The following is a 57266-nucleotide window of genomic DNA, read 5'->3' as shown; positions in this document are numbered from 1 at the left end:
CACATGATGTTGATTTTACGACGAACACTATTTCAGGCTATGTATATGAACGTGGCGAGTGGATTCAAAAAGACTTGTTATTTCCGGACGTCATCTATAATGCATATGGGATGAAAACTGACGAGGAAATCGACGTCTACAATAGATTAAGTAAGATGATACCTTTCACTTCACACTCGGTTGGAAATAAAATGAGTGTTTATAAAAGGATCAGTAAAATACCAGAATTTGAGGATTATTTGATTCCATCGATACGGGTCGATCAACCTGAAGATGTGTTACAGGCTATGACAAAATATACAAAAGTAATTATTAAACCAGTATCCGGAAGTCAGGGTAAGGGGATTTGGTTCATTGAGCAAGATGGCGAGCAGTTCCATAAGATCGTCGATACAGAGAAGACAACCACAAATCGAAAACAACTTATTTCCGATCTTCAAGATTTAATCAATGGGCAAGACTATTTGGTCCAGCCGTATATATCTTGCCGTACAAAAGACGGAAATCCATATGATTTTAGACTGCATGTGCAGAAAGACGGGGAGGGGAAATGGGTAGTTTCGATTATTTTCCCGCGGATAGGAACGATGGATCGAGTGACTAGTAATCTTTCGCGTGGTGGCAGTATGGGAATGTTTCGATCGTTTTTAGAAAGAGAATTTGGTGATGAACGGAAGAATATGAGACAGACTTTAGAGAAGTTTGCTGAACGTTTCACTAATGAATTCGAAAGTACTTTCGACGTGAAATTTGATGAACTCGGTATTGATATTGGTGTCGATGAAAATAATAAGCTCTGGATATTCGAAGTGAATTGGAGACCAGGAAATGAGGAGTTTGTATTTGATATAGCAAAGAATCATATTCCTTATGCAGTGTATATTGCCAATCAGAATAAAACGAACTAATGTTTTTTCCAATAACTATCAATGAATGCTTGACCGCACCTAACCTATCTCTCAACCCCATCATATATATAGAAGATACGTATATATGAAAGGAAGGTTAAAAAAATGAATAACCCAAGTGTGATGTGTGTGGAGATGATGAAGTTATTGGAAGAACAAGCGTTGATGACTAAATTCGGTCATGGATTTCAATTTGTCTGTTCGTTTCCCCTCTACGATACGATCCCCTTTACGCTTCACGACTGCGAGTTACAAAAACCGTTCAGCGCCCATTATAAATGTATAAAGACGCCGTACTTCAGATTGGAAAAACTCGATATAGATACATGCTGTGCAACATTAACCTTACTAGAGCCAGTTGATATGGATGGGAATTCAGTAGACTCTTGCGAAGAACTATACTCCCTTAAGAAGACAAAAAGCTGTATCATAGTTAATATCAATTGTTTTTGTACAATCACACCATTTTCCCCTAAGCTAGTTGATAGAAAACTACCTATCATTGAACCGAAAAAATAAATGAAAACCTATAGGTGATAAAATATGCACAATACTATTAGAAAACAATTAGTTGAACGAATAGATCCTGGCTATCAGAAGTTCTCATCGGCACTTATTCCGAATGTCGATAATATACTCGGGGTACGTATGCCAGAGCTCCGTCAACTCGCAAAGGAGATCGCAAAAGGTGACTGGCGGGCGTATTTACAAACAGCAAATGATGAGTACTTTGAAGAAGTGATGTTACAGGGCCTGGTTATTGGGTATGTAAAAGCGGACTTGGAAGAGCTGTTGACGTACGTAGCGGAATTTGTGCCGAAAATAGATAACTGGTCAGTTTGCGATAGCTTCTGTTCGGGGTTGAAAATGACCAAGAAAAATAAAGAACGTGTTTGGTCTTTCCTCCAATCCTATCTAGTTTCTGAGAAAGAGTATGAACTGCGCTTCGGAATTGTCATGTTGCTCATTTATTATAGTGAGCCCGACTATGTTGATAGAGTCATCGGTTTGTTAGATCGTGTGCAACATGAAGGGTATTACGTCAAAATGGCGGTTGCCTGGGCTTTGTCCATTTGCTTCGTGAAGTTGCCTGACAAAACGATGAATTATTTGGCAGGAGAGAATTCATTGGATTTGTTTACGTATAATAAAGCGTTACAGAAAATCACAGAGTCGACGCGTGTGGAGCAAGATATGAAGAAATTGATTCGGAGTATGAAAAGGCGTTAACAAAAACCTAGTCTTATGACTAGGTTTTTTTGTTATGTGTATGCATTTTACAATAGAGTGATCTAGCCCACTTTGGCTGTATGTTCAATGTACTATTGTATAAATAGAGATGTATTAAAAATAAGAGAAACCTGACAAATGGTCAGGTTTCTCTTAGCTCGATTACGTTTATTAGTATTTTATTTCACATACATCTGAACGAATCAATTTTCTGCAAGTCTAATCCATAATATTCCCAGCGATAATGACGTGGATCCCATCGATAGCCAGCTATAGAAGTTCTGCCAACGAATGTCGGGTAGTACCAGAACCCTTTGTTTCGCGAAGTCCATACATACGTGTAACGATACAAGCAACCTGCTATACCGCCGGGATCAACAGCGCGTAGATGAGCGTCCGGATAGCTCGGTATTTGGTTTGGAGGAGCGGAAGTTGGCGCACTTTGCTGCGGTTGACTTCCTGGCTGTCCATGGTGTTGGTGTCCTTGGTGATGATCGTGGTTTCCATGCTGTTGATGATGTCCGGGATACCCTTGATGGCCAGGCTGTCCGGGATAACCCGAATGCCCTGGATAATTCGGTTGTTGAGGGTAACCGGGATAACTTGGTTGACTTGGATAACCGGGTTGATGTTGCGGTGGATATCCTTGTTGGTGACCGGGATAACCAGGTGGCCATTGCGGATTTTGTTGATTGGGTGGTGGATATCCAGGGGAGTTTCCACCTGGCCACCCTTGCTGTTGTTGGCCGTGTTGCGGGTGACTCTGTTGATGGTGGGCATCATACTGCTGACCTGGATAACCGTCAGGCAGCTGCGGATACCACATGCCTTCATCCTGCTGATTCAAACTATCACTCCTTCATTTTGACTGATTTCAGACACAGCGAAACTGATCAATACGTTGTAAATCAATGCCTATATACTCCCAGCGGAATCTGCGTGGATTCCACTGAAACCCTGCGACGGATTGACGACCGACAAATGTCGGGTAAAACCAAAATCCATTTCGTCGTGAAGTCCATACATACGTAAAGCGATACAAACAACCTGCGATAGCACCTGGATCTACCGCAAACGTCTGAAATTCTGGATAGCTTGGAATTTGATTTGGTGGCGGGGAAGTAGGTGCAGCCGCCTGACCACCTTGGTTTGGTGACCCTGGATTCCCTGGCCGACCTGGTTGCTGTCCAGGGAAATTAGGTTGCTGTGGAAAGCCGGGTGATGAAGGGAAGCCCGGCAAACTCGGAAACCATTGCATACCTGGGAATCCTTGAGATCCTTGCATACCTGGAAACCAAGGAGAAAACGATTGTGCTGTGGAGAAGCCTTGTGGACCAGCACCTTGCCAATATTGATCTGAGTATTGCGGGTACCCCATAAACTCATCTTGTGGATTCAACTAGTACGCCTCCTTTTGTATTCGTTTTATCATATGCAGTCTGTTGGATTTTTGACCTTACTGTCTCTTCGTGCGACAGCTGTGCTAAACTAGAGAAAAAGGAAGTGGAATATAATGAATGAAAATAAACCTCATATTTTAGTAGTGGACGGAATGGCGTTGTTGTTCCGTTCATTTTTTGCGACTGCACATAGCGGGCAGTTTTTCCGCAACGCATTGGATGTACCGACGAATGGCGTCCAAGGGTTCGCGCGACATACGATGAGTGCTATCTCGATTTTCCAGCCGACACATTTAGCGGTGTGCTGGGATATGGGTTCGAAAACATTCCGTAATGAATTATTCGCAGACTATAAAGCGCATCGCCCAGCACCTGCACCGGAATTAATTCCGCAGTTCGATATGGCACGTGAAGTATCGGAAACACTAGGGTGGAAGAGTTATGGAATTAAGAACATGGAAGCGGATGATCTAATTGGTTCGCTAGTGGAAACGTGGAAAGACAAAGCAAAATTAACAGTGGTGTCGGGGGATAAAGATTTACTTCAGCTATTGAAGCCGGATGTGTCAATTGCGCTAACGAAAAAAGGCTTCACGCAGTATGATGAATACACGGAAGCTCGTTTTATAGAAGAGTATGGAATTACGCCGAAGCAATTCATTGATATGAAAGCATTTACTGGAGATTCAAGCGACGGATATCCGGGAGTGAAGGGGATTGGACCGAAGACCGCATTAAAACTCATACAGGAGTATGGTTCGGTCGATGGCGTGCTTGAAGCGAGAGAAAAACTAACGGCAGGCGTACAGAAGAAGCTAAATGCGGAAGAAGAGATGTTGATGATTTCAAAGGATCTGGCAACCATTCATTGTGAAATCAAACTGGATGATCCTTTAGAAGAATTAATCATTCCTGAATTCACTGCAGAAATGGCCCAAGTAATGGAAGAACTCGGCTATTCCATGATCGCTAAACAAGGACTAGCTGTTTCACCGTTCTAATGGTTCGAACTTAACAAACGTCAAAATCTTTTTATTTGGCTCATAGGGGATGGAGCGTACACGGCTCGCGCTATTTCTGCCACCGTGATCATGAACGAGTACATGCAGATGATTGTCTACATATTCATACCCAACCATCACGACCCAGTGATAATCAAATGAAAAACGACTACGCCATTTGAACTTGAACCATTTATCAAATTTCACAGCAACAGGACGGTCTTCATCGATCTGCTCGATAGCCTGCTGTGCAGTACAAGTTTCCACATTCCATAGTGGGCCGAGCAGTTGGTTCAGCCTACGAACAAAGCGCCAAGTAGGCAAACCGATCTTCGTACTACCCAATGTTTTATACAGCTCATTAATAGAAGGAGTTTGTTCAGCAGGGAAGAAATGACGCAACAACACATACGCTGTAACAGGTCCGCAAGCCGACGGACGGTAGCGTGGTTCAATGTCGAGGTCATATTGCGATTTGCCTTTCACTTCTATGTATTTGGACATATAGAACTCCTCCTATAGGGGAAATGTTGTTGTTTTGTGGATGTGGCGGCGTGTGGCGCTCATATTTGTTGCTCAAACGCTCAATGACCCCGGCTATGCGCTCAATGTATCTTGTTAAGTGCTCTATCCAGCCAATCATACGCTCTATGTAGTGGGGGAACCGCTCATACTTGCTGCTTAAGCGCTCAATGAACCTCTCTATGCGCTCATTGTATCTTGTTAAGTGAGTTATCAAGCCAGTCTACTGCTTATACAAGCTACTTAACCGCTCGATCCACCCCAATAACCGCTCAATAAAACAAATGCTGAGAACCTATAGGCTCTCAGCATTTTTACATATCATCTTTAGATTTTTACTTCATCCAAAAACGCCATGACTTGTTCAGGTGACTTTGCAAACGCACTATGCAAGTGTGCATGCTTCTCACCATTTTTGAAGACTAGCAAGCTTGGAATACCCATGACTTCATACTTCTCAGCAATTTCAGGAATAACGTCGCGATCCGCATCATACCATGTGTATGTATCGTATTTTTCAACGATAGGATCGATGAACATATCCATACGCTTACAGTCTGGGCACCAGCCTGCTTCGAATTTCACAAGGACTGGTTTGTCGCTTGCAATGATTTCTTCAAACTCACTTGCCGTTTTAATTTCTTTCACTTGTATCGCCTCCATTCAGTAAATAGTGTACAATGAATAAAGAATGTTTGGTATTAAATTGCTTATTTTAAAAAGTCTGATTAAATATGAAATAAATATTGCGAAATAGTTTCAAATGATTTATACTAACAATTATAGGCAACGCGTATTTTTTTTACGCTATAAATGAATGAGCGTTCATTCAAAGAACATAAGGGGAGGATTGCACGTGACTTATCAAATTAGAAAAGCGGCAGTTTTAGGATCTGGAGTTATGGGTTCTGGTATCGCAGCACACTTAGCGAATATTGGGATTCCTGTACTTTTACTAGATATCGTACCACCGAAATTAGGTGCAGATGACGAGGCAAAAGGATTAACGTATGACGATCCAAAGTTCCGTAATAAGTTTGCGGCTACAGCATTGGAGAAATTACTAAAACAAAAACCGGCACCTCTGACAACGAAGAAAAGTTTATCATTACTTACACCAGGAAACTTCGAGGACCATTTGGATCAATTGAAAGACGTAGATTGGATCATTGAAGTCGTTGTAGAAAACTTAGATATTAAAAAGAGCTTATATGAAAAGATTGAAAGTGTGCGGAAGCCAGGCACCATCATTTCATCCAATACATCGGGTATCAGTATTGAAGCGATGACAGAAGGACGTTCGGAAGATTTCCAGAAGCACTTCCTTGGAACACACTTCTTTAATCCTCCAAGATACTTGAAATTGCTTGAGATTATTCCTACAGAAACCACATCACCTGAAGTTGTAGAATTCATGACAGTGTTCGGTGAGGATCGTTTAGGTAAGGGAGTCGTAATTGCGAAGGATACGCCAAACTTTATCGGTAACCGAATCGGAACGTATGGTTTACAAGTGACATTGCATGAAATGCTAGAACGCGGTTATACAATCGGAGAAATTGACTCGATTACAGGTACATTAATCGGCCGTCCGACATCCGCAACATTCCGTACATTAGATGTCGTGGGACTAGATACGTATATGCACGTTGCGAAAAACGTCTACGATCAGACAACGGGTGAAGAGCAGAAAACATTTGAACTACCTGATGTCGTCACTAAAATGATCGATAATGGCTGGATCGGCGCGAAAGCAAAACAAGGCTTCTACGTGAAAAAAGGCCGAGACATTATGGAATTGGATATGAAGACATTTGAATATGTTCCTACACAGAAAATGAAAGCGCCTTCAATAGAGATGGCAAAACAGCAAAAAGGACTAGCTAACAAAGTGAAAACGTTACTGTATGCAAAAGATCGTGCAGGTGAGATCTTGTGGAATACATTAACTCCGACGATGCTATATGCTGCACAACTTCACGGTGAAATTGCAGACGATATCGTTTCGATCGACAACGCAATGAAATGGGGCTTCGGCTGGACACAAGGACCGTTTGAAATTTGGGACGCAATCGGCGTGAAGAAGTCTGTTGATCTGCTGAAAGAAGAAGGCAAGGAAATCCCTGAACTCGTTCAGTCATTGCTTGATAAAGGCTATGAAACTTTCTATAAAGAAGAGGATGGCGATACGTACTACTTCGACGGCACGGACTATCAAGCTGTACAAGTAAATGAGAAAGCCATCAACTTGAAACAGTATAAGAAAAAGCACGGTGTCATTAAGAAGAACTCTGGCGCAAGCTTGATTGACCTTGGTGATGGTGTAGCCTTACTTGAATTCCATTCACAATCGAATGCTATCGGTTTAGACATCATTCAGATGATCAACTTCGCAGTAGATGAAGTGGAGCAGAATTTCAAAGGACTTGTGATCGGGAATCAGGGGAAAAACTTCTGTGTTGGTGCAAACCTTGGCATGATTTTAATGGAAGCACAAGATGATAATATTTTCGAACTCGACTTTGTCATTCGTTCATTCCAAAACGCAATGTTGAAGATCAAATATAGTGGCAAGCCAGTTGTTGCGGCGCCATTCCAGATGACACTAGGTGGCGGAGCAGAAGTTTGTCTTCCAGCTGCACATATTCAGGCATCTATGGAAACGTATATGGGACTAGTTGAAGTAGGGGTAGGCTTGATTCCAGGTGGTGGCGGTAACGTCAACTTGTATCAGAAGCACTTAAAAGGTTTACCAAACGGTGTACCTACTGATTATCAACATATTGCAAATAAAGTATTTGAATCGATTGCGATGGCGAAAACGTCGACATCTGCTGAAGAAGCAAGAGAGAACAACTTCCTCGACTTTGCAGACGGCATTAGTGTCAATCCGGATCATCTGATCTATGATGCGAAGCAAGCTGCTTTGTCATTATATGAAGCTGGCTATGTAGCGCCAAAGAGAGCGAAAGTTCCTGTAACAGGCGATTCAGGCTATGCGACATTATTACTTGCAGCAGAAGGAATGTTCAGTTCTGGATTCATTAGTGAACATGATTTGAAGATTGCGAAGAAACTCGCATACGTACTGTCAGGCGGGAAGATCCCGTATGGTACACGTGTTGATGAGCAGTACTTACTGGATTTAGAACGCGAAGCATTTTTGAGTTTAGTGGCAGAACCGAAATCACAGCAGCGTATGCAGCATATGCTGGTCAAGGGTAAGCCGTTACGTAACTGATGAGAGATAGCTAAAGGAGGAAACAGAATGCGCGAAGCAGTAATTGTAGCCGGTGCTCGAACACCGATTGGAAAAGCAGGAAAAGGTTCTTTGGCAACTGTACGTCCGGATGATTTAGGGGCGTTGACTATAAAGGAAACATTGAAGCGTGCAGGAAATTATGATGGACCAATCGATGATTTAATCATCGGTTGTGCCATGCCAGAAGCGGAGCAAGGCATGAACGTAGCGCGTAATATTGGCGCGTTGGCAGGATTGCCAGATACCACACCGGCTGTAACGGTCAACCGTTTTTGTTCATCCGGTTTGCAGTCGATTGCTTATGCGGCAGAACGCATCATGCTAGGTCACTCGGAAGCAGTTCTAGCGGGTGGCGTTGAATCGATGAGTATGGTCCCGATGATGGGAAATACAATTCGTCCGAACTTTAAACTGGCGGAAGAAGCACCTGAATACTACATGGGAATGGGACATACAGCGGAGCAAGTGGCGCAAAAGTATGGCATCTCTCGTGAAGATCAGGACGCGTTCGCGGTTGAATCTCATAAACGTACGCAAGCGGCAATCAAAGAAAACAAATTTGTCGATGAGATTGTACCAGTTGAAGTAACGAAGCGTTTTGTCGATGCAGATGGCAAGTATCAGGAAAAAACGGTTTTATTCGAAATGGATGAAGGCGTACGACCAGGTACGACGACTGAGATTCTGGGGAAATTACGTCCGGCCTTCTCAGCGACAGGTTCTGTCACAGCTGGAAACGCGTCACAAACATCTGACGGTGCAGGAATGGTTTTATTAATGGATCGAGAAGTTGCTGAAGGGCGCGGCTTGAAGCCAATGGCAAAATTCCTTTCATTCGCAGTAGGCGGCGTTCCACCAGAAGTGATGGGGATTGGACCGATTGTAGCTGTTCCAAAAGCTTTGAAACTAGCAGGTCTATCTATTGAAGACATCGATCTGTTCGAGCTCAATGAAGCATTCGCATCTCAGTCACTCGCAGTGATTCGCGAACTTGGACTGGATACGGATAAAGTGAACGTCAATGGTGGAGCGATTTCATCAGGTCATCCACTAGGCGCGACAGGAACTATTTTAACTTTGAAATTAATTAATGAATTGAAACGCCAAGGCAAAAAGTACGGTGTCGTCACGATGTGTATCGGTGGCGGAATGGGAGCAGCTGGAGTGTTCGAAGTTCTATAAAAATAAAACAGACAAACAATAGGGGGAAATTAAATGACTAAAGCTATGGAGGGAACAACTATGACTGAATTCGTAAAAGGTGGGGCATTTTTAACTGAGGATATGGACGCTAATCGCGTTTTCACACCAGAGGATTTCACAGATGAGCAAAAGATGATTGCTAAAACAACGGAAGAGTATGTTAAAAATGACGTAACACCGTTAATTGAAAAGCTAGAGAACCATGAATTTGAGAACTCTGTAACATTGCTGAAGAAAGCTGGAGATCTAGGTCTTCTAGCAGCAGACATTCCAGAAGAGTATGAAGGACTTGCACTAGATAAGATTTCATCTGCATTGATTGCGGAGAAATTATCAGTAGCAGGCGGCTTCTCAATCACTCACGGAGCGCACGTAGGAATCGGTACATTGCCGATTGTATTATTCGGTAACCATGAGCAGAAAATGAAGTACTTGCCAAACTCCGCAAGTGGAGCGAAAATTTCCGCTTATGCATTGACAGAGCCAAGCTCAGGATCAGACGCATTAGGCGCGAAGACAACTGCTAAATTAAACGCTGCAGGTACACACTATGTACTGAACGGTGAAAAACAGTGGATCACGAACTCTGCATTTGCTGATGTCTTCGTAGTCTACGCAAAAGTAGATGGCGACAAATTCACAGCATTTATCGTTGAAAAAGAGTATCCGGGCGTTTCAGTAGGACCGGAAGAGAAGAAAATGGGTATCAAATCATCTTCTACACGTACGTTGATTCTAGAAGACGCAGAAGTACCTGTTGAAAACTTATTAGGTGAAATTGGTCGTGGACACGTGATCGCGTTCAACATTCTAAACATCGGTCGTTACAAGCTTGGAGTAGGTACAATCGGCGGATCGAAGCGTGCACTTGAATTAGCTATCAAATATGCGAATCAGCGTAAGCAGTTCGACACACCGATTTCTTCATTCAACTTAACAAAAGAAAAGTTCGGTACGATGGCTTCTATGTTGTACGCAACAGAAAGCTTGATCTATCGTACAGTAGGATACTTCGAAGAGCGTAACGCGGCGATGAGCCCTGAAGAGCAAAAAGACGGCGCAAAAGTGGCGGCTTCCATTGCTGAATACGCAATTGAATGTTCTATCAATAAAGTAGTAGGTTCAGAAGTGTTGGATTACATCTCTGACGAAGCGGTTCAAATTCATGGTGGTTATGGCTTCATGGCTGAGTACGAAGTAGAGCGTATCTATCGTGACTCACGTATTAACCGTATCTTCGAAGGAACGAATGAAATCAACCGTATGATCGTTCCAGGCACATTCTTGAAGAAAGCAATGAAAGGCGAATTACCATTGCTTCAACAAGCACAAGCATTACAAGAAGAGTTGTTAATGCTTATGCCGGAAGAAGTGGGCGACGAAGCATTGGCTCAAGAGAAGGCGCTTGTGAAGAACGCGAAGAAGATCGGTATCTTGGTTGCAGGACTTGCAGCACAGCGTTATGGCACGAAGTTGGATCAGGAGCAAGAAATTCTTGTGAACATCGCAGATATTGCGAATGATCTATTCGGTATGGAGTCTGCATTGCTTCGTACGGAGAAGGCGATCAACAAGAATGGTGAAGAGAAAGAGAACCAAAAGCTTCTTTATACACAGATCTTCTGTCAAGAAGCGTTCGGACGTATCGAAGCGGCAGCAAAAGAAACATTGCTTGCAGCGGTCGACGGCGACAACCAGCGCATGATGATTTCGGCGTTGCGTAAGTTGACTCGTAACAATCCGTATAACTTGATTGCGAAGAAGCGTGAAGCGTCAGTGAAGCTGATCGAAGCAGAGAAGTATATCGTTTAATCATAGCTTAGACAAAACGCCTCCAATGTGGGGCGTTTTTTGTTGTTTCTGGAATTGTTTAAGTTCAAAAGCGAGTGTTTGGGAGTAGTGAGTGAATTTGTGAGTGGTTCGGGATGGAAGCTCCAGTTGGGGGACGCTTTCCCATGGGCCCGCGGTGAGCCAACCAAGTCGCTGTGCTCCTTTTTGGTTGTCTCACCTGATCGGGCTGATCCTGCGGGAAGAGCCGTTACGAAGAACGGCTTTTGCGAGTAAAAGCGAAGCGTTAGGAGCACATCTTTGCACTTCGCCCCCAACTTCCGCTTCCCTCCTACATTGAGAGTACGAGTACTTGGATCACTTACTGCCGATAGTGTGTTAGGTGTTATTGTGGTTTAACTTATTCAGATTCAAGTTCAAGTACAAGTACAAGTACAAGTACAAGTGCAAGTGCAAGTGCAAGTTCAAGTTCAAGTTCAAGTTCAGGTGTAAGTGTCGAGTGTGAGTGGTTCGGGATGGAAGCTCCAGTTGGGGGACGCTTTCCCATGGGCTCTCGGTGAGCCAACCAGTTCGCTGCGCTCTCTTTTGGTTGTCTCTCCTTTCGAGCTGATCCATCGGGAGTCGCCCCAACTTCCGCTTCCATCCTACGTTGATAGTATGAGTACTTAGTTCACTCACTGTAGATTGTATGTAACGAATTGTTTTATTTTAACTTATTTAAGTTCAAGTGCTAGGGCTCAAGTTCAAGTTCAATTACAATCCTAACTTTAATGCACAACAAAAAGTATCACCCACTCACATTGCAAGGAATTGGAGCGAGAGCCGTAGCGAAGGACGGCTTTTGCGAGTAAAAGCGAAGCGTTAGGAGCACATTTTTGCACTAGGAGGGGCGACTCTGGGAGGATCAGCGGGACAGGTGAAACACCCTGCGAGCGAAGCGAAGGGGTGTGGTTCACCGCCCGCCCTCCAGAACGCGTCCCCTCCGAAGCGCAAATTCCTACCCCAACCCCATGCCACCTTCTTCTTGCGCTTAGCTAGTACCCACACGCCTTTATTTGCTATACTGAAAAAAAAGGAGGATTACGACTATGACTATCACATACTACGGCTATCCGAAATGTACCACATGCCGCAAAGCGAAGAAATGGCTCGAGAACGAGGGGATTTCATTCGAAGAACACAACATTGCCGAACAACCACCGAGCGAAGACGACCTTCGTAGCATGATCGCAAACTCCGGGCTCGAAATGAAGAAGTTCTTCAACACAAGCGGCATGAAATATCGCGAGCTCAATTTGAAAGACAAACTACCTACCCTGACAGACGACGAAAAGATCGCGCTCCTCGCTTCAGATGGGATGCTCATTAAACGCCCAATCGTTTCTGACAACCAAAAAGTAACCGTCGGATTTAATGAAACAACCTTCACAGAAACGTGGAAGAAGTGATCTAGAATCTTGTCTTTATGCGGGAACTATGGCAAACTAAAGGTAGATTAACTATTATATTTTTGGAGGTAACGACATGAGCACACCAAAAGATTTACGTTATTCAGAAGAGCACGAATGGGTTAAAGAAGAAGACGGTAAATACCGTATTGGAATCACACATTTCGCACAGTCTGAACTAGGGGATATCGTATTCGTTGAGCTTCCACAAGTTGGAGATCAATTAAAATCAGACGAGCCTTTCGGAAGTGTTGAATCAGTGAAAACTGTTTCTGAGTTGTATGCTCCACTAACTGGTAAAGTTGTAGAAGTGAACGAAAACCTTGAAGACAGCCCTGAATTGGTTAACGAATCTCCATACGAAGGTGCATGGATGGTAGTAGTTGAAATCGATAACAAAGCTGAATTAGATGAGTTAATGACGGCTGAGCAGTACGAAGAAATGACAGCTGAATAATATTCTAAAAGAAAAGCGCTGGAACGTCCCAGTGCTTTTTTTACACGCTAGGAGGAAACAGGATGGACCCGAAAGTTCTCATTGTAGAAGGCGGTTCGGATCGTAAGCGGCTAGTGCCGATCCTTGCCGAGCCTGTAGAGATTCTTTGTACGAATGGCACCATCAGCGCGTACCATATTGAGGAACTGCTTGAACCGTATGAGCAGCAGGACCTGTTTGTTTTTATGGATGCGGACGCGTCAGGTGAGTCCATTCGTAAGCTGTTCAAACAACTGTATCCAGAAGCGAGACATTTATATACCGATCGTCTCTACCGCGAAGTAGAAACGACACCCATTAAACTATTGGCTAGCATTTTAGCTGCCGCCAATTTTAAAGTACATTCCAAATACTTGGCAGGTGGACCACATGAATAATTGGACAATTGAAGACTGGCAACGCGCACAGGCGGCAGAGCAAGTAGCCGCTTTTTATTTATATACACCGATGTGTGGAACGTGTGCAGTCGCTTCAAAAATGCTTACGGTGATCGAGGCAATGCGCCCGAAACTACCGATTGGAAAGGCGGACTTAAATTACGTCCAAGACATCGCAATAGAATATGAGGTGGAAAGCGTTCCTTGTTTACTCATTCAACGCAAAGGACAACCATTAGAAAAAATTTACGCCTTTCAATCCGTCCCGTATCTGCTAGAGAAGCTCAGTTGACAAAAGAAATCAAAGTATGGTATAAGTAGTTAATCAATTGAATACGTAACTCTTATAAAGAGCGGTGGAGGGAAGTGCCCTATGAAGCCCGGCAACCGTCACATATGTGAAATGGTGCCAATTCACTCAAAGCCTAACGCTTTGATAGATGAGAGAAATGGTAACGTACATAACTATATACGTTCGGCCTTTCTGCTTGTCTGCAGGAAGGCTTTTTTTATTAACAAAAGCGGAAAGCGCCATGTAGGCTCGACAGGCGTTGGAGGACTTTCCACAAAGGCGCACTTTGCCTTTTTGTAAAGTCTGAAACGACCCGAGAGCCTGGCGCTTGCAGCTGGACGAAACAAAAGCGGAAGATGCCGTTTAGCTCCGACAGGCGTTGGAGAGCTTACAAGCAAGGTGCTTTTTGCCTTGAATGTAAGATCGAAACGACCCGAGGAGCTGGCATCTGAAGCTAGATGAAACAAAAGCGGAAAGCGCCATGTAGCTTTCAAAAAACACAACAAAAAGACTTAATCAAGGTGGTGCGGAAAATGATTCAACTAACAAACGTTCATAAAAGATTCCAATTGAACCGTTCAGAAATAGTCGCGGTAGATGACGTGACATTAGCCATCGAAGAGGGAGAAATTTTCGGCGTCATCGGTTACAGTGGGGCAGGGAAAAGTACATTAATTCGATTATTAAATGGTCTTGAAACACCTACGTCCGGCAGTATTATGATTCACGGGCAAGAAATGACGACATTAAAAGGTTCTGGCCTTCGCGATGCACGTCAGAAAATTAGTATGATCTTCCAGCACTTTAATCTACTGTGGTCAAGAACGGTAGAAGAAAATATTATGTTTCCTCTTGAAATTGCTGGCGTGAAGAAATCGGCACGAAAGCAAAAAGTGAAGGAATTGATTGATCTCGTTGGACTGACGGGCCGTGAACAGGCGTATCCATCGCAATTATCAGGTGGTCAGAAGCAACGTGTCGGCATTGCACGCGCGCTTGCGAATGATCCAGAAGTATTGCTTTGTGATGAAGCAACGTCCGCACTAGATCCTGAAACGACGAATGCTATTCTGGACTTATTGACAGATATTAATGAACGACTTGGACTAACAATTGTTTTGATTACGCATGAAATGCACGTCATCCGCAAAATCTGTCATCGCGTAGCGGTCATGGAGGCGGGGAAAGTAGTAGAGGCGGGTAATGTACTGGATGTTTTCCAATCCCCACAAGCGGATATTACGAAGCGTTTCATCTCGCAAGTAACGGATACCGGCGATACGGACGCGGCGATGACGCATTTACAGGAAGAATCACCGCACGGCAAGTTGATCAAGCTAGCTTTCATTGGCGAACGTACAGAGCAGCCGGTACTTGCTGAATTGATTCGTAAATTCCCAATCGACGTCAACATCGTACAAGGGAATATTTCGACGACACGTGACGGCGCATACGGTACACTCGTCTTGCAACTAGTAGGGGACGTGGCAGTTATCGAGGAAGCTATTGCTTTCCTTGATGCCAATGAAGTGAAGACGGAGGTGCTGGTCCATGATTGAGCAATGGTTCCCGAACGTTAACTGGGATAAAATGTGGCAAGCAACGGGCGAGACGCTTTATATGTCTGCCTACTCAACAGTCTTCACGTTTATTTTTGGTATTGGACTCGGACTGTTATTGTTTTTAACAAATCCTGGACAGTTATGGGCGAATAAAATCACGAATGTCTTTACAGGCGCATTTGTAAATATATTCCGATCGATTCCGTTTATCATTTTGATCATTTTATTGTTGCCGCTGACTAATTTATTAATAGGAAGTATGCGTGGACCGAATGCCGCATTGCCTGCGTTAATTATTGGTGCAGCTCCGTTTTACGGACGCATGGTATTAATTGCATTGCAGGAAATCGATAAAGGGGTTATCGAAGCGGCACGTTCGATGGGTGCCAAAACGTCTACGATCATTTTCAAAGTCTTGTTGCCAGAATCCATGCCTGCACTCGTGTCAGGGATTACGGTGACGTCGATTGCGCTTGTTGGCTACACAGCGATGGCAGGAGTAATCGGTGCTGGAGGACTCGGTACGCTAGCGTATCTCGAAGGGTTCCAGCGTAACCGTGGAGATGTCACGATGATGGCGACGATTTTAGTGTTAGTTATCGTGTTTATCATTCAGTTTATTGGTGATTTCATTGTAAAACGTTTGGACAAGCGATAATAGGATTTTCAGGGAAACCTGTTAACCATAAAACATTCCATAATGGAGAGGGAGAAATGTGGACATGAAGAAGTTTTTATTCGGTCTATTCGCAGCTGTATTAGTGCTTGCACTGGCAGCTTGCGGAACAAAAGACGAGGGTAGTAAAGATAATGGAGCACCAGATGTAGATGATGCGGAAAAAGGCGAGAAAACGTCGCTGATAGTCGGTGCGTCTAACACACCGCACGCAGTAATCTTGGAGGAAGCTAAGCCACTATTAGCTGCAAAAGGCTATGACTTAACAATTGAAAGTTACACAGACTATGTATTGCCAAATAAAGATCTAGAAGAAGGTACAATTGACGCGAACTACTTCCAACACATTCCGTATCTAGATAGCCAAATTGCTGATTTTGGCTATGATTTCGTCAATGCAGGCGCCATCCACATCGAACCAATCGGTGTGTATTCTAAGAAATATGATTCACTAGAAGAACTTCCTGACGGTGCGACGATCTTAATCAGTAACTCTGTTGCTGACCACGGCCGTGTACTAGCAATGCTTGAAGAAAAAGGATTGATCAAGCTAGCTGACGACGTAGAAAAAGTGAAAGCTGAAGTAGGCGACATCGTAGAAAATCCAAAGAACTTGGAGTTTGATGCAAACTACGAAGCGGCATTAATGCCTCAGCTATATAATAATGATGAAGGCGATGCACTGTTGATCAACTCCAACTACGCTATCGATGCAGGCTTGAATCCAATGGAAGATTCGATCGCATTGGAAGATAAAGAATCACCATATGTTAACGTAATTGCTGTGAAGAGCGGTAACGAAGACAGCGATGCTATCAAAGCGTTGGTAGAAGTATTAACTTCAGAGCAAATTCAAGATTTCATTTTGAATGAATGGTCTGGATCGGTTGTTCCAGTAAAATAATCATGTGAGGGCCGGTAGCTATTGCAGCTGCCGGCTTTTTTTATTTGTATGAGTGGTGGGTGTTTTGGATTAGTTGCACAAAATTTAGGGCTAACTACTCTATGAAGTGCGTGAAGCGCTCAATGTGTTGGGTTATTCGCTCTATGTAGCACGTAAACGCTCAATGGCGATGTTTGTCCGCTCTATCAGGTGCGTGAAGCGATCAATGTGCCAAGCTATCCGCTCAATCTAGCGCGCCAACCGCTCAATACCGCAAACAATTCGCCCTACCCAACATCAAAACCACTCCACCTCAAACCCATCAAGAAAAATATCAATAAAAACCAAACAAAATCTTCTTTATTCTATCGACTTGTGATAAAGTTAATTTTGTTTGGGTAATACATATGTGTATTTGAGGAGGACGTATTGTGAAGTTTAAATTAGGGCTCATTTGGCGAATTCTGATCGCTATTGGGCTAGCGATCGGGCTTGGTTTGTTATTGCCGATGCTCCATGAAGGGGTTGCGCATTGGTTCGTCCGTTTAGCAGCTACTTTTAATATGTTATTCGGTGGATTCTTGAACTTTGTCGTGCCACTGATTATCATCGCGTTTATCGCACCAAGTATTGCAAAGCTTGGGGCAGGTTCAGGGAAATTACTTGGAATGTCTGCTGCTTTTGCGTATGGTTCCACGGTTATTGCAGGATTGCTCGCGTATTTTGCGGCAACCACTATCTTGCCGAATTTTATTCGTGAATCTACTAATACAGAGATTGCTGAAGGTGCACGTACAGCAGGAGAAGCATTTTTCAAAATGGAAATGGATCCGATGATGGGTATTATGACTGCGCTACTGATGGCATTCTTACTTGGAATTGGTATGGCAGCGATTAAAGGCAAGACGATGCTGTCATTTTTCGAAGAGTTTAACTTAATTATTGATAAAGTTATTTCTGTCGTGATCATTCCACTATTACCATTCCATATATTCGGGATTTTCCTGAATATGACGTATACAGGGGAAGTAGCGAATGTGCTTTCTGTCTTTGTATTTGTTTTCATTATGATTATCGTACTTCATTTAATCATGCTGACATTCCAGTACACGGTAGCAGGCACATTGAACAAGAAGAATCCGTTTGTCTTAATGAAAACGATGCTTCCTGCTTATTTAACAGCAATCGGTACGCAATCTTCAGCTGCTACGATTCCTGTTACGCTTCGGCAAGCGAAAAAGACTGGTGCTTCTGAACGGGTTACAAACTTTGCGATACCATTATTCGCAACGATTCACTTATCAGGTAGTACGATTACGATCGTTTCTTGTTCCGTAGGAGTCATGATGATGAATGGAATCGACATTAGTTTTGGAGCTTATCTGCAATTCATTTTCATGCTCGGTGTTGCAATGATCGCGGCACCTGGCGTACCAGGTGGCGCAGTAGTTGCGGCGACTGGACTTCTTACGAGCATGCTAGGCTTCAATGAGAGCATGGTAGCATTGATGATCGCGCTGTATTTGGCGCAGGATAGTTTCGGAACAGCAACAAACGTAACAGGTGACGGTGCGCTTGCGATGATCGTCGACCGTTTCACAAAAAAAGTATAAAGTAGTAGAGAAGTCGGTTACTTAACCGGCTTTTTTGCCGTCTAATTCTTATGTACTAAGGTTTAATTGATTCTCATTCACTAGTTGTCAAATGAAAAATAATAGTCATGAAAAATATACTCATCTGCGTAGTGGCGACGAAATTAATCAATATGTGTAATGATTCTTAAAGATTTGCAACCAACCCGAATATGGGTTAAGATTAGAATGATACTAAATAGAGAATGGATCATAACCATTCAACGCGATTATACTGGAGGTATTGGAATGGCAATTTTGGAAATTAAAGATCTTCATGTCCAAATTGAGGACAAAGAAATCTTAAAGGGTATTACCTTAACAATAAATACAAATGAGATCCATGCAATCATGGGTCCCAATGGTACGGGGAAATCTACGCTTGCAGCAGCAATCATGGGCCACCCGAAATATGAAGTGACTTCTGGATCGATCACAATCGATGGAGAAGACGTACTAGCAATGGCAGTAGATGAGCGTGCGAAAGCTGGTCTATTCCTAGCAATGCAATATCCAAGCGAAATCACTGGCGTAACGAACGCAGATTTCCTCCGTTCTGGAGTGAACGCACGTCGTGAAGAAGGCGATGAAATTTCTTTGATGAAATTTATTCGTGAAATGGATAGCAAGATGGAAGTTCTTGAAATGGAAGAAGATATGGCAACTCGTTATTTGAACGAAGGTTTCTCAGGTGGAGAGAAAAAGCGTAATGAAATTCTCCAGCTAATGATGTTAAAGCCGAAGTTCGCAGTACTTGACGAGATTGACTCTGGTCTAGATATCGACGCATTGAAAATTGTTTCTAACGGAATCAACCAAATGCGTGGAGAAGGCTTCGGTTGCTTAATTATCACTCACTACCAACGTTTGTTAGATTACATCGAGCCGGATAAAGTGCATATCATCATGCAAGGTAAGATTGTTAAAACGGGTGGTTCTGAATTAGCTAAGAAACTAGAAGTTGAAGGATATGACTGGATTAAAAATGAACTAGGTATTGAAGACGAAACTGTTGGACAAGAAGCATAAGAAAGGGGACGACTCAAAATGACGGTTGAAACAACATTGGCATTGACCGAACAAGACGTCCGCTCTTATTCCGCAAAAGTGGAGGAAGCTGCTTGGATGGCAGATTTTCGTTCGAACGCTCTAGCAAAAGCTGAAGTGCTCGAAATGCCAACACCAGATAAAACTAAGATTACAAAGTGGAATTTCACGGAATTCCCTTCACATACAGTTGAGAGCTCGATTTTCGCAGGGTTGGAAGAAATGCCAACTGAAGCAAAAGCATTGATCGATGACGAACAACAACAAAATATTTACGTGCAACACAATAATACACCTGCATACCTTTCGTTGTCAGAGGACTTGAAGTCACAAGGCGTTATTTTGACGGATATCTTCACGGCATCACGTGAACATAGTGAGTTGCTACAGAAATACTTGATGACTGACGGTGTCAAAGTGGATGAGCATAAGTTAACGGCTCTTCACGCAGCATTGATCAACGGTGGAGTATTTGTCTACGTACCTAAAAACGTAGTAATCGAAGATCCACTGCAAGTACTCTTCATTCACGATAACGAGGAAGCATCATTATTTAACCATGTTGTAATTGTTGCAGAAGAAAACAGCCAAGTAACGTATGTAGAAAGCTATCTTTCTACTATGGAACATGCAGAAACTCAAGCGAACATTGTTTCTGAAGTATTTGCTATGGCGAATGCGAAAATTGTCTACGGATCAGTCGACGTTTTAGCGGAAGGTATGACAACTTATGTCAACCGTCGCGGTGTTACTGGACCTCACGCTCGCATTGAGTGGGCGCTAGGACTGATGAACGACGGCAATACGATTTCTGAAAACATCACACATTTAGTCGGTGACGGCTCATCAAGTGATATGAAATCCGTTGTTGTTGGACGCGGTAGCCAGAAACAAAACTTCACTTCTGAAATCGTACACTGGGGACTTGATACAGACGGCTTCATCTTGAAGCATGGTGTAATGAAAGAAAACTCCTCTGCTATCTTTAACGGAATCGGACGTATCGCAAAAGGTGCAACTCGTTCCAACGCAGTGCAAGAGTCCCGTATTCTTATGTTAGGTGAAAGAGGACGCGGAGACGCGAACCCGATTTTGCTTATCGATGAAAATGATGTAACAGCAGGTCACGCAGCTTCAGTAGGACGTGTAGATCCACTTCAAATGTTCTATCTAATGAGCCGTGGTATTTCACAAGAAGAAGCAGAACGCCTCATCATTCATGGTTTCTTAGCTCCGGTTGTTAGCAAACTGCCAATCGCGGGAGTTAGAAAACAATTGACGGAGGTTATTGAAAGGAAAGTGCGCTAATGCTCAGCAAAGACATCCGCAATCATTTCCCTATATTAAACCAAGAAATCAATGGACATCCTCTTGTTTATTTGGATAGCGCTGCAACTTCACAAAAGCCTGTTCAAGTAATTGAGACACTAGATCGCTACTATCGCTTTGATAACTCCAATGTTCACCGCGGTGTGCATACACTTGGAAATCGTGCGACAGATGGTTATGAAGGTGCTCGTGAGAAAGTCCGTAAATTTATTAATGCTAAATCCACGCAAGAAGTAATCTTCATGCGTGGTACAACAACAGCAATTAACACCGTTGCGCAAAGCTATGGTCGTGCCAATGTCTCGGAAGGTGACGAAATCGTCATTACACATATGGAGCATCACTCCAATATTATTCCTTGGCAGCAGCTCGCTAAAGAAACTGGCGCCGTGTTAAAATATATTGATCTAGAAGAAGACGGTACATTATCACTTGATAAAGTACGGGAAACTATTACAGACAAAACGAAAATCGTTTCCATCATGTATGTTTCCAACGTTCTCGGCACCATGAATCCGATTGAAGAAATCACAAAAATTGCCCATCAGCATGGAGCAGTAATGTGTGTGGATGCTGCACAAGCAGCCCCGCATTTAAAAATAGATGTACAGAATCTAGATTGCGACTTCCTTGCATTTTCCGGACACAAAATGTGTGGACCTACCGGTATCGGTGTCCTCTACGGTAAGAAGGATTTGCTCAATAATATGGAACCTATCGAATTCGGCGGCGAAATGATTGATTTTGTCGGATTATACGAATCCACATGGAAAGAGTTGCCTTGGAAATTTGAAGGCGGCACACCTATTATTGCAGGAGCTATCGGACTCGGTGCAGCCATCGACTTCCTGGAAGAAATCGGTTTGGATGCTATCGAAAAGCATGAACACGAACTTGCTGGTTATGCTATGGATAAAATGTCTGAAATCGACGGTTTGACCATTTACGGTCCAAGAGATCCAGAAAAGCGCGCAGGATTGGTCACATTCAATTTGGATGACGTCCATCCTCACGATGTTGCTACTGTACTCGATATGAATGGTATAGCTGTTCGTGCAGGTCACCATTGTGCACAACCGTTGATGAAATGGTTACAAGTTTCTTCGACAGCACGTGCTAGCTTCTATCTTTACAACACCACTGATGACGTAGATCGCCTCGTGGAAGGACTTCGCACAACAAAGGAGTATTTTAACGATGTCTACTAATAAATTAGATCAACTTTATCGTTCTGTAATCATGGAGCATTATAAACACCCGAAAAACAAAGGCGTCTTGGAGAATGGTAATGTTACAATCGACATGAACAATCCAACTTGTGGTGACGTCATCCGTTTAACAATGAACGTAGAAGACGACATCGTCAAGGATGTTAAGTTTGAAGGCGAAGGATGTTCCATTTCAATGGCATCTGCTTCCATGATGACACAGATGATTAAAGGTGAAACAACAGAGCGCGCATTGCAATTAGCTCATACTTTTTCAGATATGATGCTAGGCAAAGATATTGATGAGTCGATTGATCTTGACGACTTAGAAGCACTATCGGGTGTCGCGCAATTCCCTGCCCGCATAAAATGTGCAACATTGAGCTGGAAGGCGATGGAAAAGGGAGTCTCTGGCGAGTCGCAGTGACCTTGGCCATAGTACGAGCAATTATGGGACGGAGGAATAGTAATGGCAAAACAGATGCCGGAAATCGGCGATTACAAATATGGTTTCAGTGATAAGGACGTTTCGGTGTTCCGTTCAGAACGTGGACTGACACGCGAAATCGTAGAAGAAATTTCTGGAATGAAAAATGAACCACAATGGATGTTGGATTACCGTCTGAAATCTCTTGAGATCTTCTACAGTAAGCCAATGCCACAATGGGGCGGAGACTTGAATTCATTGAAATTTGATGAAATCACGTACTACGTAAAACCATCTGAAGGTGCAGAAACTTCTTGGGATGAAGTACCTGAAGAAATCAAGCGTACGTTTGATAAACTAGGTATTCCTGAAGCAGAACAAAAATACTTGGCAGGTGTATCTGCACAGTATGAATCGGAAGTGGTTTACCACAATATGAAAGAAGAACTAACGGATCTAGGAATTGTCTTTAAAGACACAGATTCTGCACTTCGTGAAAACGAAGAGTTGTTCAAAAAGTATTGGGGTACGGTAATTCCTAACTCAGATAATAAATTCTCAGCGTTAAACTCTGCTGTATGGTCTGGTGGATCATTTATCTATGTACCACCTGGCGTAAAAGTAGAAACACCGCTACAAGCCTATTTCCGTATTAACTCGGAAAACATGGGACAGTTCGAGCGTACAATGATCATCGTAGACGAAGGCGCAAGCGTTCACTACGTAGAAGGTTGTACAGCGCCTGTTTATACAACGAACTCACTACACAGTGCGGTTGTTGAAATCATTATCAAAAAAGATGCATATTGCCGTTACACGACAATCCAAAACTGGGCGAACAACGTCTACAACTTGGTAACGAAGCGTGCAATCTGTGAAGAGAATGCGACAATGGAATGGATTGATGGTAACATTGGTTCTAAATTGACGATGAAGTACCCAGCAGTCATCCTAAAAGGTGAAGGCTCACGTGGTCTGACTCTATCCATCGCATTAGCAGGTAAAGGACAGCACCAGGATGCCGGCGCGAAAATGATGCACTTGGCACCTAACACGTCTTCTACTATTGTTTCAAAATCAATCTCTCAACACGGCGGAAAAGTAACGTATCGCGGAATTGTCCACTTCGGACGTAATGCGGACGGAGCTCGTGCCAACATTGAGTGTGATACGTTGATCATGGATAAGCTATCTACTTCAGATACGATTCCATACAATGAAATTTTGAACAACAATATTTCATTGGAACACGAAGCAAAAGTATCAAAAGTTTCTGAAGAACAGCTCTTCTATTTGATGAGCCGTGGTATTCCTGAATTGGAAGCAACAGAAATGATCGTTATGGGCTTCATCGAGCCATTCACGAAAGAACTACCGATGGAGTATGCGGTAGAGATGAACCGTTTGATCAAGTTCGAGATGGAAGGTTCCATCGGATAAAACAACAAAAACCTGCACGCATCTACATGATGCGGCAGGTTTTTTTGTAGACATTTTTTATAGTCTATCTTTTCTCTTCTCAACAATTGCAATCGTGCATCTAGAAACACTAATTAATTTTTCTTCTTCATCCGTGATTTGAATATCCCATACCATCGATGTACGCCCTTTGTGAAAAGGGATGGCAGTAGCAGTCACCACACCATCCTGTTTACCTCGTATATGATTCGCATTAATTTCGAGGCCAACGGGATAATGTGTTTCGGGATTTACGTTTAAGGCAGCGGCAATACTAGCAGCTGTTTCAGCGAGTGCTACTGAAGCGCCACCATGTAGTAATCCCATAGGCTGAACAGTTTTCGGTCCAACTGGCATTTCACAGACGACTTTGTCGGGATCTAGTTCTTTAAAGCTAATTCCCAATGCACCAATCAGCGTCTGTTCCAAATCAATACCGTCCAATAAATTAAGTTCTTTCATCATCCTCTTTACCCCCATTTCCATGATATACTACCAATACATGTATATACATACATACAGTTGGAGCATACTACTCAGTCTATCGAGAAACCAACGCAAAAGTTAATATGCTACATGTAGACTAATCTAGAATAGGATAAATTGTCAAGGATAGCTGAAACATGGCTATATTCATTTTTTAGGAAGGGGTGCATCTCATGAAAAAAGATTTGGATCAGGAGCAAGCAGCTTATATTATTGACGTATGCGCCAGTGCTAATCTGCGTACGGTATCGGGTTCACTTACGCAATTGTACAATCATCTGTTGAAACCTACGGGATTGAAAATCACCCAGTATTATATGCTTGGAAATATTTATACTTCACCCGATATTTCGATTAGTAAATTGGGCGAGATAATGTTGTTGGATCAAACGACCGTAACACGTAACTTGAATATTTTAAATGATTCAGGATATGTACAAATCAAAAGGGCAGAGCAAGACTCACGAACAAAAGTAGTCACGATAACGGAATTAGGGTACGAAAAATTAAATGACGCTACGCCTATTTGGATACGAGTACAGGAAGAAATTGAAGGTTCTATCGGTAAAGCAGAGTATATGGGTTTACTGGAGAAGTTGGACGCATTACAAAATGTGATAGACAACTTCAAAAGTTCATCCACATAAAAATGAACATTCATTCATAAATTGATTGACAACTCAAAAAAATCAAGTAAAATACATGTATATACATGTATCAAAGATTTGGTAGTTATGAAGAGCGGAGAGTGGACGTTCTTGACAGACACTGAATACAATTTGAAAGCGCTTACGATAAAAGGAGAGTGTTATTGATGAATCTAGTAGAATTGAAAAAAAGTATGAGTCTTCCGGTGATTGCTTCCCCAATGTTTATTATTAGTAATCCTAAGACGGTAATTGAGCAGTGTAAAGCAGGAGTAATCGGTTCTATGCCTTCATTAAATGCGAGACCGGTTGCGCAATTCGAAGAGTGGTTGATTGAGATTACGGAAGAATTAGCGGATTATAATGCAAAAAATCCTACTAAACCAGCTGCACCCTTTGCGATTAACCAAATCGTTCATCGGTCCAATGAAAGATTACAAGAAGATATGGAGCTGTGTGTGAAGTATAAAGTTCCTATCATTATTACATCTCTAGGTGCAAGAGAAGATGTCTACGAGGCTGCACATAGTTACGGCGGGATTGTTTTGCATGATGTCATTAATAATATGTTTGCCAAGAAAGCTATTGAAAAAGGGGCGGATGGATTAATCGCCGTAGCAGCAGGAGCAGGCGGGCACGCGGGTCCAAAAAGTCCGTTCGCACTCGTTCAAGAAATCCGTGAATGGTTTGATGGTCCACTAGCACTTGGAGGTTCTATAGCAACTGGCGGTAGCGTATTAGCTGCTGAAGCAATGGGAGCAGACTTTGCGTATATCGGGTCTCCATTCATCGCCACTGAGGAAGCAAGAGCAGTTGAAGAATACAAACAGGCCATCGTGGACGCAACTTCGGATGACATTGTATATAGTAATTATTTCACCGGAATACACGGAAATTATCTGGCTGCATCGATCCGTGCATCGGGCTTAGATCCAGAGAACTTGCCTGAAAGTGATCCAAGTAAAATGAATTTTGGTGGAGATGCGGGTCAAAAAGCTTGGAAGGATATTTGGGGCTGTGGACAAGGAATCGGTGTGGTCGATAAAGTACAACCGACAAAAGATTATGTTGCACAATTAGCGCAGCAATACAACGAGGCAAAGGATAAGCTAGTTGGAGATAGAGTGAACACAGCGAGCAGGTAATATGGAGAAAAAGTGAATCGTATCGCGATAAAAAACAAGTATGTCGATTCTGACACGCTTGTTTTTTATTTGCTTACTTAGTAGTTGTGAACGGAATGCGTTTCAATACGGCTGATTTTTAAATCATTCATCGCGGTCTTTTGATAGCTGAATTCTACATCTAATTGGAGTTGTTTGAGTAAGGAGAGGGTTTTCATTTGTGGTTCAGATAAAGATCCAATTTGCTTGTAGATAATATCCTGTTTACTTTCAATTGAAGACAAGCGCTTATCAGTCAGTTGTTGTTTCTTTTTCACTTCTAACATTTCTGTATTGAGGGCATCGACATTCGACTTAAGTGTCCCAACATCTGACTTAATCACAGAGACGTCAGTTTTAATGCTTTTCATTTCGCTAAATATTTGTTGTAATAGAACGTCGCTCATTTTCATCCATTCACTCTTTTTATTAGCATGTATTTCAAGAACACTAAGTGCCATCCTAACGCTAAATCAATTCATTGATTTTATACCTAGAGGGGTATATAATACATATATAAACGAATGGAAGGGAGCTTTTTACATGTCTGAAAAAGCAACTGTATATGTATCATCTACTTGTCCGTATTGTACGATGATGACGAATTATCTAGACGAAATCCATGTACCTTACGAGACGATTAATGTTTCTACGAATCCGGCAGAGGGAGAGCGTTTGATGGAGTTAACGGGACAAATGGGCGTTCCACAAACGCAGTTGAATGGGAAATGGATTATTGGCTTTGACCCAGCAAGTATTCACGCTGCACTGGATGCATGAATAAATTCAAACAGATTGTATTCAAGCGAAGCTGTACAATTCAATCAGCCGAAAATATGGAAAAGAAGTTATTTCCGCGCTTTTGTATTGGCAACCTAGCGTTTATGGTGATGGGTGTAATCCTCGTCATTAGAGAATGGACTCACTAATAGGAGGCACCAATTATGGGATGGATCATCATAGCACTTGTCGTCGGCTTAGTAGTTTGGCGAATGAAGCCTGCAAAAGGTGTGCAAACAATTTCAACTGAACAATTAAAAGATAGACTAAAAGATCAAAACGTCCAGTTGATCGATGTACGTTCACCTGCTGAATACAAAGGGCGCCATATACAGCAATTTAAGAATATCCCATTAAATGTGCTTTCGAATAAAATGGGAACATTGAAGAAAGATCAAGAAGTCATTGTTATCTGTCAAAGCGGCATGCGCAGTTCAAATGCGGCAACACAGCTGAAGAAGGCAGGGTTCGTGAATGTAACGAATGTACGCGGTGGAATGAGCGCGTGGCAAGGCTAATTATAGAAGAAGCGTTTCGAGGATCCTATCTCGAGACGCTTTTTTACTTGGTAATGAAATCGAGTTGATTCAGCAAAATCCAGTTGAGGGGAAAGCCAAGTCAGTACGTACGATTTTTCCGATAATACATAAGATATGATACACTAAGCTAAAGATAAAAAGAGGAGGGCTTTCCATGATACATGTTGGCCTGACAGGGTGGGGAGACCATCCAAGCCTATATAATGAGCATACAGTGGCGAATAAAAAACTTGTAGATTATAGTAAGCACTTTCCAATCGTCGAGTTAGATTCGACGTTTTATGCGATTCAATCGAAGAAAGTAATGGATAAGTGGACAGAGGAAACGCCCGCTAATTTCCAATTCGTCGTGAAAGCGTATCAGGGCATTACAGGTCATCAGCGTGGGAAGATTCCCTATGATTCTGAAGAAGAGATGTTCTCGCTGTTTAAGCTGTCGCTAACGTCGTTTGTTGAGGCAGGAAAGCTTGCGATGGTACTTGTGCAGTTTCCACCTTGGTTTGACTGCAAGAAAGAAAACGTGGATCGCATTCGCTATGTGCATGAACAATTACAGCCATTACCGATAGCAGTGGAGTTCCGCAATCAAACGTGGTACTCTCCAGCATATCGAGAAAAAACACTCGATTTTCTGAAGAGCTTACACGTCATCCATGTGGTCTGTGATGAGCCGCAAGTAGGTGATGGAAGTGTGCCGCTTGTCCCCGTTGCGACAGACCGGAAAGTGCTGTTACGACTCCATGGACGTAATGATAAAGGTTGGGTCAATACGATGGGAGATAGTAAAGCATGGCGTAAAGTCCGCTATCTTTATGATTATAATGATAAAGAGTTAGAGAGTATGCGTGACATCGTTACACATCTAGAGAAGCAGACAGAAGAAGTGTTTGTCATTTTTAATAATAACTCTGGACAGCATGCGGCGAAGAATGCCAAACAATTCGCGGGATTACTCAACTTAGAATACGGTCAACCTCTCACTAAGCAAATGGATTTATTTGAGGGGGATCTCTAATGGAATTTGTAGCACTCGCCTTAATTGGTTTGGCATCCGGTATTATCGGTTCAATTGCCGGTCTTGGTGGCGGAACGATCTTGGTTCCGGTCACATTGTTTGTCGGATTAAATCTTGGAATGATTCCTGATATTACACCGCAAAGTGTGGTTGGCCTGTCGGTCATCATGATGATTGCGAATGGACTTGGCTCGACACTATCCTATATGAAGGTAAAGACAATTGATTATCGCAGTGCTTTTCTATTTTTTGCTGCGAGTATACCAGGTATCGTACTCGGTGCATTGGTCAATAAAAACGTAAGTTTGCAATCATTTAATTTATATTTTGGTATATTGCTCATTGTTTTATCTACACTGTTACTAACGAGGAAATATTTGAAGCCGATTAGGTGGTTTGTAGATAACGGAAAAAAGATCAAGTTTACTGATCCTCAAGGTAAAACGCATATCTATGGATATCCCATTTGGTTTGCCATTCTATTGGCGTTGTTCATTGGATTTACGTCAGGGTTATTCGGAATCGGTGGCGGTACGATGATCGTTCCAGCCATGATTTTACTATTCTTGTTCCCACCACATGTGGCGGTCGCGACATCGATGCTCATGGTATTCTTATCAGCTATCGTCAACTCGATTTCGCATATTTCACTCGGTCATGTACCATGGCTTTATACGATTCCTGTTGTGCCGGGAGCCTATTTCGGTGGCATGCTAGGAGCCTATTTAAATAGCAAAATGAAGTCAGAAACAGTAGTTTTAGTCATACGCATCATTTTACTCATCTTTGGATTACGTTCCATTTATGAGGGGATTTGGGGTTGACATATATGAAGGAAACGGTAGCGACGATTCACATTTATCATACGAATGACGTCCATAGTCATTTCGAAAACTGGCCACAAATCCAGCACTTTCTTAAAGAGCGCAAGCAACAGGCTGAAGCCAATGGGGAGTTTTGTTTTCTATTTGATATTGGAGACCATATTGACAGATCTCATCCGTTTACCGAAGGAACAGAAGGTAAAGGAAATATAGAATTATTAAATAAAGCAGGATACGATGCCGTGACGATTGGCAATAATGAAGGTATCACTATGTCTAAGGGTGCGCTGAATACATTATATGAAGATGCGCACTTTGATGTAGTGCTGTGTAACTTGACTGAACTGGACGGTAAGGTGCCTTACTGGGCGAAGAAATCTAAAATATTTGAGACTACAGAAGGTGTGCGCATCGGTGTCATAGGTGCTACAGCTCCATACTACGCCTTTTATGAACAACTTGGCTGGAGTGTAGCTGAACCGCATGCAGCGTTGCAGGAAATGGCACGCAGCTTACGTCCAGAATGCGATGTCATCGTGTGCCTCTCCCATTTAGGAATCAATGAAGATCGTCTATTGGCTTCGCAATGTTCGGAGATCGATGTCATTTTAGGGGCACACACGCATCATTTATTACCGAATGGTGAGTGGGTTGACGATACGCTACTTGCGGCAGCTGAAAAATTCGGTCACTATATCGGTCATGTCCAAGTCGATGTAGACCGCATAACGGGTCAAGTCGTTCATATGAAAGCAGAAGTTTTTCCAACACAGATGATGGAAATGTCAGAAGAGGATATTGAACAAGTGAATGGCTTATTTGCCAAAGGGGAAGAGACTCTTGAAGTACCGGTGTTTTATAATCCTTCTCCGTTATCACAGCGCCTTTCAGGAGAAAGTCCATTATCCTCGCTGTTTGGCCGTGCATTACTGACGTATCTGGATGCCGACTGTGCGTTGTTTAACGCAGGGATATTCCTCGGTAGTTTAGATAAAGGTTGGGTAACAAGAGGGGATTTACACTCTTTATTGCCACATCCTATCAACCCATGTCTTATCCATTTGGATGGTACTGATCTGCTGACAATCTACGAGCAGTCACTCGACCCAAAGTGGACGGAACTTCCAATAAAAGGTCTAGGTTTTCGTGGTACGCTAATGGGTAGCATGATACATGAGCACTTATACCGTAACACGAGCGGGCAATTATTTGCAGGAAACCGTTTGGTCGTGCCAGGTGAGATGTATAGGTTGGCAACACTTGATATGTTCACGTTTGGCTTTTTCTATCCATTACTAAAAGAGGCTAAAAAAGAATACATCATGCCAGAAATGCTTCGCGATATTCTCGGTTGGTATGGAAAAAAATATTTCAATGAACGCTAGTTATGTACGCCTCCTATTTCGCATAATGTGAAGTAGGAGGCGTATTTATGCGGTTTTATACGAATCAAAAACGGCCAAAGAAACATAACTATGGCAAAATCATACTGCGCTTTGTCATCCCGGGCATTTTGGTGGGAGTGGCGATGTTTTTCTATACGGTCAACAAACAGCTAACGCCAATATACACACAATATGCTGAAGTGCAGACGCAAAAAATAGCCAGTCATGTCATCAGTCAAGCCATTAATAATCGCACCACCAGTGTTTACGATGTCAATGAAATTATCGAAAACGTCCCCGATGATACAACAGATACGGTGACGACTAAGTTTAACGCAGAAATCATTAGCCAGGTTATGTCAGAAATTCATCAGCTCGTAGAAAATCATCTAGAGCGTGCAGAAGGCGGAGATTTGGATATGTTACCGCCACTCGGAGATCTCGAGTATAATCCAGATCGCATGGAAAAAGAACAAGGTATTGTGTTTTTTGTTCCAATTGGGCAAGCAGCGAATATTCCGTTGCTCGGTAACTTGGGGCCGAAAATCCCTATCCGCTTCCACGTCGTTGGAGATGTACATGCAACAGTAGAAACCGATATTCGTGAATTTGGTATCAATAATGCGTATGTGGAAGTGTATCTAATGTTACAAGTCAATGTACAGATTATTGTACCGCTAGCAACAAGTAGGAGTGTAGTAGAGCAGAAAATACCGATTGCGATTGGCTTGATAAGAGGAAAGGTACCTCAAATTTATTCGAAAGGAGAACAAACGCCAGCACAAATCGAAGTCCCGCTTGAGAAGACGGAGTAAAAGGCTATTGTGAACAATGTCGATTATTGCTACACTAGGAATAGAAGAATATCGAGACTTACGTAGAGGCTGCATTGTTTATAAGTAACTGGCGAGAGAGTGACATCTAGGACCGCGAGCGAAAGGAGACAATGCCGAAGTTTGAGAAGGGTCAACTTCTCAAGTTGGGGTCATTTCGAAGAGGAATGACACTGTCATACAGCGATAAATGTATGGAGAGCTACAGTTGCCAATTGTACTGCGATTTATGAATGTATTGCTTGATCAATTGACTGGCCGACTCCTACACGTATGCTATTGCCTGTGGAGTTGGCTTTTTTTATCGGGAAATGAAGGAATTACAGGATAGTATCGGCTTTCCACTCTTCGAAAGATCTTCTGCATTTCGATTTCATCTAGCAACTAGAAAGAGGAGGAATTACAATGATCGGAACATGGGTCTCTATTTTACCTCCTATTATCGCCATCGTGATGGTGTTAGCAACAAGGAGAGTATTATTATCATTAGGAGCAGGAATTGTTACAGCAGCTTTACTTTTAGCGAACTTTGCTCCGTTCGAAACACTAAAAGGTGTATGGAGAGCCATGACAGTTTCGTTTTGGGATGGCGGGCTCAATACATACAATATATTTATTATGCTATTTCTATTATTACTAGGTGTCATTACGGCATTTGTCAGCCTATCTGGAGGAAGCGCCGCATTTGCACGCTGGGCTGTCACGCGTATCCGTACAAAACGTGGCGCAAAGCTGTTAACGATGGGGCTTGGAATTGCAATTTTTGTAGATGACTATTTCAATGCCTTGGCAGTTGGACAGATTGCAAGACCGATTACAGACCAGCACAAGATTTCTCGTGCGAAATTGGCGTATTTCATTGACTCTACATCGGCACCGATCTGTGTCGTGTCACCCATCTCTAGTTGGGGCGCATTCTTAATTGGACAACTTGCACTTATTTTAGGTACGACAGCAGCGGTGAGTTATTCACCATTAACTGCATTCATTATGATGGCACCGATGAACTTCTATGTCATTGCGACATTGTCGATGGTCTTTTTCTTCGCTTGGACGAATAATGACTTCTTCGAAATGAAGAAGCATGAAGATCGTGCAATGAATGAAGGGGAACTATTTGACCAATCTAAAGAAATACCAGGTCAGCTAAAAGAAGAATTCCCTGAGCATACGCACGGAAAAGTTCGCGATTTGGTTGCACCGATCGTGACGTTGATTGCGGTAACGCTTGGTATGATGATCTTCACAGGCTATAAAGAAGCAGGCGTTTTCGATATTTGGGCAATCTTTGAAAATACTGATGTACCATTTTCTTTGGTAATTGGTGGTACAACAGCTACATTGCTAGCTATGTTGTTATATATTTTACAAATGAAAAAGAACGAAACAGCAAGTGTTTCATGGATGGGCCGCGCATTTATTAGCGGAGTGAGAGCGATGATGCCTGCCATTCTCATCTTAATCTTTGCTTGGGGATTGACTGAACTAATCGCTTCCCTAGATACAGGATTATTCCTTTCTACTATGGTAGAGCAATTAAATATTCCAGTCACTTTCCTTCCAGTACTAATCTTCGTATTAGCAGGGTTAATGGCATTCTCGACAGGTACTTCATGGGGTTCTTTCGGTATCTTGATGCCGATTGCGGGTACTATCATGGTCAATGCGGCACCAGAATTATTATTACCAGCGTTGGCAGCAGTGCTTGCAGGTGCGGTATTCGGAGATCATTGTTCACCGATTTCTGATACGACCATTTTATCTTCTACTGGAGCAGGTTGTAACCATATGGATCACGTATCTACCCAGTTGCCTTATGCTCTTGTTGCGGCAAGTGTAGCAGCCCTTGGGTACATCGTTCTTGGGCTAACTGGTTCTGTCTGGATCGGTTTAGTAGCTGTTATTATTACCCTAATAGTTTTATTTACGTACTTGAACGCAAAAGGAAAGAAACGCACAGAACAAATAGCATAGTTTACCTTTTAGACTAAGAGTGATAATTACTTCATTCTTAGTCTAAATTTGTTTTGACATCTCTAATTGGGCTGTTTATACTAAATATACGGAACTAGAATTATCTGAATAAATCGAATGGTGAAAGTTTTGTAAAATAACAAAAAAAGAGGTGAGTTGTATGGAAAATCGTTCACAGTGGGGAACGAGAGCAGGTTTTATACTGGCTGCGGTCGGATCAGCTATAGGACTTGGAAATATTTGGCGCTTTCCTTATGTAGCCTATGAAAATGGCGGCGGCGCATTTTTTATCCCGTACTTATTTGCATTATTAACAGCTGGTATCCCGATTCTGATCATGGAATTCACAATTGGTCATAAATACCGTGGATCCGCACCTCTATCATTCTTCCGTTTAAACGGTAAGAAAGCAGAGTTCTTAGGATGGTGGGGGATTTTCGTTTCGTTCGTTATTTCCACCTACTATGCCGTGATCATTGCATGGGCAATGAAATACACGATCTATTCATTTAACTTATCTTGGGGGAAAGAACCTGAAGCGTTCTTCTTCGGTGATGTTCTGAAATTGGCCGATAATCCAGGAGATGTCGGGGGAATTGTAGGGGGCGTGGCATTGCCACTACTATTCGTCTGGGTTATTTGTTATATCATTTTGATCGGTGGAGTAAAGAAAGGGATCGAATTAGCGAACAGAATATTTATTCCTATTCTATTCATACTCTTCTTATTCGTCGTCATCCGTGCCATCACACTAGATGGAGCTATGGTTGGACTGGATGCATTCTTTAAGCCAGATGTCGATAAATTACTGAACCCACGTGTATGGGTTGCAGCATATGGACATATCTTCTTCAGTTTATCGATCGCATTCGCTATCATGATTACGTATTCTAGTTATTTGCCAAAGAAGTCAGATATTACAAATAACGCATTTATCACAGGTTTTGCAAACTCTTCTGTTGAGTTATTAGCGGGTATCGGAGTATTTGCAGTACTAGGATTCATGGCAACGAATTCAGGGGTGGAAGTAGCAGACGTTGCGACAGCCGGTGTAGGTTTGGCCTTCGTCGTGTTCCCTGAAATTATCAATCAAATGCCAGGATTAAACGGCCTGTTCGGCGCATTCTTCTTCCTGTCACTGACACTTGCGGGTATTACTTCACTAATCTCAATTACTGAAACATATATCGCAGGTATGTCAGATAAATTCAATATTTCAAGACGTCGTTCAGTAACTATTGGCGTCGGGCTTTCAGCAGTGATTTCTTTGCTATACGCTACAAATGGCGGTTTATACTTCCTAGACGTAGCGGATTACTTCATTAACCAATTCGGTATCGCAGTCATCGGTTTAGTCGAAGTCGTCTTACTAGCTTGGGTATTCCGGAAACTCGGATTGTTCGAACAGCATGCCAACGCAGTATCGGATATTCGTCTCGGCTGGTGGTGGAAAGTATCGCTATCATTCATCACACCAGTCGTATTGGGTACGATGTTATTCTTCCTAATCAAAGACAATATCGCTGAAAATTACGAGGGATATCCAACGTCATTCTTATGGACAATTGGCTGGCCAGTTGCAATTGGTGCATTTGTTATGTCGATCGTATTCACATCGCTAAAATGGAGAGACAACACAAGAATTACATCAGACTATGATGAAGATAAAGGGGGGCTATAAATGGATACAGGAATGAGCGGCTCTGCAATCCTCATGATGCTACTCGGCGTGACGATCATCTGGGGCGGTCTATTTATTAGCATCTTTTACGCTACGATCCTCAGTAAATTCAGAAAGAAATTCAAAATCGAACAGTAAACGATTTACACCTGCAACCGGAAACTTGGTTGCAGGTGTATTTTTATTGTGAATATGCGTTTGGGAATGTGTCCAGAGACATACGATTAAGAAAACCTTCACGACTGCAATGAAAATACAAAATCGGTCATCTTATTCCAAATTTCTACTCGCATACCTTATTGCTTGCAATGTGTGTCAACTATAATTGAAGGTTATCTGAATTTATGTTACATTGACATGAGTAGAATCTATCAACAGAATGGAGTCGGTAGCGTTGTCATGCAAACCTGAGACAGGAAGAAAATCTGAGCATATTAGAAAGCCAGATTGGCTGAAGATTAAGCTAAACACCAACGAGAATTATACAGGTTTAAAGAAATTAATGCGCGAGAAAAACTTGAATACCGTATGTGAAGAAGCACGTTGCCCGAATATTCATGAGTGTTGGGGAGAGCGTCGTACAGCTACCTTTATGATCTTAGGTGCTGTGTGTACACGTGCATGTCGTTTCTGTGCAGTCAAAACAGGTTTACCTAATGAACTAGATACCGCTGAGCCGGAACGCGTAGCGGAATCCGTTGAATTGATGAATTTGAAACATGCTGTTGTAACTGCTGTAGCACGCGATGACTTGAAAGATGGAGGATCGGCTATTTTCGCTGAAACTATTCGAGCGATACGTAGAAAAAATCCATTTACTTCTATTGAAGTGTTGCCTTCGGATATGGGTGGGGATATAGAGAACTTGCAACGTTTAATGGATGCAAAACCAGATATCTTGAACCATAATATAGAAACAGTACGCCGTCTCACTCCGAGGATTCGTGCGCGTGCAACATATGATCGTTCACTTGAGTTACTTCAACGTGCAAAAGATATGTATCCTGAGATCCCGACGAAGTCTTCATTAATGGTCGGACTTGGAGAAACAGTGGAAGAAATTATTGAAACAATGGATGACCTTCGTGCACACAACGTAGATATCATGACAATTGGTCAATACTTACAACCAACAAAAAAACACGCTAAAGTGGTAAAATATTATTCGCCCGATGAGTTTGGTGAATTGCGTAAGATCGCAATGACTAAAGGATTCTCTCATTGTGAGGCGGGGCCGCTTGTGCGTTCAAGCTACCACGCAGACGAGCAAGTTAATGCTTCGGCTAAAGAGAAACAGCGCCAAGGTGAAGAACTGCTGAAACTTGAAGGACAAGCGAGCAGTTAAATGGAAGTGAAGCAGAGAATGGTTATTTTAGAAAATATGCAATATGAGATTGCAGAAGAGTTTCGCGATGGGTTCGATGAAGAAGCCTTGAATGAACGCTTTAGCGAAGTACTGTTAAAGTATGATTTTATTTTGGGTGACTGGGGATATGGTCAATTACGATTAAAAGGCTTTTTCGAAGATCGTAATTCCAAATCCACATATGAAACAAAAATCAGTACCGTTCAAGATTATATTTATGAATACTGTAATTTTGGTTGTGCGTATTTCATCTTGAAAAAGATTGGAAAAGTAAAACCGGAACTAACGGAAGTGGAAGTTGTAGAGGAAGTACAACCTGAAACGGCATCTACACCAAAAGTGGAGCAATAAAAATGAAAGCTTCGAGCAAATTTGCTCGGAGCTTTCATTCGTTTTACAATAAATATGGTAAGATAGACGTATGAAGTATATGAGGAGGAAGAACATTATGTATTTTGTAGATCAAAATCAAATTAATAAAACGTTAGTGTATATGGAGCAGTTAATCGATATATTTGAAAAGGAAACGAACTGGCTACAAAGCGATGTAAATAAACTTGCTTTAGAGCGAATTGCACATGGCTTGATTGAAGGAATCATTGACGTAGGTAATTCTATGATTGATGGATTCATCATGCGTGATCCTGGAAGTTACGATGATATTATCGATATTCTTGAAGATGAAAAAGTCATTCAATCTGAACAAGCTATCCCATTAAAAGCATTCATTTCATTACGTCCAATGATTGTGCGCCAATTTGTGGAAGTCGATTCAGATAAAGTAGCACGATCTATCCGCGAGACACTTGATGAACTACAACAATTCCCAGGACAAGTTCGAGACTACTTGACGAATGAATTAGGTCCAGTTTCGGCGTTTCTTCCAACAGAATGATGAGACCATATAAAGCCTATTGCTTCGATTTGGACGGCACGATGTATCGCGGTAGTGAACCAATCCAAGAGGCTGTAGATTTTGTTGCAGCGTGCCAAGCACAGGGGAAGGGAACGTATTTCATTACGAATAATGCTGCTCTGACGCGTACTGCTCAACAGAAGAAACTCGCAGGTTTTGGTGTGAATACAGAAACCGACTTCATTATGAATTCGGCCACGACACTGGCTCGGTATTGCAAACAGCATTATGAAGGTGCAAACGTCATGATGATTGGTGAAGAGGGATTACGTGAAGCACTGGAACTTGAAAACATCCACATCACGACGACGAATCCGGATGTCGTTTTAATGGGACTTGATCGTCAGATTACATACGATAAACTTGCGGATGCTTGTTTGGCGATACGTAACGGTGCTCATTTTTTAGGCACCAATCAAGACATCAAATTCCCGACTGAAAAGGGACTAGTACCAGCTAACGGTTCTTTCCTGACGTTGATGGAAGCAGCCACAGATACAAAGCCGCTCATTGTAGGAAAGCCAGAGCCGTATATGCTAGAGTTCATTCGCCAGCAAGGGATGTACGAGAAAGAAGATATGATTCTGATTGGCGATAATTACGATACGGATATTATGGCGGGGATTCGCTATGGTATAGATACGGCGTATGTCGCAACAGGGGTCACGCCTATGGATGAAGTACTGAAGAAGACGCAACAACCCACTTATTTGCTGAATTCGCTCGCGGATTGGCTGAAGTAATATGGAGCTATCTAGGAAGCCGTGATGCTACGGCTTCTTAAGATGGCTTTTTTTGTTGTTATAAGATAGTTGTAAGGGAATAGGGCTGTTGGGATGGGGATTGACGCTTCGGAGGGGACGCGTGTTTTATGGGTTCGCGGTGAGCTGATCCTCTAGGAGTCGCCCTCCTACGCGCCAATCCTTGCAATGTAAGTGGATGATACTTTCTGTTGTGCTTTGAATAGGGGATTGTGATCAGTTTGTGCATTTAAACTTGAACATATTTAACTACAAAGATACTTAACACACTAACTACAGTAAATGATTTGAGAATCCTACTAAGGACGGCTTTTGCGAGTAAAAGAGAAACGTTAGGAGCATGTTCTTTCATAGATTGCCTTGAGTAAGCCAGTCCTCAGGATAGCGTCTCCAGATGGGGCTTCAATCCTTTTGTACTCAGTGATTACCTTACTTCTGCAAATATAAACAGATTTCACTTTAATCCCATTCGAAAAAGGATGTCCTAAAAGCGTGGTAGCTTCTAAGACATCCTGTATAATTTATTTTATTAAAAAAGTGGATTATCTTCAATGAACTGATAAATTTCCTTTGTCAATTCATCGGCAGTATCCGCTTCGACAAGTTCACCATTCACAATTGCGTACAACGTATCACTACATTTCGTACAATAGCTCAAGCAGCCGTATTCCAGTACGTCGATGTTTGGATCACGTTCCAACGTTTCGAATACGGGGTAGGCACCATTTGCCAAATTACTCATACAAAACTCCACGATGGGATTCATCTTTCTCACCTCGCCTACTAGAAATGGTACTCTTTTTTTACAAAATCGTCAATGAACATGACATATTGTGAAAGTTATCACAAACTGCTATAATAACAAATGAGATGCACGAGAAAATTGACATAGAAGGAGAGCATTATGAGAAAATTACTTTTACTAGGTGCCGGCTATGGTAACATGAGAATTTTATTGCGTTTGCTAAATAAAGAATTACCAAGCGATATTGAAATTACACTTGTCGATAGAACCCTATTTCATAGTTTAAAAACAGAATTTTATGCACTGGCAGCAGGAACAGTTTCTGATTCCGATGTACGTGTAGCAATCCCTGTTCATGACCAATTGAAAGTGGTAGAAGGCGAGATTCAAGAAATTAAACTTGAAGAAAAAGAAGTGTTGTTGGCAGACGGTCAAGCACTTGCATATGACGAATTAGTCATCGGGCTAGGTAGTGAAGATAACTACCACAACGTACCTGGAGCGGCTGAACATACGCTAAGTATCCAAACAATCGGCAAATCCCGCAGGACGTATCAGACGTTACTAGGATTAGGTGATGGCGCAACAGTAGGAATCGTTGGTGCTGGGCTTAGCGGTATCGAATTAGCGAGTGAGTTACGTGAAAGTCGTCCAGATTTGAAAATCAAATTATTCGATCGTAGCCCGCGTATATTGCGTGACTTCCCTGAACGATTGAGTAACTTCGTAAAAGGTTGGTTTGATCAGAACGAAGTAGAAGTCGTTGCGAATTCCAACATTACTAAAGTTGGCGAACATATTCTATATAACCATGAAGATACAATTGATGTAGATGCAGTGGTTTGGACAGCTGGTATTAAACCAGGTAAGGTCGTGGATGATTTGGTCATTCAGAAAGACCGTTCAGGCCGTATCGTACTCAATCAATATCACCAAGTCCCTAATTACCGAAACGTGTATGTTGTCGGCGATATTGCTGCGCTTCCACACGCACCAAGCGCACAGTTGGCAGAAGTTCAAGGAGAGCAAATCGTTCAAGTATTACGCTCGACTTGGAAAGGTGAGCCACTGATGCTTGAAATGCCAGAGTTAAAACTAAAAGGTTTCATGGGTTCATTAGGGAAGAAACAAGGGTTTGCGTACTTGGCGGATCGTACCGTTACAGGAAGAATCGCCCGTCTAATGAAATCCGGCTTGCTATGGATGTATAAATGGCATAATGGGTAATATACTATGTACAAGTCACTTCAATGAAGTGGCTTTTTTGGCTGTAATTTGTTTTGGTCTGGATACAAAAAAACGGTCGGTTCAACATAGAACGACCGCTTAAGTGAATGTATTGTTCTCAATTAATCCATCAAATTATCAATTTATCCTGCGTGATAGCCATGCGTTTCTAAAGCATTGAAAACAGGCTTCAGTTGAATATGGCCTTCGCCGATCATTTCATCATTAATCATAACGAGTGGATAAAAATACTCGTCTTCACGAATTTTCTCGACGATTTCCTGCTGTCGTGATTCTTTTACTTCTTGCTCGATATCAATATACGTAATAGTAAACGGTTGTTCAGGGTACTTTCTGGATATTGCCGCTTGGAGCCATTCATACGTATCTTTGGAAGAAGGTGCATTGACACAACTTGCACAGATGATTTCTGCTCCATATACTTCAATTGTTACTGGGGATTGTGACATATTAATCAAACCTCCGATTCATTATTGGATTTTTTCTGCTTGGCAGTTTATAATAAGTATAAGGAAAGGAGAGTGTGATTACAATGACAACAGATATTAAATTATATGAGCCGGTAAAAGAAGTGCTAGATAAATTGCGCCCATTCCTCTTGCGAGACGGAGGGGACTGCGAACTAGTGGATATTGATGAAGGAATAGTGAAGTTGCGCCTTTTAGGAGCATGCGGAACTTGCCCTAGTTCGACGATTACATTAAAAGCTGGTATTGAACGTGCATTACTTGAAGAAGTACCAGGCGTAGTAGAAGTAGAACAGGTTTTTTAATTTCATTAAATAAAAAGCCGTGCAAATGAAGTATGATCTTCTTTGCACGGTTTTCATTATTCAGCTAGTTTTATGAGCAGTTTGTTCATCACGGATCTCTTGCCATCGATCTTTAGCCATCTGGATGATGGTAGGTTCAGTCGATCTTTTTTGCGTTTCAATTACACGTGAGAAGTTTCGTATGGCTTCTGCACGGTCCTGGATGCGCCAGGATAACTCGGCAATAATATATTGCACACGGGTTTCGGACATTTGTGTTCCGATATAATCACCCTCAGAAAATGCTCTTATGTACAGATCACGAGAGATTTCTAGATAACGCATTTCTTTCTGACGGTTTACATCATTACGGTAAATCCAAGCTATACGCAACATCATCCCAGCCATCGTTAAATGCTTTTCTTTTTTAAAGTGGGCATTTAAATACGCTAATTTATAGGCTTCAACTGCTTGCTCTTTCGTCCGTACACCACCAAATGAGCGACTATGCCATTTGGCCGTTATATTTTTGGCGATCAACTCTTTTGTGCTTGGCGCAAAATACGGTGCGAAATCATCAGTGAATGCAAAACCGCAATGCGGACAAACCGCAACATTATAAAAAATAGGATTAACTTCCTTGTCTATATAAATAGGTCTAAAATCGCTATCATGGTCAATTACCCTTACTTGGCGAGAACGAATTTTAGTAGTAGGGAAAGGCTCTTTACACAGTAAACATTGCATCTTTTTCTCGTAATAGGGGCTGATTTCCACTAGTATCATTCCTTTCTTTCCTGAGTCTTATTATACATTAAAATAGACCTAGTAGGGGGACTATTTGTTTGCATTGTGATGAAAGAGATTGATATGATAAAAAGAAAACGTGGAAAGTGAGTGATATTAATGACGAATACAGTAGAGATTACAGAAGCAGCAGCATTTCACGTGAAGAAAATGATGACGAATAACGAGGAAGAAGGATCTTTCTTGCGCGTTTCCGTTAATGGCGGAGGTTGCAGCGGATTAACATACGGTCTTGGTTTTGCCCAAGTAAAAGAAGATGATGATATTTCTTATACAGCTCATGGAGTTCCTGTAGTTGTGAAAGAAGAGGATGCAGCTATTCTCGTAGGTACAAAAGTGGATTATAAAGAGTCGTTAATGGGTGGCGGATTCACCATCGACAATCCAAATGCGATTGCAAATTGTGGTTGCGGTACTTCATTTAGAACAGCTAAAAAAGCTGGCGCTCCTGCAGATTGTGATTGAATTTAAACATCTGAGTCGAGCAGGATTTGATGAAATTATAGAAAAGGCAAATTACTAGTCTAAATTGATTATTCGCACAATAATAATTCTGTTGAAATGCGTGCTCAAAAGGTCTACTATTAGTAATGAAAGTAAGATTCTATTCATATCAAACTAAATGCCGGCACTGCAAAACCAAGTAAGATTGATTTTACACGTACTCGGCGTTTAAGAAACTAAAAGGTGGTTCGATTTACGTGAAAAGACCAACAATCTTAGTATTGGGTGCAGGTTACGGCGGTTTGATGACTGTTGTAAATTTACAAAAGTCATTAGGTGCAGATGAAGCAGATATCGTGCTGATTAACAAAAATGACTATCACTATGAATCTACTTGGTTGCATGAAGCGGCAGCTGGAACATTATCCCCAGAACAAGTTCGCTATGATATTTCAAGTGTAATCAATAGTAATAAAGTAAAGTTCATCGAAGCAGAAGTTACGGGCATCGATGTTGCGACTAAAAATGTAAAAACGAATCTCGGTTCACACACATATGATTACCTAGTAATCGGCCTTGGTTTCGAAGGGGAAACTTTTGGAATCCCAGGTTTGGACAAGTACGCATTGTCGATTGCCAATGTGAATGCAGCTCGTCAAATTCGTGATCACATGGAATATCAATTCGCTACATGGTCTACTGAAGAAGTAAAAGACGATAGCCGTTTGACTATCATTGTAGGTGGAGCAGGTTTCACAGGAATTGAGTATCTAGGTGAACTAGGAAACCGTGTACCTGAATTATGTAAGGAATATGATGTGCCAGCCAAAAAGGTTCGCATTCTATGTGTAGAAGCAGCGCCAATGGTATTGCCTGGTTTCGATCCGGAGCTTGTGGAATACGCAGTGCGTCAATTGGGCACTAAAGGTGTAGAATTCTCTATCGGTACACCGGTTGTAGAAGCAACTCCTGAAGGCGTGAAGATTAAAAAAGGCGAAGATGAGTTTGAATTCATCAAAGCGGGTACGGTGGTATGGGCTGCCGGTGTTCGCGGTAACCACTTGATCGAAGAATCAGGTATAGAAAACATGCGTGCCCGTGTTAAAGTTGAAAAAGATATGCGTGCGCCAGGATACGACGATGTATTTGTAGTAGGTGACTGTGCATTGATGATCAACGAAGCAATCAATCGTCCATACCCACCCACTGCACAAATTGCTATGCAACAAGGTGAGATGATTGCTAACAATATCATTGCGTTGATGAAAGGAAACCCAACTAGAGAATTCGTACCCGATTTAAAAGGTAGCGTTTGTTCTTTAGGCGATTCTGATGCAATTGGTGTAGTATTCGATAAAAAAGTGACAGGTACGAAAGCGTCATTTATGAAGAAAATGATCGATAATCGTGCACTATTCATGATCGGTGGTCTTGGACTAACGATTAAAAAAGGTAAATTTAACGTTCTAAAATGATTAATAAAAAAGCACTCGCTCTTGTGAGTGCTTTTTATGTGCAACAAAATAGACAACAAGTCAACCGTGAAAGCCGTCGAAGTAGAGGAAATCGTCTGTCAGATTTTAAGAATTCATGACATCTGAAAAGAACGTTCTGTGTATACTGTCTCATTCTATTGAAAGCCGTCGCGTCATCCTGTAAAATGTGGAAGTGATGAACTGGAGGTTAGCAAGCATGCAAACTATATCCATAGCACAAGTAATGCTATCGATCTTGATATTTATTGTTATGTTTTTCGGTATCGGCTTTTTATTAAATATGCTGTTACGTATGACGTGGCTTATGGCTATTATTTATCCGATTATCGTGATCTTTATTATTGATGATGTGCCGATGTATCAGTACTTTACAAAGCCTGGTTTTGCTTTTAGTGAGCTAGGAGCGAATCTTATGTCGCTTCATGCTGTCGATATCGTGATTTTGGCGAGTGGTATGGTCGGAGCGATTATCGCAGGTTTCGTAATGAAGGTTTTACGCAAGATGGGCTATCAGATGTTCTGATACGTGTTGACATGAAAAAACGGAGCTGGGCAGGAAGTCGTAATTTACGACATCTTGTGACAGTTCCGTTTTTTTTTTTTGCTTTTTACTATTACGTGAAAGGTTGGGGAGGTATTGGCACTGTTGTCCTACGTGCCAAACCCGTTCACCTAGATTAATCTACCATTCTTAGTGATCCGGGAAAGATTCTCTCACACCTGCGAGAGCCATACGCAAGCGTCGTAGTAGGTTTGATAACGTTATAATATAACCGTATACGTAAGGATCGAGATGAGAATACCTGTTAAAGCTCCAAAGAATACTTCGTTTGGTTTGTGGCCGAGGAGGGTTTTAAGTTCCTGAATTTTAGCGTCGTTGTCTTTCTTTGGCCAATCCTTTAAATCGCTGACGAACATTTGGAAGTCGGAACGCATTTGGTTGATGATTAAGGCTTGTTGTCCGGCTTGGTAGCGAATGCCGGTTGCGTCGAACATGACAATGACCGCGAATATGGCGGATATGGCGAATAATGGTGAATCCAGTCCTGCTTCGAATGCGATGGAAGTTGTAAGCGCAGTGACTGCTGCTGAGTGAGAACTGGGCATGCCACCTGTGGAAGTCATGAGTCCGAAATCGAGTTTACGTGTTAATAAAAAATGAATAGGAATTTTCACAAATTGGGCAAAAAAGATGGCGAATAGCGCTGCGAGGAGCGGTATGTTTTCAAAAATAGCCAAGAGATTCCACTCCTTTATTGTCAGTAGTTTTGCACTCAGTATAACATAATCTGGATCTACTCGTTATGTAACCAACAATTATTTGTAGTTGGAAGTGCTAATCTGACTAGTCTATACTAGTATGGGGAACGCGTAAAGAAAAGGGGAGGAACAACACATGATAAACGTAGACACAGCATCCGCAATTGATCAGAAAGAAGTAGAAGTACTTATTGTAGGAATACCAGACCATCCAGAGAACGTAGAAGGCTTTGATACGTTCGTTGAATCTTTCCATCCTTCATTACCAGACTGGATCAAATCACACGACGTTCAACAGAAGTTCAAGGCGATTACTAAAATGCCTGCGTTATCAACGCAAAGTTACGACCGTGTGTACTTTGTCGGCGTAGGCAATCAGAAGCGGCTGACAGAACAGCCATTGCGCGAATTATTCGCTGAGGTAGGTAAACAACTACACAAAGACCGTATACGCTCTGTAGGGGTCTGGACAGCGCCGTTCTGTAACGAAGAGATTGATAGTGAGGACGTTGCGTTCTTGGCCTCTGAGGGTATCGGAATGGGCTCCTATACGTATGAGGGATTCCAGACTTCATCCAATGAAGTGGATGTCCCACTAACTACTGTTACATTCTTCGCGCCAGGAGATGAAGAAAGTATCATTGCTGCAGGAGAGGTCGGCATGATCTCTGCATATGCAGTGAACGAAGCTAGGACGCTAGTCAATGTACCACCTAACTTATTGACGCCAACTAAGATGGCGGAGTACGCACGAGAATTAGCGGAAAGCTATGACTTGGAAATTGATATTCTTGGTAAAGCAGAAATGGAAGAGCTTGGTATGGGAGCAATTCTTGCGGTCAATCAAGGTTCAGTAGAAGAACCGAAACTCATTGTGCTGAAGTACCAAGCGACCGAACAGTGGGAAGATGTCGTCGGTCTAGTCGGTAAAGGGATCACGTATGACACAGGTGGCTATTCATTGAAGCCTAAAGACGGTATGGTCGGAATGAAAGGGGATATGGGTGGCGCAGCGGCTGTTCTCGGCGCTATGGCAATCATAGGGGAGTCACGACCGAAGAAAAATGTTCTTGCAGTCATTGCTTCATCCGATAACATGATTTCCGGTGAAGCATTCAAGCCGGATGATGTCATCACATCATTAAGCGGTAAGACGATAGAAGTGTTGAATACAGATGCAGAAGGACGTTTAGTACTGGCTGATGCAGTGACCTATGCGAAGCAAGCGGGCGCTGAGTATTTGATTGATGTGGCCACGCTAACAGGTGGTGTCATTGTGGCGCTCGGTAATGATAAAACAGGTGCACTAACGAATAATGACGCATTCTATAATAAATTCCAGGAAGCCGCGGATGAAACAGGGGAATTCATTTGGCAAATGCCGTTAACTGAAAGCGATCGTAAACGGATTCGAAAAAGTGATGTCGCAGATTTAAACAACTCACCGGGACGAGATGGCCATATGATCTTCGGAGGCGGCTTCGTCGGAGAGTTTGTCGGAGATACACCGTGGATTCATTTAGATATTGCCGGTACGTCTGACGCGGCTAGTCCACATGTGCTCGGCCCTAAAGGTGCAACTGGCGTGATGGTCCGTACATTGGCGACCTTCGTAGAGCGCTTGGCGGCTGAATCAGAAGAACAAGAATAATTCGAGATAGGCGCTTTCCCCACTCCTTCTTTTCGGTCTGTCATAGGATAAAGGGAAAGGGGGAGCTTGGATGACAAGAAATTATAGAGGTGGATACGGTGGACGTGGTCATGGTCACCATGGTGGCGGTTATGGAGGTGGCTTTGGTGGCTTCGGCGGATTCGGAGGACCTTTCTTAGGTGGATTAGTGGGCGGATTTTTAGGTAATGCAATTTCTCCAGGTTACGGCTACGGTGGTGGATACTACCCACCTTACTACAACAGCTATCCATACTATCCACAACCGTATTATCCATATTACCCGTACTATTAAAAAAAACACGCCGTGATGACTATTCGTCATCCGGCGTGTTTTTATCTGATTCTTTACGTTGTTCTTTGACAGCTTCTTTTAGATCATCCCCAACCGTTAATTCGGTAGGCTGTACACCCGACATATAAGCAGCACGTGTCATTAAATGACCGCCAATCGGAGAAGTGATGAACAAGAAGACGATACCGAGCAACAGCGCCACACTGAAATGGCCTTCATTCCACCAAAAGTGAAGGAATACACCAAGCAGTAAACTCATAACCCCTAGCGTAGCGCTCTTTGAAGCAGCGTGTGCCCGTGTGTAGACATCCGGAAGCCGCAAGATACCAATGACTGTGACGATCGTGAAAATGATGCCCACCGTAACGAGTAACACAATAATAATGTCAGCGATTAGGTCCACGTTCGATGATCTCTCCTCTCTCAATGAATTTGGAGAAGGACACTGTGCCGATAAACGACATAATGGCGATCAATAGAATCGCATCGATGAAGAACGGTGTATCGAACAAGATGGAAAGTAGCGCGATTGCTGATATGAGCATGACGCCAATCGCATCGAGCGCGACTAGACGATCCGGCACGGAAGGACCCTTCCATACACGATATAGTAATCCGAGCATAGACAGGATGACTAGCACGAGACAGACGGAATAAAACAAGTTCATCCTCGGCTCACCTCCATAATGGCTTTCTCAAATGTGTTTTTTATAGAATCGATTGCTTCATCCACGTCGTCTACATCAATCGCATGGATATACAAAGTTCGCTGATCATCTGATACATGAACGACGACCGTACCAGGCGTTAACGTAATTAAACTAGATAACAATGTGATTTCCCAATCTTTTTCAAGTTCAGTTGGCATAGCGAAGAACATCGGCTGCATAGTCGACAGATCCGGTTTGATCACTAGTAGCAACACGGAAATATTCGACAAGATGAGCTCTTTTAGGAAAATCGCTGTTAATTTTACTGCAGACCAGATTCGCCATATGTACAAGCGTCCACTGAAATAGCGGCGTGTCATGATGATCATCAACAGCCCGATAAGATATCCTATGATGAACGTAGAAGGTGTCAATGAACTTGACATGAACATCCAAACGACTGCAATGAAGAAATTTAATAGTATCTGAAAAGCCATTGACCTCTACTCCTTTAACACCGCATTTATATAGATGGATGGATCAGCCAGTACATTCGCTGCATCCGTCATATATGGCATAAGCCACTCTGCACCGACACCGTATGCTACCGTAATGAGTACCAACATAATAGCTGGGAACATCATCTGGCGATACGTGCGTTGATCACGAACAGGCAACTCGTTCTTCTGAGGACCCCAAAATGCATAAATAAAAATTCGGATGACGGACAGTAGCACAACGAGGCTAGAAGCCAAAATAATGATACTGCCGATCACATGATCCGCTTCAAACGCACCTTTCGTGATGAGCACTTTCCCAATAAATCCACTCAACGGAGGAATACCAGCCAGACCAAACGCAGCGATTAAATAGGTCCAACCAAGCGTTGCATGGGTTTTAATTAAGCCGCCCATTTCCCGCAAGTTCGATGTGCCAGTTGCATAAATAATGATACCGATCAAGACAAACAATGCACCTTTGATCAACATATCATGAATCAAATAGTAGACCGCACCTTCTAGTCCAGACGTGTTCATTTGAGCTACGCCGAACAAGATAACACCTACTGCAATGATGATGTTGTAAATGATGATTTGTTTTAAATCGAAATACGCAAGGGCACCGATACAGCCAGCAATGATCGTTAGTAACGACAGGATCATTAGAAACTGATGCGTAAACCCGATGTCGTGTACGAAAAACAACGTATAAGTACGCGTGATCGCATAGACACCTACTTTAGTCAGTAAGGCACCGAACAATGCCAGAATCGGTATCGGTGGCGCAGCGTACGAATTGGGCAACCAGAAATACAAAGGGAAAATGGCTCCTTTAATTCCGAAAACGATTAAAAACAAAATCGCTATGACAGAAATGATTCCTGGTTGATTGATCTCGGCAATCTTTACCGAAATATCCGCCATATTCAATGTGCCGATGATCGAGTACAGATACGCTACCGTAACGACGAAGAGGGCAGATGAAATGACGTTTACCAATATGTATTTAATGGATTCCCGAAGTTGCCGTTTCTCGCCGCCCAGTACAATCAGCAAATAGGACGCGATCAGTAGCACTTCGAAAAATACGAACATATTGAAAATATCGCCTGTTGTGAAGGCGCCATTGATTCCTGTAATCATGAACAGAATCGCGGGATAGTAGAAAAATCTCTCTCTTTCTACACCAATGGATGAAAAGCTATAGATGACGACAAAAAATGTAATGATAATCGTCGTCGTGACGAGCAAGGCGGAGAACATGTCCGACACCATCGTAATGCCGAATGGTGCAGGCCAGCTCCCAAGTGTCACGGTTTGGATTCCTTCTGTCTTCACTGTCGCGATAAGCCAAAAAGAAGCAACTAGACTGAGAGCCAATCCGATCAGTGTCAACACTCTCTGGACGACCACCTGCTCTTTGAAAAACAATAAGATCATCGCGAAAAAGAAAGGAATAATGATCGGAAATAAAAGAAGATTAATCATGTTCATCATTCCCTCTCAATTCATTCATATTATCTGTTTGGTGTACAGCATACATCCGATATGCCATGACAAGCATGACCGCCGTCACACCAAAACTGATGACGATCGCAGTTAAGATCAATGCTTGTGGTAGGGGATCTGCAAAATCAGTCACACCGTCCAGTACAACGGGAGCCGCGTTGCCTCCGAGTCCACCCATCGTAAGAATGAGTAAATGCGCACCATGACTGAGCAAACCAGTACCTAAAATCACTTTTAGTAAACTCCTCGATAATATCAAATAGACGGCTGCCGTAAATAATACACCGACGAGAATCGCAAGAATAAACTCCATCAGTCATCGCCTCCAATCGATTGAATAATCGTGATGGCGGAACCGACGACAACTAAGTACACTCCACTATCAAACAACATCGCTGTATGAAGAGACGTATGTCCGAACAGTGGTAAATCAAAATCACTGAATGCATGTGTGAAGAATGGCACATTAAAGAAAATGGAGCCCGCCGCTGTACCTAATGCAAGCAATAATCCGATCGCAGTCATGATCGTAAAGTTAAACGGTAGAATTTGTTGGATCGTCCGTAAATCGAATGCCAACAACAACAGCACAATCGCCCCTGTTGTCAACAAGCCACCAACGAACCCTCCACCTGGTGCATAGTGACCCGCGAAAAAGATGTGGATGGAGAACAGGAAGATGATGAAAAACACTACTTTGGCTGTAGTTTGTAAAATAACATCATTTGTTTTCATCGTTCGGCTCCTTTCTCGATACACGCAAGCGAATCATGCCAAGTACCGCGATCCCTGCAATAGCGAGTACTGCGATCTCAAATAATGTATCAAATCCACGGTAATCTACTAGAATGACGTTGACGATATTTCCGCCAGCTGCTTCTGACTCGACCGTATCTTTATAGTATTGAGAAATCGAAGGGATCATTTTTTGTGAGTGGCTGGATAGGGCGACCAATGTCACCATCACACCTACACTCAATGAAACAATCAAGTTGACTACTTTATTGCGTTTTGTTTCCCCGTGCGTACTGAGTGCCGGCAAATGCTTGAATGCTAGCAAGAACAACGCAACGGATACTGTCTCGATTACAAGTTGCGTCAATGCTAAGTCTGGCGCTTTGAAGATGACGAAGAATAACGCGACGGAATACCCGACGCCGCCAAGCGCGATAATGGCAGCTAGACGAGACTTCGCAAACACAACAAATCCGACAGATAAAATTAACACGATCGCATTTAACGATCCGTATAATGTAATCGCTGTGAAACTATTCATATCGAGAACAAATGCGTCCTTGATGAACAAGATCGCGATGATCGTAACCGACATGAAGGCGAACATATACAATAAGTATGTCCGGATCTTACCCGTCATATAAAGACGAGAAACCCGATTCAATCCTTTTTCACTTCCACGCATCAGCGCATCATAGCCATTATTCAGCGATAGCTTTTCAGGCTGGATACGATAAAACGGTTGCCATTTCGGAATGGTTAGATAGAGTAATGTACCGAATACGACCACACCGATTGTCAGCCATAAGCCAGCAGCCCCGAACCCATGCCATGCTTTGACATGAATATCAACAGCGGAAGGACTTGCGTACAATGTCGGTTGAATCGCCATCACAGCTGGTTTAATAATCCACTTACCAATGACATTCGGAATAAAGAACACAAGAATGACGATCGTTGCCAAAATCATAGGGGCAATTAGCATACCAATCGGTGCTTCATGCGGTTGTTTCGGCAATTGTTCAAACTTCTTCTGTCCAATAAATGTTTTTAACACAAAATACATACTGTACGTAAAGGTAAACACACTGGCAACCCACGCGACGATCGGGAACATAATGCCCCATGTATCGAAGTTGAATAATTCAAAGTGTCGAAGCGCTACCATAGATTCTAAAAACATTTCTTTACTTAAGAATCCACTGAACGGTGGCAAGCCAGCCATAGACAATGAACCGATTGCCGCTACGGTAAAGCTGATCGGCATGACGCTCATCAATCCACCAAGCTTACGAATATCTCTGGTACCGGTTTCATGATCAATAATCCCTGCAATCATGAAGAGGCCACCTTTAAATGCTGCGTGGTTAATTAAGTGGAAAATCGCCGCATACGTCGCGAAGCCAAATATGGCTGCGGTCGCATGATAGGAGATAGCACCTGCCCCAAGTAAGGACATAATTAAACCGAGTTGACTGACTGTTGAAAATGCTAAAATCGCTTTCAGATCCGTTTGCTTTACTGCAAAGAATGATCCCCAGAACAGCGTCAACAATCCGATTCCAGTGACCAGCCAAATCCATGTGGACGCAGAGCCGAAAATCGGCGTGAATCGTGCGACCAAATAAATACCCGCCTTTACCATCGTGGCAGAGTGTAAATACGCACTAACGGGTGTGGGCGCTTCCATTGCATCTGGTAACCAGATATAGAATGGGAATTGTGCCGACTTCGTAAAGGCACCTAGCAAGAGCAATACCAATGCCAGAGTGAAATACGGTTGATTCATCAGATCAGGAGCTTGGGCAATTAATTCCCGTACTGAGAAAGTTTCTCCCATGATGCTGAGTAAAATGAATGCCCCGAGCATCATTAATCCACCAAACACCGTAATCATCATCGATTTCAGTGCGCCAAAACGTGACTTGTCCTTCGTGTACCAAAAACCAATCAATAAGAAGGACGAAATGGACGTTAACTCCCAGAACAAATAGAGTGTCATCGTGTTGTCAGATTGCACAACTCCGAGCATAGCGGTCATGAAAATCAGTAAGTAGACATAAAAGCTGCCAAGATCTTCTTTCTCCCTATCCATGTAGAACACAGAGTACAATACAACTAACGAACCGATTCCGGTGATCAATAGCGTAAATAATAAACTAAGACCATCTATGTATGAAGTAAACGCAATTCCAAGTGAAGGAATCCATTTCATTTCAGAAATAGCATGACCACCATCCATGACTAGCGGTAAAAAGCTTACGTAATAGCTAAATAACACTAGTGGTACTAATAAAACAAACCAACCCGTATGTATTCCTTTAATTTTCTTATAAGCAAAAGGAACAAGTATCGCGAAGATTACAGGTAAAAAAATAAATAACACGAATTCCAAGAGAATCCTCCTTCCAACCATGTTCTTCACATATTCAAATTCCCGAGGCATAAGCGTGGGCGTATTTGTTAGTATAGCGTAAAACATTTCAAATTGCATAGACGACAGTTGACCGATTATTGCTTTATTCGACTTCCTTCTTATATTATTAGAAGGGTGAAAAATTATTTTTCGGAGGTATTATGAAAAATCCATATTTGTTCAGTTATTTACCATTTGTCACCGTGCTATTATTCAGTTTGACCTTTGGTGTCTACAGTGTAGGGGAGACACTGATTCTCTTTAAAGAAATCGGTCTCTATCAAGGCATGAGGGAGTTCTTATCAGATCTTCAATTGCGTATCTTTTTGCTGACAATGTATTCTTTAGTATTCTTCATGCTATTTGCGGCTTTAAAACTGATTGCTGTCACCATTCACGAAACGGCCTTATTATTTTTCCTGAAAGAAGAAGCCGATGCATCGTATAGCGCTTCAAAATCCGGTGTCGTCATTTATTTTATCGGTGCCATCGTTTCGGTAATCGGTATTCAATCGTGGAAGATGCTTGCATTGATCTTTCTCATCACTTCATTCGTCTACTTTGTGTATGTAGTCTACAAATTAAGTCCATTCATGCCACTGACACACACGGTAGGTTTGATTTTCTTCCAAATTATTATCTGGAGTGTCTTGGTGGCGGGACTAGTGTACATCATTTTCCGTCTATACAACGGGCTGCTCGCCAGTATTCCGTTAGCTAATCCAGTGAAATAAAATGAAAAGCCTTGCAGATCCGAAGTAAACGGACCTTGCAAGGCTTTTATGGTCGCATCGTCGAGGAAAATGCACGCAGGTGAATTTTTTGATCACGCAGACGTGGAATGGGTGTCGGTCTGTCATATCCGATCCAAACAGCTGACGTATAACGGTCATTCATACCAATAGTCCACAAGTCTTTAAACGCATCGGTCGTTCCTGTTTTTGCCCCAGTATAGCGAGTGGTATAAGTAATTCCTTCACCTGAACCGTTGACGACCACTTCTTTCATCAACGACCGAATACTGTTGACTGTAGAAGGGGACCAAACGGCTTTTGACGTATCTTTCCATTTGTATAATACTTCGCCTTTACTATTCTTTACCGAGCGAATCGCGTGAGGCGTCAAGTACGTCCCATCGATAAAGCTTGTAGTCGCCTGGGCAAGCTCAAGCGGTGTGACACCTTTAGAAAATCCACCGAGCGCTGCAGGATAAGAACGATCAGCCGCCACGATGTGTTGGAAATGAAAAGGTGCTAAATGTGAGAAAGCTTCGTCAATCCCTACCCGTTGCAATAAACGTACCGCCGTCGAATTATAACTATTGCGGAATGCTTCCCGTACTGTAGTCGTACCAAATTGATAGTTGCCGAAGTTTTTCGGACAATAACCTGCAATACAAATATCGCTACTGTTGACGGGAGTATCCGCATGATACGGACCACTTTCAAAAAATGGTGCATAGACAAGCAAAGGCTTAATAGCGGATCCTGGTTGTCGAACCGCTTGATACGCGCGATGGAAGTCCGTTTTATTATAGCCCGAACCTGCATATAGACTGACGATTTCGCGCATGTCATTGTCGATCACAGCAGCTCCAGCCTGCACACCACCCGTTCCAATCAGTGCATTTAAACGATTTTCATCATGCCGTTGCTTGTTTGGATCAAGTGCCGTATCGATTGTCACGCCTTTACTGATCACTTCGCGCGTACGACGATTGATTTCATTTTGCCAGCGTTGACGTTCTTCTGGTGTTTTCGCTTTACTCATCGACACATCGAGCCCTTCTGTCTGCGCGATGAGCTCTTTTAATTCTTCTAATACGTATGAGCTGTACATAGGATAAAACTGCTCTTTTTTCTTGACGTTCAATTCAATAGGCAACGTAGTGTACGCTTCAAATTGCTCTTCTGTAATAACTTGCTGGTCGCGCATAACTTGAAGAAGTCGTAGTTGACGTTCTTTTGTTTGATCGAAATGCTTGATTGGATTATAAAGCGAAGGATTGTTTGGAATGGCAGCCAAAAATGCGATTTCTGCCTCATGTAATTTTTCGAGAGGGCGACTGAAGTAATAGCTTGCCGCACCGCCGATTCCGTACACTTGATTGCCGAAATACATTTCATTCAAATACATTTCCAAAATTTCATCTTTTGACGATTGCTTCTCCAGTTCTGCTGCAAAGAAGAGTTCTTTAAACTTTCGTTCATACGTTTTCTCAGTCGATAAATAGCGCATCCGCACGACTTGCTGTGTAATAGTTGAAGCTCCTTGCTGTTTAGCGTCTGCCGCTGCGTTGATCGTGAAAGCTCGAATGATCGCCGCAATATCATAGCCTCGATGCTCATAAAATGTCCGGTCTTCACTTTTCAAAAACAACTGGCGCGTGAAAAACGTCATATCTTGCAAATTAATCGGCTGTCGCCATTCAGTATATTCTTCCGCAAATAACGTCCCGTTACGGTCTTTCATTTGAATAGGGGAGATCATGGCTGGCACGTCCAACTGCACTGCATCACGAATAGAAGCATGCAATGTTTTCGCCTGCACGGTTTCTTCGTGGATTTGATTTTGGATAAATAATAATAGCGGAACGCAAGCAAGCGTGATCACTAATCCAATCGTTTGTTTCAACTTACTAGCCTCCCTGTACATTCGCATAGCTATAGAAAAATATAACATATACCGACAAGTGCCGCCTGAATCATAGGACATAAAAAGCCCCGCAACCGATTAACGGTTTGCGGGGCTAAGATTATGTGTGTTCGTCTGCTTCAACTTGCCGGTCTTCCAAGAAGTGTTCGAAATCCTGTGTAGGTCGTCGTACTGCTCTAGATAAGAACAAATAACCGACTATGAACAATGCACCCGTCACAATGAATACTGCAGGAATCCCGATATATCCACTAACAATCCCACCAAACATTGGCCCGATAATATTACCAAGGAAGCGGAAACTCGTGTTGTAACCCATTACTTCGCCTTGAACTTCCAGTGGCGCTTCTCGGCGGACAAGTGCTGTCGTCAGTGGAATCATACCACCTGTCGAGATACCAAATAAGAACCGCAGCAAGACCAGTTGCCAAAGTTCCGTAACGAACGCTTGCGGGATAATGAAGACGAACGACATGATCAGCAGTAATCCAAGAATTTTTTCATACCCGACATCGTCGCCAACCTTCCCCCAGTACCTGGCAAATAGTAAATTACCGAGTCCTGTAGCACTAAACGTCAACCCTGCAAGGAACGCTACATTCGTTGCAGCGTGAGTCAAATCCGCTACGTAAAGTGACAGCAACGGTTGAATGCTGAAATTCCCGACTTGGATCAACGTCGTGACGACCATGACGTTGAACATCAGACGGTGTTTGAATAATCCGCCCAAAATGACTTTCCGTGAATACTTCGCTACTTTTCGCACTTTGACACGCGCTTCTTCTTTAATCCCAAATAGCACAAGCAACGTCGCAATCAGTACGGAAACGGACGTGATGATGAAAGCATACTCAAAACCGAACGTATCAGCCATCAGACCACCAAGAACAGGTCCAAATAACATACCCGCAACACCGCCCATTTGCAGCGTTCCGAGCATCTTACCTGCTTCCTCACGGGGCGTCTGAGATGAAATGAAAGCTAATGAGGTCGGTAAAAATCCTGTAACTAGACCCATTAGAAGTCTTAAGACGAAAAAGGTTTCTACGGAATTCACAAAGCCCATCAAAAAGACCGAAATTGTAATCCCGAAACCATTAATTAGCAAGATGGGCTTAAAGCCGAAACGATCTGCAAATCGTCCCCAAATAGGAGACATAATCAGCGCAGTAATAAATGTAGCACCGAAAATTAATCCTGCCCATTTCTGGACATATGCATCAGAATAATCCCCAAACGTTTCAATATATAACGACAGGAACGGCATAATCATCGTCATCGTCCCTGCTACAAGAAAGTTTGTGACCCAGATGATAATGAAATTTTTCTTATGTCGACTCAACGTTGAACCGCCTTCCTCCTGTAATGCTAAGATGGTACATAGTATAAAACAATTCGGTAGTCGAAGGAAACTTAGTGCCTACACCTGATGTGGAGTAGATTTTGGTGTTCCGCTGCCATTGAAGGACGTTTATTGGCTTATGGGATTCAAGAGTAGAGGAAACGCAGAGGGCAATGAGCGGTTGAGTGTCATGATTGATCGCATAACCCGTAAGTATGAGCGGATA

General features: G+C 42.6%; 63 protein-coding genes and 2 riboswitches (1 of these 65 running past the window's edge). Of the genes, 43 read left to right on the top strand and 20 right to left on the bottom strand.

Going from position 1 to position 57266, the window contains the following annotated elements:
• The 3 genes from CSV64_RS11215 to CSV64_RS11205 form a co-directional block, all read left to right on the top strand.
• A protein-coding gene (locus tag CSV64_RS11215) for a YheC/YheD family endospore coat-associated protein (RefSeq protein ID WP_099634545.1) crosses the window boundary here: on the top strand, positions 1-908 show its 3' portion. 112 nt of this gene lie to the left of the window's left edge; the window shows 908 of its 1020 coding nt (coding positions 113-1020); its start codon lies beyond the left edge, outside the window; it ends in the stop codon at positions 906-908.
• Positions 909-1013: 105 nt separating this feature from the next.
• Positions 1014-1427: a CotY/CotZ family spore coat protein gene (locus CSV64_RS17090; RefSeq protein ID WP_099634544.1), complete on the top strand. Its 414-nt coding sequence runs from the start codon at positions 1014-1016 to the stop codon at positions 1425-1427.
• Between the two features lie 24 nt (positions 1428-1451).
• Positions 1452-2138, top strand: coding sequence for a DNA alkylation repair protein (locus CSV64_RS11205; RefSeq protein WP_099634543.1), 687 nt, complete (start codon positions 1452-1454; stop codon positions 2136-2138).
• A 360-nt stretch (positions 2139-2498) separates the two neighbouring features.
• Here the strand turns inward: CSV64_RS11205 and CSV64_RS11200 are convergent, their stop codons facing one another.
• Both CSV64_RS11200 and CSV64_RS11195 read right to left on the bottom strand, forming a co-directional pair.
• Entirely contained in the window at positions 2499-2972 is a 474-nt protein-coding gene (locus tag CSV64_RS11200) for a hypothetical protein (protein WP_158233034.1), read from the bottom strand.
• A gap of 40 nt (positions 2973-3012) precedes the next feature.
• Entirely contained in the window at positions 3013-3537 is a 525-nt protein-coding gene (locus CSV64_RS11195) for a hypothetical protein (RefSeq protein WP_233190447.1), read from the bottom strand.
• 114 nt (positions 3538-3651) lie between these two features.
• Here CSV64_RS11195 and CSV64_RS11190 point away from each other — a divergent pair, with 114 nt between their 5' ends.
• Complete coding sequence (locus tag CSV64_RS11190) at positions 3652-4539, top strand: 5'-3' exonuclease (RefSeq protein WP_099634541.1); 888 nt, start codon at positions 3652-3654, stop codon at positions 4537-4539.
• On the opposite strand, the gene CSV64_RS11185 is transcribed toward CSV64_RS11190, so the two are convergent.
• Positions 4528-5043 carry a C39 family peptidase gene (locus tag CSV64_RS11185; RefSeq protein ID WP_099634540.1) on the bottom strand — a complete coding sequence of 172 codons (516 nt, stop codon included), beginning with the start codon at positions 5041-5043 and terminating at the stop codon, positions 4528-4530. The genes CSV64_RS11190 and CSV64_RS11185 overlap by 12 nt on opposite strands.
• Before the next feature lie 345 nt (positions 5044-5388).
• Positions 5389-5709, bottom strand: a complete 321-nt coding sequence (locus tag CSV64_RS11180) for a thioredoxin family protein (RefSeq protein ID WP_085426827.1) — start codon at positions 5707-5709, stop codon at positions 5389-5391.
• A 208-nt stretch (positions 5710-5917) separates the two neighbouring features.
• On the opposite strand from CSV64_RS11180, the gene CSV64_RS11175 reads away from it, so the two are divergent.
• Genes CSV64_RS11175 through CSV64_RS11165 form a run of 3 tightly spaced genes read left to right on the top strand, consistent with a single transcriptional unit; the run spans position 5918 to position 11338 of the window.
• Positions 5918-8302, top strand: a complete 2385-nt coding sequence (locus CSV64_RS11175) for a 3-hydroxyacyl-CoA dehydrogenase/enoyl-CoA hydratase family protein (RefSeq protein WP_099634538.1) — start codon at positions 5918-5920, stop codon at positions 8300-8302.
• A 27-nt stretch (positions 8303-8329) separates the two neighbouring features.
• On the top strand, positions 8330-9505 hold the full coding sequence (locus CSV64_RS11170; RefSeq protein WP_099634537.1) for an acetyl-CoA C-acetyltransferase: 1176 nt from the start codon (positions 8330-8332) through the stop codon (positions 9503-9505).
• Between the two features lie 33 nt (positions 9506-9538).
• Positions 9539-11338 (top strand): acyl-CoA dehydrogenase family protein, encoded by a 1800-nt coding sequence (locus CSV64_RS11165; RefSeq protein WP_369823520.1) that lies wholly within the window; start codon positions 9539-9541, stop codon positions 11336-11338.
• Between the two features lie 376 nt (positions 11339-11714).
• Here the strand turns inward: CSV64_RS11165 and CSV64_RS11155 are convergent, their stop codons facing one another.
• Positions 11715-11957, bottom strand: coding sequence for a hypothetical protein (locus CSV64_RS11155; protein ID WP_099634535.1), 243 nt, complete (start codon positions 11955-11957; stop codon positions 11715-11717).
• A gap of 445 nt (positions 11958-12402) precedes the next feature.
• Here CSV64_RS11155 and CSV64_RS11150 point away from each other — a divergent pair, with 445 nt between their 5' ends.
• From CSV64_RS11150 to sufB, 13 genes are all read left to right on the top strand, one after another.
• The gene (locus tag CSV64_RS11150; protein ID WP_099634534.1) at positions 12403-12762 is read left to right on the top strand and encodes an arsenate reductase family protein; all 360 of its coding nucleotides are present in this window, start codon (positions 12403-12405) and stop codon (positions 12760-12762) included.
• 76 nt (positions 12763-12838) lie between these two features.
• Positions 12839-13219, top strand: a complete 381-nt coding sequence (gcvH, locus tag CSV64_RS11145; protein WP_029054457.1) for a glycine cleavage system protein GcvH — start codon at positions 12839-12841, stop codon at positions 13217-13219.
• A gap of 62 nt (positions 13220-13281) precedes the next feature.
• Positions 13282-13635: a toprim domain-containing protein gene (locus tag CSV64_RS11140; protein ID WP_099634533.1), complete on the top strand. Its 354-nt coding sequence runs from the start codon at positions 13282-13284 to the stop codon at positions 13633-13635.
• A complete protein-coding gene (locus tag CSV64_RS11135) occupies positions 13628-13927 on the top strand; it encodes a thioredoxin family protein (RefSeq protein WP_099634532.1) in 300 nt (99 codons plus the stop codon). Before CSV64_RS11140 ends, CSV64_RS11135 begins: the two co-directional genes overlap by 8 nt.
• 49 nt (positions 13928-13976) lie before the next feature.
• Positions 13977-14082: riboswitch (SAM riboswitch) on the top strand.
• Between the two features lie 378 nt (positions 14083-14460).
• Positions 14461-15486, top strand: a complete 1026-nt coding sequence (locus CSV64_RS11130) for a methionine ABC transporter ATP-binding protein (RefSeq protein ID WP_099634531.1) — start codon at positions 14461-14463, stop codon at positions 15484-15486.
• Positions 15479-16147 (top strand): methionine ABC transporter permease, encoded by a 669-nt coding sequence (locus tag CSV64_RS11125; protein WP_099634530.1) that lies wholly within the window; start codon positions 15479-15481, stop codon positions 16145-16147. Before CSV64_RS11130 ends, CSV64_RS11125 begins: the two co-directional genes overlap by 8 nt.
• 64 nt (positions 16148-16211) lie before the next feature.
• Entirely contained in the window at positions 16212-17069 is an 858-nt protein-coding gene (locus CSV64_RS11120; RefSeq protein WP_099634529.1) for a MetQ/NlpA family ABC transporter substrate-binding protein, read from the top strand.
• A gap of 410 nt (positions 17070-17479) precedes the next feature.
• Positions 17480-18661 (top strand): dicarboxylate/amino acid:cation symporter, encoded by a 1182-nt coding sequence (locus CSV64_RS11115; RefSeq protein ID WP_099634528.1) that lies wholly within the window; start codon positions 17480-17482, stop codon positions 18659-18661.
• A gap of 267 nt (positions 18662-18928) precedes the next feature.
• Positions 18929-19708 carry a Fe-S cluster assembly ATPase SufC gene (gene sufC / locus CSV64_RS11110; protein WP_099634527.1) on the top strand — a complete coding sequence of 260 codons (780 nt, stop codon included), beginning with the start codon at positions 18929-18931 and terminating at the stop codon, positions 19706-19708.
• 18 nt (positions 19709-19726) lie between these two features.
• Entirely contained in the window at positions 19727-21034 is a 1308-nt protein-coding gene (gene sufD / locus CSV64_RS11105) for a Fe-S cluster assembly protein SufD (RefSeq protein ID WP_099634526.1), read from the top strand.
• Complete coding sequence (locus CSV64_RS11100; protein ID WP_099634525.1) at positions 21034-22263, top strand: cysteine desulfurase; 1230 nt, start codon at positions 21034-21036, stop codon at positions 22261-22263. The genes sufD and CSV64_RS11100 overlap by 1 nt, the downstream gene beginning before the upstream one ends.
• Complete coding sequence (gene sufU, locus CSV64_RS11095; RefSeq protein WP_099634524.1) at positions 22253-22690, top strand: Fe-S cluster assembly sulfur transfer protein SufU; 438 nt, start codon at positions 22253-22255, stop codon at positions 22688-22690. Before CSV64_RS11100 ends, sufU begins: the two co-directional genes overlap by 11 nt.
• A gap of 42 nt (positions 22691-22732) precedes the next feature.
• Positions 22733-24130, top strand: coding sequence for a Fe-S cluster assembly protein SufB (gene sufB, locus CSV64_RS11090; RefSeq protein ID WP_099634523.1), 1398 nt, complete (start codon positions 22733-22735; stop codon positions 24128-24130).
• A 57-nt stretch (positions 24131-24187) separates the two neighbouring features.
• Here sufB and CSV64_RS11085 read toward each other — a convergent pair whose 3' ends face one another.
• Complete coding sequence (locus tag CSV64_RS11085) at positions 24188-24610, bottom strand: PaaI family thioesterase (protein WP_199168523.1); 423 nt, start codon at positions 24608-24610, stop codon at positions 24188-24190.
• A 197-nt stretch (positions 24611-24807) separates the two neighbouring features.
• Here CSV64_RS11085 and CSV64_RS11080 point away from each other — a divergent pair, with 197 nt between their 5' ends.
• Positions 24808-25281 carry a MarR family winged helix-turn-helix transcriptional regulator gene (locus tag CSV64_RS11080; RefSeq protein WP_099634522.1) on the top strand — a complete coding sequence of 158 codons (474 nt, stop codon included), beginning with the start codon at positions 24808-24810 and terminating at the stop codon, positions 25279-25281.
• Between the two features lie 167 nt (positions 25282-25448).
• Positions 25449-26426 (top strand): NAD(P)H-dependent flavin oxidoreductase, encoded by a 978-nt coding sequence (locus CSV64_RS11075; RefSeq protein WP_099634521.1) that lies wholly within the window; start codon positions 25449-25451, stop codon positions 26424-26426.
• A 77-nt stretch (positions 26427-26503) separates the two neighbouring features.
• On the opposite strand, the gene CSV64_RS11070 is transcribed toward CSV64_RS11075, so the two are convergent.
• Positions 26504-26857, bottom strand: a complete 354-nt coding sequence (locus CSV64_RS11070) for a hypothetical protein (protein ID WP_099634520.1) — start codon at positions 26855-26857, stop codon at positions 26504-26506.
• Positions 26858-26987: 130 nt separating this feature from the next.
• Here CSV64_RS11070 and CSV64_RS11065 point away from each other — a divergent pair, with 130 nt between their 5' ends.
• From CSV64_RS11065 to CSV64_RS11010, 13 genes are all read left to right on the top strand, one after another.
• Positions 26988-27224, top strand: a complete 237-nt coding sequence (locus CSV64_RS11065) for a glutaredoxin family protein (RefSeq protein ID WP_099630793.1) — start codon at positions 26988-26990, stop codon at positions 27222-27224.
• 164 nt (positions 27225-27388) lie between these two features.
• Positions 27389-27742, top strand: a complete 354-nt coding sequence (locus CSV64_RS11060; protein ID WP_199168508.1) for a rhodanese-like domain-containing protein — start codon at positions 27389-27391, stop codon at positions 27740-27742.
• Positions 27743-27917: 175 nt separating this feature from the next.
• The gene (locus CSV64_RS11055) at positions 27918-28778 is read left to right on the top strand and encodes a DUF72 domain-containing protein (RefSeq protein WP_099634518.1); all 861 of its coding nucleotides are present in this window, start codon (positions 27918-27920) and stop codon (positions 28776-28778) included.
• Positions 28778-29602 carry a sulfite exporter TauE/SafE family protein gene (locus tag CSV64_RS11050; RefSeq protein WP_099634517.1) on the top strand — a complete coding sequence of 275 codons (825 nt, stop codon included), beginning with the start codon at positions 28778-28780 and terminating at the stop codon, positions 29600-29602. The genes CSV64_RS11055 and CSV64_RS11050 overlap by 1 nt, the downstream gene beginning before the upstream one ends.
• A gap of 5 nt (positions 29603-29607) precedes the next feature.
• Positions 29608-30987 carry a bifunctional metallophosphatase/5'-nucleotidase gene (locus CSV64_RS11045; RefSeq protein ID WP_199168514.1) on the top strand — a complete coding sequence of 460 codons (1380 nt, stop codon included), beginning with the start codon at positions 29608-29610 and terminating at the stop codon, positions 30985-30987.
• A gap of 47 nt (positions 30988-31034) precedes the next feature.
• Complete coding sequence (yunB, locus tag CSV64_RS11040; RefSeq protein WP_099634515.1) at positions 31035-31802, top strand: sporulation protein YunB; 768 nt, start codon at positions 31035-31037, stop codon at positions 31800-31802.
• Positions 31803-31857: 55 nt separating this feature from the next.
• Positions 31858-32033: riboswitch (Lysine riboswitch) on the top strand.
• A 192-nt stretch (positions 32034-32225) separates the two neighbouring features.
• Positions 32226-33794 (top strand): Na+/H+ antiporter NhaC family protein, encoded by a 1569-nt coding sequence (locus CSV64_RS11035; RefSeq protein ID WP_099634514.1) that lies wholly within the window; start codon positions 32226-32228, stop codon positions 33792-33794.
• A gap of 160 nt (positions 33795-33954) precedes the next feature.
• Positions 33955-35475 (top strand): sodium-dependent transporter, encoded by a 1521-nt coding sequence (locus tag CSV64_RS11030; RefSeq protein WP_099634513.1) that lies wholly within the window; start codon positions 33955-33957, stop codon positions 35473-35475.
• Positions 35476-35613 (top strand): methionine/alanine import family NSS transporter small subunit, encoded by a 138-nt coding sequence (locus CSV64_RS16560; RefSeq protein WP_233190445.1) that lies wholly within the window; start codon positions 35476-35478, stop codon positions 35611-35613.
• Positions 35614-35854: 241 nt separating this feature from the next.
• Complete coding sequence (gene lipA, locus CSV64_RS11025) at positions 35855-36820, top strand: lipoyl synthase (protein ID WP_099634512.1); 966 nt, start codon at positions 35855-35857, stop codon at positions 36818-36820.
• 18 nt (positions 36821-36838) lie between these two features.
• Positions 36839-37192: a YutD family protein gene (locus CSV64_RS11020; protein WP_233190444.1), complete on the top strand. Its 354-nt coding sequence runs from the start codon at positions 36839-36841 to the stop codon at positions 37190-37192.
• A gap of 97 nt (positions 37193-37289) precedes the next feature.
• On the top strand, positions 37290-37736 hold the full coding sequence (locus CSV64_RS11015) for a DUF86 domain-containing protein (protein WP_099634510.1): 447 nt from the start codon (positions 37290-37292) through the stop codon (positions 37734-37736).
• Complete coding sequence (locus CSV64_RS11010; RefSeq protein ID WP_368665178.1) at positions 37733-38500, top strand: TIGR01457 family HAD-type hydrolase; 768 nt, start codon at positions 37733-37735, stop codon at positions 38498-38500. Before CSV64_RS11015 ends, CSV64_RS11010 begins: the two co-directional genes overlap by 4 nt.
• 547 nt (positions 38501-39047) lie before the next feature.
• Here the strand turns inward: CSV64_RS11010 and CSV64_RS11005 are convergent.
• Positions 39048-39284 carry a YuzB family protein gene (locus CSV64_RS11005; protein ID WP_083032962.1) on the bottom strand — a complete coding sequence of 79 codons (237 nt, stop codon included), beginning with the start codon at positions 39282-39284 and terminating at the stop codon, positions 39048-39050.
• 138 nt (positions 39285-39422) lie between these two features.
• On the opposite strand from CSV64_RS11005, the gene CSV64_RS11000 reads away from it, so the two are divergent.
• Positions 39423-40490 carry an NAD(P)/FAD-dependent oxidoreductase gene (locus CSV64_RS11000; protein WP_099634509.1) on the top strand — a complete coding sequence of 356 codons (1068 nt, stop codon included), beginning with the start codon at positions 39423-39425 and terminating at the stop codon, positions 40488-40490.
• Positions 40491-40633: 143 nt separating this feature from the next.
• Here the strand turns inward: CSV64_RS11000 and CSV64_RS10995 are convergent, their stop codons facing one another.
• Complete coding sequence (locus tag CSV64_RS10995) at positions 40634-40960, bottom strand: YuzD family protein (RefSeq protein WP_099634508.1); 327 nt, start codon at positions 40958-40960, stop codon at positions 40634-40636.
• Positions 40961-41043: 83 nt separating this feature from the next.
• Here CSV64_RS10995 and CSV64_RS10990 point away from each other — a divergent pair, with 83 nt between their 5' ends.
• Positions 41044-41283, top strand: coding sequence for a NifU family protein (locus CSV64_RS10990; RefSeq protein ID WP_085131439.1), 240 nt, complete (start codon positions 41044-41046; stop codon positions 41281-41283).
• A 60-nt stretch (positions 41284-41343) separates the two neighbouring features.
• On the opposite strand, the gene CSV64_RS10985 is transcribed toward CSV64_RS10990, so the two are convergent.
• Complete coding sequence (locus CSV64_RS10985) at positions 41344-42048, bottom strand: DUF2225 domain-containing protein (RefSeq protein WP_199168506.1); 705 nt, start codon at positions 42046-42048, stop codon at positions 41344-41346.
• 120 nt (positions 42049-42168) lie between these two features.
• Here CSV64_RS10985 and CSV64_RS10980 point away from each other — a divergent pair, with 120 nt between their 5' ends.
• The 3 genes from CSV64_RS10980 (at position 42169) to CSV64_RS10970 (ending at position 44532) form a co-directional block, all read left to right on the top strand.
• A complete protein-coding gene (locus CSV64_RS10980) occupies positions 42169-42534 on the top strand; it encodes a HesB/IscA family protein (RefSeq protein ID WP_099634507.1) in 366 nt (121 codons plus the stop codon).
• Between the two features lie 236 nt (positions 42535-42770).
• The gene (locus CSV64_RS10975) at positions 42771-43988 is read left to right on the top strand and encodes an NAD(P)/FAD-dependent oxidoreductase (RefSeq protein ID WP_099634506.1); all 1218 of its coding nucleotides are present in this window, start codon (positions 42771-42773) and stop codon (positions 43986-43988) included.
• A 217-nt stretch (positions 43989-44205) separates the two neighbouring features.
• The gene (locus CSV64_RS10970; protein ID WP_099634505.1) at positions 44206-44532 is read left to right on the top strand and encodes a YuiB family protein; all 327 of its coding nucleotides are present in this window, start codon (positions 44206-44208) and stop codon (positions 44530-44532) included.
• Between the two features lie 239 nt (positions 44533-44771).
• Here CSV64_RS10970 and CSV64_RS10965 read toward each other — a convergent pair whose 3' ends face one another.
• Positions 44772-45248 carry a divergent PAP2 family protein gene (locus CSV64_RS10965; RefSeq protein WP_099634504.1) on the bottom strand — a complete coding sequence of 159 codons (477 nt, stop codon included), beginning with the start codon at positions 45246-45248 and terminating at the stop codon, positions 44772-44774.
• Positions 45249-45405: 157 nt separating this feature from the next.
• On the opposite strand from CSV64_RS10965, the gene CSV64_RS10960 reads away from it, so the two are divergent.
• Together CSV64_RS10960 and CSV64_RS10955 are read left to right on the top strand one after the other, a co-directional pair.
• Positions 45406-46920, top strand: coding sequence for a leucyl aminopeptidase (locus CSV64_RS10960; RefSeq protein ID WP_099634503.1), 1515 nt, complete (start codon positions 45406-45408; stop codon positions 46918-46920).
• Between the two features lie 70 nt (positions 46921-46990).
• On the top strand, positions 46991-47233 hold the full coding sequence (locus CSV64_RS10955) for a hypothetical protein (RefSeq protein WP_099634502.1): 243 nt from the start codon (positions 46991-46993) through the stop codon (positions 47231-47233).
• Positions 47234-47252: 19 nt separating this feature from the next.
• On the opposite strand, the gene mnhG is transcribed toward CSV64_RS10955, so the two are convergent.
• Genes mnhG through CSV64_RS10920 form a run of 7 tightly spaced genes read right to left on the bottom strand, consistent with a single transcriptional unit; the run spans position 47253 to position 53043 of the window.
• Positions 47253-47636, bottom strand: coding sequence for a monovalent cation/H(+) antiporter subunit G (gene mnhG, locus CSV64_RS10950; protein ID WP_099634501.1), 384 nt, complete (start codon positions 47634-47636; stop codon positions 47253-47255).
• A complete protein-coding gene (locus CSV64_RS10945; protein WP_099634500.1) occupies positions 47620-47901 on the bottom strand; it encodes a Na(+)/H(+) antiporter subunit F1 in 282 nt (93 codons plus the stop codon). Before CSV64_RS10945 ends, mnhG begins: the two co-directional genes overlap by 17 nt.
• Positions 47898-48380 (bottom strand): Na+/H+ antiporter subunit E, encoded by a 483-nt coding sequence (locus CSV64_RS10940; protein ID WP_099634499.1) that lies wholly within the window; start codon positions 48378-48380, stop codon positions 47898-47900. Before CSV64_RS10940 ends, CSV64_RS10945 begins: the two co-directional genes overlap by 4 nt.
• Positions 48381-48386: 6 nt before the next feature.
• Entirely contained in the window at positions 48387-49871 is a 1485-nt protein-coding gene (locus CSV64_RS10935; protein WP_099634498.1) for a Na+/H+ antiporter subunit D, read from the bottom strand.
• Positions 49864-50205, bottom strand: a complete 342-nt coding sequence (locus CSV64_RS10930) for a Na(+)/H(+) antiporter subunit C (RefSeq protein ID WP_099634497.1) — start codon at positions 50203-50205, stop codon at positions 49864-49866. Before CSV64_RS10930 ends, CSV64_RS10935 begins: the two co-directional genes overlap by 8 nt.
• Positions 50205-50627: a Na(+)/H(+) antiporter subunit B gene (locus tag CSV64_RS10925; RefSeq protein WP_029054412.1), complete on the bottom strand. Its 423-nt coding sequence runs from the start codon at positions 50625-50627 to the stop codon at positions 50205-50207. The genes CSV64_RS10930 and CSV64_RS10925 overlap by 1 nt, the downstream gene beginning before the upstream one ends.
• A complete protein-coding gene (locus CSV64_RS10920; protein ID WP_199168512.1) occupies positions 50614-53043 on the bottom strand; it encodes a Na+/H+ antiporter subunit A in 2430 nt (809 codons plus the stop codon). Before CSV64_RS10920 ends, CSV64_RS10925 begins: the two co-directional genes overlap by 14 nt.
• 161 nt (positions 53044-53204) lie before the next feature.
• Between CSV64_RS10920 and CSV64_RS10915 the strand changes: the two genes are divergently transcribed.
• On the top strand, positions 53205-53777 hold the full coding sequence (locus CSV64_RS10915) for a DUF5366 family protein (protein ID WP_099634495.1): 573 nt from the start codon (positions 53205-53207) through the stop codon (positions 53775-53777).
• A gap of 46 nt (positions 53778-53823) precedes the next feature.
• On the opposite strand, the gene CSV64_RS10910 is transcribed toward CSV64_RS10915, so the two are convergent.
• Together CSV64_RS10910 and CSV64_RS10905 are read right to left on the bottom strand one after the other, a co-directional pair.
• A complete protein-coding gene (locus CSV64_RS10910; protein ID WP_233190443.1) occupies positions 53824-55677 on the bottom strand; it encodes a transglycosylase domain-containing protein in 1854 nt (617 codons plus the stop codon).
• Between the two features lie 121 nt (positions 55678-55798).
• Complete coding sequence (locus CSV64_RS10905; protein WP_099634494.1) at positions 55799-57040, bottom strand: MFS transporter; 1242 nt, start codon at positions 57038-57040, stop codon at positions 55799-55801.
• Between the last annotated feature and the right edge of the window lie 226 nt (positions 57041-57266).

This window comes from Sporosarcina sp. P32b, from assembly GCF_002743335.1.
GTDB lineage: Bacteria > Bacillota > Bacilli > Bacillales_A > Planococcaceae > Sporosarcina.
This window is presented reverse-complemented; position numbering and strand designations above follow the sequence as displayed.

Bases quoted from the DNA above. Each gene is read 5' to 3' on its own strand.
- CSV64_RS17090 (WP_099634544.1), top strand. From the start codon at position 1,014: ATGAATAACCCAAGTGTGATGTGTGTGGAGATGATGAAGTTATTGGAA.
- CSV64_RS11205 (WP_099634543.1), top strand. From the start codon at position 1,452: ATGCACAATACTATTAGAAAACAATTAGTTGAACGAATAGATCCTGGC.
- CSV64_RS11200 (WP_158233034.1), bottom strand. From the start codon at position 2,972: ATGAAGGCATGTGGTATCCGCAGCTGCCTGACGGTTATCCAGGTCAGC.
- CSV64_RS11190 (WP_099634541.1), top strand. From the start codon at position 3,652: ATGAATGAAAATAAACCTCATATTTTAGTAGTGGACGGAATGGCGTTG.
- CSV64_RS11185 (WP_099634540.1), bottom strand. From the start codon at position 5,043: ATGTCCAAATACATAGAAGTGAAAGGCAAATCGCAATATGACCTCGAC.
- CSV64_RS11170 (WP_099634537.1), top strand. From the start codon at position 8,330: ATGCGCGAAGCAGTAATTGTAGCCGGTGCTCGAACACCGATTGGAAAA.
- CSV64_RS11165 (WP_369823520.1), top strand. From the start codon at position 9,539: ATGACTAAAGCTATGGAGGGAACAACTATGACTGAATTCGTAAAAGGT.
- CSV64_RS11155 (WP_099634535.1), bottom strand. From the start codon at position 11,957: ATGGAAGCGGAAGTTGGGGCGACTCCCGATGGATCAGCTCGAAAGGAG.
- CSV64_RS11150 (WP_099634534.1), top strand. From the start codon at position 12,403: ATGACTATCACATACTACGGCTATCCGAAATGTACCACATGCCGCAAA.
- gcvH (WP_029054457.1), top strand. From the start codon at position 12,839: ATGAGCACACCAAAAGATTTACGTTATTCAGAAGAGCACGAATGGGTT.
- CSV64_RS11140 (WP_099634533.1), top strand. From the start codon at position 13,282: ATGGACCCGAAAGTTCTCATTGTAGAAGGCGGTTCGGATCGTAAGCGG.
- CSV64_RS11135 (WP_099634532.1), top strand. From the start codon at position 13,628: ATGAATAATTGGACAATTGAAGACTGGCAACGCGCACAGGCGGCAGAG.
- CSV64_RS11130 (WP_099634531.1), top strand. From the start codon at position 14,461: ATGATTCAACTAACAAACGTTCATAAAAGATTCCAATTGAACCGTTCA.
- CSV64_RS11125 (WP_099634530.1), top strand. From the start codon at position 15,479: ATGATTGAGCAATGGTTCCCGAACGTTAACTGGGATAAAATGTGGCAA.
- CSV64_RS11120 (WP_099634529.1), top strand. From the start codon at position 16,212: ATGAAGAAGTTTTTATTCGGTCTATTCGCAGCTGTATTAGTGCTTGCA.
- sufC (WP_099634527.1), top strand. From the start codon at position 18,929: ATGGCAATTTTGGAAATTAAAGATCTTCATGTCCAAATTGAGGACAAA.
- sufD (WP_099634526.1), top strand. From the start codon at position 19,727: ATGACGGTTGAAACAACATTGGCATTGACCGAACAAGACGTCCGCTCT.
- CSV64_RS11100 (WP_099634525.1), top strand. From the start codon at position 21,034: ATGCTCAGCAAAGACATCCGCAATCATTTCCCTATATTAAACCAAGAA.
- sufU (WP_099634524.1), top strand. From the start codon at position 22,253: ATGTCTACTAATAAATTAGATCAACTTTATCGTTCTGTAATCATGGAG.
- sufB (WP_099634523.1), top strand. From the start codon at position 22,733: ATGGCAAAACAGATGCCGGAAATCGGCGATTACAAATATGGTTTCAGT.
- CSV64_RS11085 (WP_199168523.1), bottom strand. From the start codon at position 24,610: ATGAAAGAACTTAATTTATTGGACGGTATTGATTTGGAACAGACGCTG.
- CSV64_RS11080 (WP_099634522.1), top strand. From the start codon at position 24,808: ATGAAAAAAGATTTGGATCAGGAGCAAGCAGCTTATATTATTGACGTA.
- CSV64_RS11075 (WP_099634521.1), top strand. From the start codon at position 25,449: ATGAATCTAGTAGAATTGAAAAAAAGTATGAGTCTTCCGGTGATTGCT.
- CSV64_RS11070 (WP_099634520.1), bottom strand. From the start codon at position 26,857: ATGAAAATGAGCGACGTTCTATTACAACAAATATTTAGCGAAATGAAA.
- CSV64_RS11065 (WP_099630793.1), top strand. From the start codon at position 26,988: ATGTCTGAAAAAGCAACTGTATATGTATCATCTACTTGTCCGTATTGT.
- CSV64_RS11060 (WP_199168508.1), top strand. From the start codon at position 27,389: ATGGGATGGATCATCATAGCACTTGTCGTCGGCTTAGTAGTTTGGCGA.
- CSV64_RS11055 (WP_099634518.1), top strand. From the start codon at position 27,918: ATGATACATGTTGGCCTGACAGGGTGGGGAGACCATCCAAGCCTATAT.
- CSV64_RS11050 (WP_099634517.1), top strand. From the start codon at position 28,778: ATGGAATTTGTAGCACTCGCCTTAATTGGTTTGGCATCCGGTATTATC.
- CSV64_RS11045 (WP_199168514.1), top strand. From the start codon at position 29,608: ATGAAGGAAACGGTAGCGACGATTCACATTTATCATACGAATGACGTC.
- yunB (WP_099634515.1), top strand. From the start codon at position 31,035: ATGCGGTTTTATACGAATCAAAAACGGCCAAAGAAACATAACTATGGC.
- CSV64_RS11035 (WP_099634514.1), top strand. From the start codon at position 32,226: ATGATCGGAACATGGGTCTCTATTTTACCTCCTATTATCGCCATCGTG.
- CSV64_RS11030 (WP_099634513.1), top strand. From the start codon at position 33,955: ATGGAAAATCGTTCACAGTGGGGAACGAGAGCAGGTTTTATACTGGCT.
- CSV64_RS16560 (WP_233190445.1), top strand. From the start codon at position 35,476: ATGGATACAGGAATGAGCGGCTCTGCAATCCTCATGATGCTACTCGGC.
- lipA (WP_099634512.1), top strand. From the start codon at position 35,855: ATGGAGTCGGTAGCGTTGTCATGCAAACCTGAGACAGGAAGAAAATCT.
- CSV64_RS11020 (WP_233190444.1), top strand. From the start codon at position 36,839: ATGGTTATTTTAGAAAATATGCAATATGAGATTGCAGAAGAGTTTCGC.
- CSV64_RS11015 (WP_099634510.1), top strand. From the start codon at position 37,290: ATGTATTTTGTAGATCAAAATCAAATTAATAAAACGTTAGTGTATATG.
- CSV64_RS11010 (WP_368665178.1), top strand. From the start codon at position 37,733: ATGATGAGACCATATAAAGCCTATTGCTTCGATTTGGACGGCACGATG.
- CSV64_RS11005 (WP_083032962.1), bottom strand. From the start codon at position 39,284: ATGAATCCCATCGTGGAGTTTTGTATGAGTAATTTGGCAAATGGTGCC.
- CSV64_RS11000 (WP_099634509.1), top strand. From the start codon at position 39,423: ATGAGAAAATTACTTTTACTAGGTGCCGGCTATGGTAACATGAGAATT.
- CSV64_RS10995 (WP_099634508.1), bottom strand. From the start codon at position 40,960: ATGTCACAATCCCCAGTAACAATTGAAGTATATGGAGCAGAAATCATC.
- CSV64_RS10990 (WP_085131439.1), top strand. From the start codon at position 41,044: ATGACAACAGATATTAAATTATATGAGCCGGTAAAAGAAGTGCTAGAT.
- CSV64_RS10985 (WP_199168506.1), bottom strand. From the start codon at position 42,048: ATGATACTAGTGGAAATCAGCCCCTATTACGAGAAAAAGATGCAATGT.
- CSV64_RS10980 (WP_099634507.1), top strand. From the start codon at position 42,169: ATGACGAATACAGTAGAGATTACAGAAGCAGCAGCATTTCACGTGAAG.
- CSV64_RS10970 (WP_099634505.1), top strand. From the start codon at position 44,206: ATGCAAACTATATCCATAGCACAAGTAATGCTATCGATCTTGATATTT.
- CSV64_RS10960 (WP_099634503.1), top strand. From the start codon at position 45,406: ATGATAAACGTAGACACAGCATCCGCAATTGATCAGAAAGAAGTAGAA.
- CSV64_RS10955 (WP_099634502.1), top strand. From the start codon at position 46,991: ATGACAAGAAATTATAGAGGTGGATACGGTGGACGTGGTCATGGTCAC.
- CSV64_RS10945 (WP_099634500.1), bottom strand. From the start codon at position 47,901: ATGAACTTGTTTTATTCCGTCTGTCTCGTGCTAGTCATCCTGTCTATG.
- CSV64_RS10940 (WP_099634499.1), bottom strand. From the start codon at position 48,380: ATGGCTTTTCAGATACTATTAAATTTCTTCATTGCAGTCGTTTGGATG.
- CSV64_RS10935 (WP_099634498.1), bottom strand. From the start codon at position 49,871: ATGATTAATCTTCTTTTATTTCCGATCATTATTCCTTTCTTTTTCGCG.
- CSV64_RS10930 (WP_099634497.1), bottom strand. From the start codon at position 50,205: ATGGAGTTTATTCTTGCGATTCTCGTCGGTGTATTATTTACGGCAGCC.
- CSV64_RS10925 (WP_029054412.1), bottom strand. From the start codon at position 50,627: ATGAAAACAAATGATGTTATTTTACAAACTACAGCCAAAGTAGTGTTT.
- CSV64_RS10920 (WP_199168512.1), bottom strand. From the start codon at position 53,043: ATGGTTGGAAGGAGGATTCTCTTGGAATTCGTGTTATTTATTTTTTTA.
- CSV64_RS10915 (WP_099634495.1), top strand. From the start codon at position 53,205: ATGAAAAATCCATATTTGTTCAGTTATTTACCATTTGTCACCGTGCTA.